The organism is Pedobacter frigidisoli (assembly GCF_032678525.1).
Classification (GTDB): domain Bacteria; phylum Bacteroidota; class Bacteroidia; order Sphingobacteriales; family Sphingobacteriaceae; genus Pedobacter; species Pedobacter frigidisoli_A.
Genome location: NZ_JAVTSE010000006.1, coordinates 230,685 through 288,355 on the forward strand (window position 1 = coordinate 230,685; position 57,671 = coordinate 288,355).

Consider the following 57,671-nt stretch of genomic DNA (forward strand, 5'->3'; position numbering starts at 1 on the left):
GTTTGATTTTGGTACGGCCCCATTTTTTGATGCGGAATTTTCCTGAAGCATATTGCAACGCAAAGCGTTCCTCGTTCAAAAAGTTATTGGTAATCAGTTCAGAAAGAATTTCTTCCAGCTCATCGCCACGCATTCCCCATTCCACCAGTTTGTACCTGACTTCTTTTTGAGACCGTTCCTGATATACACAAAAACTTTCAGCCTTGGCTGATGCCTGTTTTTTATCTAATATTGCTGTCTCTTCTTTACCGCTTTTCATAATTATTTACTGAAATTCGTAAAAATAAAAACCTTTAGCATATTTTTCTTAATATAATCACATGCCGGACCCAATATATACTCTCTCTACCATTGCCGGGATTTTAAATTCCGATACCCGTTTACTTGATGGAGAAGTGGTTATTCAATACCTCATTGTTGATAGCCGTTCGGTATTTATGCCTGAATCTGCCTTGTTTTTCGCTTTGGTTTCTCACCGCGACGGACATGAATTTATAGCGGATGCCTATAGTAAGGACATTAGAAATTTCGTGATCAGTAGTCCACATTATATTGATCAATACCCAGATTGTAATTTTATTTTAGTTGATGATGTGTTACGTGCTCTTCAACAGCTGGCCATTGCTCACCGCAATTTTTTTGATCTGGATATCATCGGTATTACCGGGAGTAATGGTAAAACTATCGTTAAGGAATGGTTATATCAGTTGCTGGCCGCAGACTACAATATTGTCCGAAGTCCCAAGAGCTATAATTCTCAAATCGGGGTTCCGTTATCTCTATGGCAGATTGATGCTGAACATACACTGGGAATTTTTGAGGCGGGCATATCTGCAGTTAACGAGATGGAGATGCTGGCTAATATCATTCAGCCAAAAATTGGCATTTTAACCAATATCGGCGAGGCACATGCGGAAGGTTTTGCTTCAAAAAAACAAAAGTTAACAGAGAAATTAAAGCTGTTCGAAAATAGTGATCTATTTATTTATTCGCCCGATTATGTAAGTGAGGTGAGTTTTAAGGCGCTGCCGGGCAAACGAAAGTTTAGCTGGAGCACTAAGGCTGATGCCGATCTTCGTATCATTGCTGTTGAACCTATTGAAAGTAGCTGTTACCTGAGAGCGATATTCCAGGATAGGGAGATAGAGTGCATGCTTCCCTTCAAAGATAAGGCATCAATAGAGAATGGCATGATTTGCTGGGCTACATTACTTGCTATGGGTTATAGTGCAGAGCAGGCAGATTTGCGTTTGGAAAAGCTAAGCCATGTAAGTATGCGGCTGGAACTCAAAAACGGTATTAACCAATGCTCGATTATTGATGATTCGTATAGTGCTGATATTTCCTCACTGGCTATCGCGCTCGACTTTCTTAATCAGCAGAATCAGCATGCGAAGAAAACTGTTATTCTTTCTGATCTATTTGAAACTGGCAGGGAGGAACGGGATTTATATGGTGAGATTGCCGGTTTACTGGCTCATAAAAATGTGAATCGCCTGATTGGTATCGGAACTCAGATTGCGCAGTTTTCGGCATTTTTTGAAATGGAGACCCAGTTTTTTGATCATACCAATGCCTTTATTGAAGCCTTTCCAGGATTGATCTTTAATCATGAGACGGTTTTGGTAAAAGGTGCACGGCGTTTTGAATTTGGAAGAATCAGCAAACTACTGACGCAAAAAATACATGATACTGTATTGGAGATTGATTTGAATGCCATGGTTGGCAACCTGCAGTTTTATCGCTCCAAATTAAAATCCGGGGTAAAAATTATGGCTATGGTAAAGGCCTTCTCTTATGGAAGCGGAAGTTTTGAGATTGCCAACCTGCTTCAGTTTCATAAAGTAGATTATCTGGCTGTGGCTTATGCAGATGAAGGGATTGCCCTGAGGAAAGCTGGAATTAGTTTGCCAATTATGGTGATGAGTCCTGAGGAATCGGCATTTGAAGCAATCATCAAATACCAGCTTGAGCCTGAGATTTACAGCATCGGGATATTGACCAGTTTCATTAACGCGCTATCGGATTATGACTTTGATTATCCGATACACATCAAAATAGATAGCGGTATGCATAGATTAGGCTTTGACGAGCGTGAAACTGATCAGCTTATGATTTTACTTAAAGAATCTCAGAGGATAAAAGTAAAGAGCATTTTCTCTCATCTGGTGGCGAGTGCGGAGGCAGAGCACGATGGGTTTACGCAACTACAGATTGATCGTTTTGGAGTTACTGCTGCAAAACTTATTGATAGTTTGGGCTACAGGCCTTTGCTGCATATTTCGAATACCTCGGGTATTAGCCGCTGGCCCGATGCACAACTGGATATGGTTCGTTTGGGAATAGGTTTGTATGGTTTCGATTCAGGTATTTTAGCGAATAAAGGCTTGCAAACCACTATGGTACTTAAAACTACGGTGACTCAGGTAAAGGAACTTACTGCAGGAGAAACAGTTGGGTATAGCAGGAGAGGGGTAATGCCGGATGGGGGGAAAATTGCTACTGTAAAAATTGGGTATGCTGATGGTTATACCCGCGCATTTGGAAATGGGACGGGTAAAATGTTAATCAACGGTCAGCTGGTCCCTACTATTGGTTCCATTTGTATGGATATGACTATGCTTGATGTAACAGGTATCGATGTAAAGCCTGGTGACGAAGCGATTGTTTTTAATCAAGAGCACAGTATCATGACACTGGCTGATCAAATTAATACGATTCCATATGAAATACTAACCAGTATTTCACAGCGTGTAAAGCGGGTTTACTTTTATGAATAAGTGTTTGGGCTGATGAGTAATGGACCAATTCAGTTTGTAAAGAATTTTGAATAAGTTTGCAGCATGAATAAGATCGGGAAAGCTATTTTAAACTATATCATAAAAGGTTTATTAATTGTTGTACCCATTGCTGTGAGTATTTTTATAGTGGTGTGGGCAGTTACAACTGTAGATAGCTGGCTGAATGTGAATAATATTCTGGGAGTGAATCCCAAAACTGGAGAAAGCCGCAATATTCCTGGTTTAGGTTTACTTACTGTTTTGACCATTATTTTAATGGCTGGTATTTTTGTAACGAATCTGGTTACTGAGCCGATGTACAATTGGTTTCAACGGATGATGCAACGAATGCCGCTATTTAATTTTATTTATTCTTCCATAAAGGATTTAACTGAAGCGTTTGTTGGTGACGAAAAGAAGTTCAACCATCCGGTTTTGGTTGAAGTAGAAGGTGGGTTGAAGAAAATCGGATTTCTAACACAGCCACATCTCGAAAAACTGGATTTGCCCGATGAGGTAGCTGTTTATTTTCCGCTGTCATATTCTTTTGCCGGCCAGCTTTGTATTGTTAAAAAGGAGCGGGTTAAAGATTTGAATATGAGTGCTGCTGATGCAATGAAACTGGTGGTGAGCGGCGGTGTAAGCGGACTTTAAAAAATACTCCGTCCGCTAAACAGGAGTGTCATGATGATGATAAAGGCAAGCAAAATACGGGTATAATATTCGCGGATAAACAGGCCGGTTAAAATCAGCAGATCATCATCGATGTTGCTGTGAATTAAACCGCTTCCTGAAGAGGAATTGTAGATAATCTGTTTGTCTGTATGATTATTTAATGACCAGCGACTTAACCAGCTGTTTTGAAAACCCCAGTCAAATACTTCTCCGGATGCAAGCTCTACCCTGGCTTTAAAATTTAACCATTCATATCGGATAGTAGCGATGATCTCGTTCTTGTTGTTTAGAATCTGTGTTTCAGGATTTGAATAGCCCTGGCTTCTTAGCAGATAAATTTCGTTTTGTGTAGTGGCAAATGCTGAATTTTTCAGCGAATTAAAATTGATCGAAAATTTAGGTGTAGCATGATCAAACACCTGATAATGGCTGTCGAATAACCCTTTTCTCCAATTTAATATCTGCTCCATTAACTTACCGGACTTTGCTGTTAAGACTGCGGAATAAACGAATCGTTACAGAAATTGTTTTTTAAATAAGAAGCCCCCGTAAAGTGCCTAGACTCTATGGGGGCTGTGTAGCGTTCAGGTTTTTTAACTCAGGAACGTTCCGGTTTATTTTTCGGATTAGAAGTTAGGTTTAAGGACATACTTGTCGTAGAACCTGAAAATATGTTCGGCAGCTTCCTCAGCTGTATCAACCAAACGGAACAGATTTAAATCTTCTTCGTGTATGTTATGTTCTTTCTCGAGCATGGTATTTTTAATCCAGTCGATTAATCCGCTCCAATAATCTTTCCCAAGCAATACGATTGGAAAGCGGGCAATTTTGCCCGTTTGAATTAAAGTTAGCGCTTCAAAAAGTTCATCCATAGTGCCGAAGCCACCCGGTAAAACCACAAATCCCTGGCTGTATTTCATAAACATTACCTTGCGGACAAAGAAATAATCAAATTCCAATAGTTTATTGTGGTCGATATATTTGTTGTGAAACTGTTCAAAAGGGAGTTCTATATTTAGTCCCACTGATTTACCTCCATTGGTATGTGCACCCTTATTTCCTGCTTCCATAATCCCCGGGCCGCCTCCTGTTATCACCCCATAACCGCGGTCGGTTAACAATTTACCACATTGTTCAGCAAGCTGATAATATCTGTTTGTTTGTGCGGTACGTGCAGAACCATATATCGTAACGCAGGGGCCTATTTTGGCTAATTTCTCGAATCCATCTACAAATTCGGCCATGATTTTAAAAATCTGCCATGAATCTGTTACTTTAATTTCCTGCCAATCTTTATTTTCAAAAGCACTTCTGATTTTTTCTTCACTCGTCATAAATTCTGTATTCTAATATTAAAATCTGGTTTGCGCATCGGTTTTTTTACTGATGAAAAGCAAGCCAATAAATGTGATTAAACCGTTGATTAAGATCAGTTCAACACTGAAAACGTAGCCACCCAATAACTCTTTGGAGTAGCTTGACAGCAAGTAACATAAAAAAGGCGATAATATGCAAACAATTGGTACTATTTTATCGTGCAAACCTCTGTTTTTTACGAACAAGCCGAAGCTGTATAAGCCCAAAAGTGGCCCGTAGGTATAGGAAGCGATGGTGAAAATTAAGCTGACTACCGAAGCGCTGTTAAATGCATTGATTACTATAATCACGAGAAACATGAGCACGGAGAAAGCGATGTGTACGGTATGACGCTTTTTCACTGCATCTTTCGCATTGATGTTATCTTTTTTGGCCATCCCCAGGAAGTCGACACAAAATGATGTTGTTAATGCCGTCAATGCCGAATCTGTTGTGGCAAAGGTTGCAGCAGTTAATCCCAGCATAAAAATAATGGCGGGTATTGCCCCGAGGTTGTTTAGTGCAATCTCCGGGAATAACAAGTCTGTTCTGGGCTTTCCGGTGATGTGATCAAGGGGGATATCGATTCCGTTTTTGGCAGCGAAGATATAGAGTAGTGCACCAACACTCAGGAAGAAGACATTTAAAATGACGAATACACCTGTGAAGGTAAACATGTTTTTTTGTGCTTCCTTGATCGTACCCATACTCAGGTTTTTCTGCATTAGATCCTGATCCAAACCTGTCATGGCGATAGTAACGAAAATGCCACCTATAAACTGTTTACCAAAATAGAACTTGTTGGTAAGGAAGTCTTCCAGAAAGAAAATTTTTGAATAGCTGCTGTTTTTTACCGTTTCAAATGCCTGCGGAATACTAAAATCAAGTTTGTTGCAAATGAAGTAAATCGTTAAGAAAACTGATAAAACCAGGAAAAAGGTTTGCAGGGTATCAGTGATGATAATGGTTTTTAATCCCCCTTTAAAGGTATATGACCAGATGAGTGCAAGCGAAATCAATACGGTTAACCAAAAGGGAACATGGTAGTTGTCGAAGATGAAGCGCTGGAGTACAATGACTACCAGATACAGTCTGGTTGCAGAACCAAGCGTGCGGCTTAACAGGAAGATGGATGCTGCCGTTTTATAACTGTAATGGCCTAAGCGTTGTTCGATGTAACTGTAAATGGAGGTTAAATTCATTCTGTAATACAGTGGCAATAAAACTGTACAGATGATGATAAAACCAACCGCATTTCCCAGTACGAACTGAAAGTATTGAAACTGGTTGCCTGCGGGGGCACCCACCTCACCCGGAACTGAAATAAAGGTTACACCGGAAAGCGCTGTTCCAATCATTCCAAATGCAACCAGATACCATTTTGAGTTTCGGTTGGCAACGAAAAATGAATTGTTATCCGAAGAATCTTTAGAGGTGACAAATGAAATGATAATCAGCAGGAGGAAATAACCGATCAGGAAGCATAACAGTATGGTTGGCGACATAGATTTGTTTTAAGAAGATAAATGTATGAAATTACAAATTAAATCAATAGTTCAATAGTTCGTTGTGCAATTGTTCATTTGCCGGCTAAGTAATGCCTGAGTGAGGAATGAACTAATCACAATTTTACATATTTTTGTGCTATGAATTTTTCATCCAAACTGCTTGAAGATGCAGTAAACGAATTCTCGAAATTACCTGGTGTGGGACAAAAGACGGCGTTGAGGTTGGTTTTGCATCTTTTAAATAAGGAACAGGAGGAGGTGAACCAGTTTGGAAATACCTTAATCAAGTTAAAACAGCAGATTAAAAACTGCAGCATTTGCTACAATATTTCAGATCACAGCATTTGCGAGATTTGTACTTCACATAAGCGGGATAAGGAAACCATTTGTGTGGTTGAAGATACGCGTGATGTAATGGCTATTGAAAACACCGGACAATATTTTGGAGTATACCATGTTTTGGGTGGATTAATCTCTCCGATGGATGGTGTTGGTCCTGCTGATTTGTACATTGATTCGCTTGTTCAGCGTGTTGGAAGCGGTGATGTTAAAGAAGTAATTCTCGCATTGAGCCCTAATATGGAGGGTGATACCACCTTGTTCTACCTATACAAAAGATTGAAGGAATTTAATGTTCCGATTACCACCATAGCAAGAGGAATTGCGTTTGGAGGGGAACTGGAATATACCGATGAGATTACGCTTGGGCGTTCGATTGTTACGCGTGTGCCTTATGAAAATGCGATGATGAAGTAGGGATTAAGGTAAGCCATAATTCAGCATATACAAATAAAACAACAAACGATTTAATGAAAGATAAAGTTATCATCATCACCGGTGCATCCAGCGGAATTGGAAAAGCCTGTGCAGAAGAATTTGCTAAACGTGGCGCAAATCTTGTTTTGGCTGCCCGTCAATATGTTACCTTATGTGAAATTACCGCTGATCTGGAAAAGAAATACGGTATCAGGGCGGTTGCTGTTCAGGCGGATGTAAGCAAAGAGGAGGATTGTGAACTGATCATCAAACAAACATTGGTTTCATTTCAAAAAATTGATATTCTGGTAAATAATGCAGGATTATCCATGCGTGCTTTATTCAATGATCTGGACTTATCGGTACTAAAGAATTTGATGGATGTTAATTTCTGGGGTACGGTTTATTGTACAAAATATGCTTTACCGGAGATTTTAAAGACAAAGGGCACTGTTGTTGGGGTTTCATCGATCGCCGGTTTCAGGGGATTGCCAGGACGTACCGGTTATTCAGCATCGAAATTTGCGATGAACGGCTTTCTTGAATCGCTGAGGACTGAGCTTTTGAAAACCGGCGTGAACGTATTGGTGGCCTGTCCGGGATTTACGGCCTCGAATATCCGAGTTACCGCGTTATCGAAAGATGGTGCTGCGCATGGTGAGACCAGTATGGATGAAGGTAAAATGATGAGCTCAGAAGAGGTTGCAGGTATTATAGCTGAAGGTATTGAAAAACGTAAACGTACTTTGGTGATGACTGGCCAGGGTAAGCTTGCGGTATGGATGAACAAGCTGTTTCCTGCTTTTGTAGACAAAAAGGTTTTTGATTTATTTTCAAAGGAGAAAAACCCCTTGATATAGACCTGGGGTAACAAGAGATTTGATATGAGGAATTCAGGCATAAAGCCAAAGGTGATGCCTTGCCTCCTCGAACTGTGGGAATCTGATCACTGCAATCCGTCTGGTGAACTTTTTCGTTTGTTAAGTGTTGACTGAAAAAAAATCAATATGCTTAAAAAACTAGTTTTAGTAATGCTCTTATTCCAAACCATTTTATCCTCAGCACAAGTAAAAACAGCTAAAAATATAAATTATGCCGGCACAACTGCGAAAAAAAATACCCTCAACATCTTTTACAAAGCCGACGGTGTAGCGGACAAGCCTGTTTTGATTTTTATCCATGGCGGTTCATGGAGCAGCGGAAGAAAAGAAACCTACTGGTGGCTTGGACGTAATTTTGCCAGGAAAGGGATTGTGACGGTGATCATTAACTATCCTTTGGCGCCAGATGCGCAATATGGTAAAATGGCCGATGATTGTGCTTTAGCTGTAAAGTGGGTTAAGGAAAATATTTCCGGATATCAGGCCAGTGCCAATAAGCTTTTCGTAATGGGGCACTCTGCAGGTGCCCATTTAGCAGAACTCATCAACAGTGATCCCATATATTTTCAGCATGCGGGGATTAAAAATCCCATCAAAGGTGTGATATTAAATGACCCTTTTGGTTTGGATATACATGAATACTTAACTGAAGCTGAAAAGGATGACTATTATTACGATTTCTTAAGGACTTTTACCAATCAGCCTGCGGTTTGGAAGAAAGCGTCTCCAATGGAATATGTTAATGATATCAAAAACCCACATTTGCTTTTTTATGGCAGCAAAACCTATGGTGCAATTAAGATACAAACGCCAAGGTTGTATGAGAAATTAAAGGCTAATAAGATTTCTGTACAAATTAAAGAGGTTAAAGGTAAAAGCCACGTACCGATGATTAGTCAGATGATATTTGGTGGCAATGATTTGTATAAAGATATTGTAACCTTTATCAATCACCAATCCTAAGCTGTTCAGTACTGTCGAATAAGCTGTAATCCATTACTGTTTTCCCTTCTTCGTTGTGGTAATGCATGATTCTAAATTTCGCGTTCCATTCTATGTCTTCATCCTGATAGCTTGTCCGGGTATGCAGTGTTTGTGCAAAAGTATCGTCAAAAGCCTTTAAAATTACAAAAATCTCTACCTCCGCAATTTTCAGTTCTTCTAAGCTTTTTTCAAAAACCGGACTATCTTCGTTGACCGGATGCACTAATGTCCAGTTCAGAGAGAGCACGCTGATTTTGCTACGTTCCAATTGCAATGGATAAAAACTTCTTTTGAGTTTACCATCAACCGTTTCATTATAAGTGATGAACATTTGAGCTTCTACATCAATCAGGGCATTTTTCCTGAGATTAGCCAAACGACACATGAGTCCGGTTTTACCTTGATAGGGTGCTACCACCATTTTCTTACTGAAGATAACTTTTGATGTGGGGCGGCTGAATCGGCCATAAAGTAAGCCAGTAGCAAGGGCAAAAGCCAGCAAACCGAGCATGCTTTCAAACGCCGCTAAAATACTGGTAATAAAACCCTGAGGTGAGATGTGTCCGTAACCTACTGTAGAAATGGTTTGTGCAGAGAAGAAGAATGCATCGAAAAACTGATCTCGCAGGGTGGTGCCCTTTGCTCCATCTAAGTTTTCGATGCCCACAATATTGTATGCAACAGCAAAGAAGCTATTTACAATGAGGTAAGTGATGAGAATCACCAGGAAAAATCTTGACCAGCTCATGGTGACCAGGCGCGTATAAGTATCGTCAAATTTAAACCATGGTAAACCCGTACGCTCGATATTCGGCGTTCCATCGGTATTTAGAACGCGTTGATTTTTAATAACAGGACTTGAGCCGAAACCCAGATCATCATTGAACTGTACTTTTCTCTTGAAAAAAGCCATATATTTTTAGAAAGATTTTGGAATTATAAAAAAGTATGTCAATATTTGCTTTATACAAACATGATAATTAAAAACTTAAATAACAATTGGTGGTGGCATAACGAAAATCGTTAGGCATATTCTATTGTTATATATTTTAAAATATTTTACAAAAAACGAAGAGGATTGCCCAAAAAGCAATCCTTTTTTTATGCAATTTTTTACAGACTTAGGTTCCTGCAAACCAGGAATAGGTTAATAATTGGTTTTAGCAATACGACCAGCGCTTGAAAACATCAATATGAAAAGAATATTAAACCATTTATTTGAGAATAAAAGTTTCAGCAGGGAAGAGGCAAAGAATATCCTGATCTCTATTACACAGGGTGAATTTAATTCTTCACAGATTGCCGCATTTATTACTGCTTATGCCATGCGTAACATTACCGTTGATGAGCTACAGGGTTTCCGGGATGCGATGCTCGATTTAGGCATCAAAGCTGACTTTTCTGATTATGAGCTCATTGATTTATGCGGTACAGGTGGCGATGGAAAAGATACCTTCAATATTTCCACCCTGTCTTCTTTTGTAGTTGCAGGTGCCGGGCATAAGGTAGCAAAGCATGGTAATTATGGTGTATCATCGGGTTGTGGTTCTTCAAATGTGATGGAATACCTGGGCTACAGTTTTACTAATGACCAGGATACACTGAAAAGAAACCTGGATGCGGCTGGCATTTGTTTTCTGCATGCTCCATTATTCAATCCGGCTATGAAAATTGTAGCCCCCATCCGTAAGGAATTAGGAGTGAAAACCTTTTTTAATATGCTTGGCCCTATGGTTAATCCTTCACAGCCCAAATATCAGATGGTTGGTGTTTTTAGTCTGGAACTGGCAAGGTTATACGCCTATTTGTACCAGGATACGACAAAGAATTATACTATTGTTCACGCGCTGGAAGGCTACGACGAAGTATCTCTTACCTGTGATGTGAAGACTTTTACCAATAAGGGGGAACAGATTTTAACGCTTAGTGATATGGGTTTTGAAAAAGTTCCGGTAAATGCGATAAAGGGGGGGGATACTGTTGAATCATCAGCGAAAATATTTATGGACGTTTTGAATGGAACAGCTACTGATGTTCAAAATAACGTGGTTTTATGCAATTCGGCACTGGCCATTAAAACTATCAAGCCAGCACTGTCTTTCGCGGATTGTTATTACGAAGCGGAAGAATCGTTAATGAGCAAAAAAGCCCTGGAGAGTTTTAAAAAGCTGGTAGCCTGATGAAAGAAGTAAAGTTAAAGGTTTGCGGCATGACACTGGCGGCAAATATTGCTGCAGTAGCCAGTTTGCGTCCGGATTACATGGGATTTATTTTCTATAAGCAATCGCCAAGAATGATTACCGATGTATCTGCCGAACTGATTAAATACATCCCTTCCGAAATTAAGAGTGTTGGAGTTTTTGTTAATGAGGAACTTTCGGTGGTGAAGAAAAAGGTTCAGGATTATCAGTTAAAAGCAGTCCAGTTGCATGGTCAGGAATCTGTAGCTTACTGCGAAGACTTAAAGGACAGTTTCGCCGGACTGGAGGTAATTAAAGCTTTTGGAGTGGATGAGCACTTCGATTTTAGGGTTTTAAAGGATTATCAGAAAGTAATAGATTACTTTCTGTTTGATACCAAGACTAAAGCTCATGGCGGGTCTGGTAAAACTTTTGACTGGAAGATTCTGGAGCACTACACCCTCGATCAACCTTACTTTTTAAGTGGGGGAATTGACCTGGAACATGCGGCTGCAATAGCAGAAATAGAAGATGCACGATTATATGCCCTTGATATTAACAGCAGGTTCGAGGTGGAGCCGGGAATAAAGGATGCACAGAAAATAAAAGAATTTATAATAACAGTAAAATAAGCAAGGTTGCACTGTGAGGCGAATATGAAGATCACTATTTACATTGGATCTTCGCTTCTCAGGCTAACAAAACTACAGATATGAAATACAAAGTAAACGAAAAAGGATACTACGGGGATTTTGGGGGCGCATATATTCCTGAAATGCTTTATCCAAACGTAGAGGAATTGCGTCAGAATTATTTAAAGATTATTGATGATGCTGATTTTCAGAAAGAATTTCATCAATTGTTAAGGGACTATGTTGGGAGGCCTTCCCCGCTATATCTGGCTAAAAGATATTCTGAGCGCTATGGTGCGAATATCTTTCTCAAAAGAGAGGATTTGAATCATACAGGCGCACATAAAATTAATAACACGGTCGGTCAGATTTTACTTGCAGAGAAGCTTGGTAAAAAAAGAATCATTGCTGAAACAGGTGCGGGACAGCATGGTGTAGCTACAGCTACTGTATGTGCCTTACGTAATTTAGAATGCGTGATCTATATGGGCGAAGTGGATATTGAGCGCCAGGCACCTAATGTTGCCCGCATGAAAATGCTGGGTGCAAAGGTTGTTCCGGCAAGTTCGGGAAGTAAAACTTTAAAAGATGCCACTAACGAAGCCATGCGCGACTGGATCAATAACCCGGTGGATACCCATTACATCATCGGCTCGGTTGTTGGTCCGCATCCATACCCGGATATGGTAGCTATTTTTCAATCGATTATCTCTGAGGAGACTAAAAAACAGTTACTTGAACAAACCGGCAGCGAACAACCAGATTATGTATTGGCTTGCGTTGGAGGGGGAAGTAACGCAATGGGTATGTTTTATCATTTTATGGATGACGAAAATGTAAAGTTGATTGCTGTTGAAGCAGCTGGCAAGGGTGTTTCAAGCGGATTATCTGCTGCAACAACCTACCTGGGTAAGGAAGGTGTTTTACACGGCAGCAGAAGTATTTTAATGCAAACAGCAGACGGTCAGGTAGTAGAACCCCATTCGGTTTCTGCGGGTTTAGATTATCCGGGAATCGGGCCTCAGCATGCACATTTGTTTAAAACAGGCCGCGGGCAATATGTTTCCATTACCGACGAGGAAAGTTTAGATGCAGGTTTACTGTGTACGCAACTGGAAGGAATAATTCCTGCGATTGAAAGTGCACATGCCCTGGCTTATCTCGAAAAGATGGAATTCAAGGGTGGAGAAAATGTTGTCGTTTGCCTGTCAGGACGAGGCGACAAGGATTTAGATACTTACATTAAATATTTCAATTTATAAGCCTAAATCCCCTGAAGGGGACTACAGTGGTTAATCTTTAAACAATTAAAAGCCCCTTTGGGGGTTGGGGTTATGAACAGAATTAAACAACTCTTCGAAAAGAAGAAAAATATTTTATCAATATACTATACCGCTGGTTTTCCTAATACCGGCGATACCATGAGAATTGCTGAAGCATTAGAGAAATCGGGAGCAGATATGCTTGAAATTGGTTTCCCATACTCAGATCCGGTTGCCGACGGACCAGTTATTCAGGCAAGCAGCAAGCAGTCGTTAGACCAGGGAATGACGCTCAAACTTCTTTTCGAGCAGTTAAAAGATTTACGTAAGAGCGTAACTATACCTGTTTTGCTAATGGGCTATGTAAATCCGGTGTTGCAATTTGGTGTAGAAAATTTTTGTAAAGCCTGTGCAGAAGTAGGGGTAGACGGGTGTATTGTTCCTGATTTGCCAATGGTTGAATACGAGGAGTTTTACAAAGGTTGTTTTGAAGAGCACAATCTAAGTAATGTGTTTTTGATCACACCGCAAACTGCTGAAGAACGAATTCACAAGATTGATGGATTGACCAATGGCTTTATTTATCTTTTATCATCTTCAGCAACAACAGGTAAAAACCTTGAGGTAGGGAATACCACAGAAACTTATTTCAGCAGAATTCAAAATATGAAGCTGAAAAACCCTACCATGATTGGTTTCGGAATCAGCGATAAGCAGACTTTTGATAAAGCTTGTTCATATGCTAATGGTGCAATCATCGGTACAGCTTTCGTTAAATCGATAGCAGATGGAAATATTGAAGAGAACGTGGATGCTTTTATGAAGCAATTTAAGCCAAGATTAGCAGGTCAGTAAGTTCCATATTATCATTTTTTTTTGAACCATTTTAGGGATGTAAGGTACATTTAAGCAGATTAACTTATTTGAAACTTATATTCCTTACATGGTTGATTATTCGAGAGCCAGATCCAAGTATATGATTTCGTGATCGAGCAAGCGCCTTTTTATGATTACCCTTATCATTTGGGTTACGAAACCGATTTGACAATTCAATGATTGTGAATAACTGAAATGGTTTTACCTTTGCTTAACAGTGTTAGATTATTTATCACTAAGCAATTCCAGTCATGGGAAGTAAAGAAAGAATTTTACGTTTAAAAGAAGAGACCAGAACCAGTATTCTGGACGCAGCCCTGAACATTGTTCAAACTGAGGGATGGCAGGCTTTAAGTATGCGTAAAATTGCTGATCACATTGAATACACTGCGCCTATTATTTATGAGTACTTTCCGAACAAGGAAGGGATTTTACTGGAACTAACCAGAAGGGGCTACCAGATTTTAGGTAAAGATATCCGCGAGGCGAGAGACAAACACGATTTAGCTGAAGATAAAATGGAAGCCATGTGGGTTGCATACTGGAACTTTGCATTTACCCATAAGGAATTTTATCAATTGATGTATGGCGTGGATATGGTTTGTTGTACAGTGAAAAATTCCATGGCAGAGGCAGAACAGGTTTCTGCAATGCTAGGTGATGTGATCGAATCTTTATTTATCAAGCAACCCGTTTCTGAAAACGACATCTGCATGAAATATTATACCTACTGGTCGATTATCCATGGATTGATTTCTATTAACCTGGTTCGCCCGAATGGAAGAACCACTGATGAACTAAACCAGCAAATTTTGAAAGATGCCATTAAAGGTATTACACTTTCTATTAATAGTTAATTTTTTTTACCCTATAATCTAACGCTGTTAGATTATTTATACACCATAAATCCACTATAATTTTTAATCATATGAATGCTATCCATCGTCTTTTCATGCTACTTAACAGTGTTAAACAGTTTAATCAGGTTAAGGCTCTAATCATTATTTCATCGCTCTCCATTATTTTGGTGAGCTGTAAATCGGCTCCCGATCAGACTGCAGCGGCTCCGCCACCGCCGGTTTTACCCGTAAGCCTTGTTAATGAAAGCACTGAAACCACTTTTATAGAATATCCAGCTGCTATTCAGGGTGCAGTGGATATAGAGGTTCGTCCTCAGGTAAGTGGTTATTTACAAAGTGTTTTAGTTAATGAGGGGGCTTATGTAACGGCCGGACAAACACTTTTTAAAATTAATGAAAGCCCTTATCGTGAGGCATTAAATAATGCGAAGGCAAGTTTACACGCTGCCGAAGCAGCAATATTGAATGCTCAGCTGGAAGTTGATAAGTTAACCCCGCTGGTACAAAACAAGGTAGTTTCTGAATTTCAACTAAAAACAGCAAAAACGGCCTACAAAATTGCGCAGGCCAATGCTGAGCAAGCCAAAGCAAGCGTAGCATCGGCACAGATTAATTTAGGCTATACCAATGTGAAAGCAACAGTGAGTGGTTACATCGGCAGAATTCCTAAGAAACAAGGTAGTTTGGTTTCTCCGTCCGACCAGGTTGCGTTAACCCAGTTGTCTGATATCCATGAAGTGCATGTCTATTTCGCTTTAGCTGAAAACGATTTCAATAGCTTCAATGCGAATTACCCAGGGAATAGCCCTGCCGACCGCATCAAGCACCTTCCGGCCGTTGATTTGGTGCTGGCCGATAATTCCATCTATCCTATAAAAGGTAAAATCGATATGATTGATGGTCAGTTTGACAAAAATACCGGAGCAATTACCCTTAGAGCAAGTTTTCCGAATGCCAGTGGAAGCCTTCGTTCTGGAAATACAGGTAAACTCCGTTTAGGGTTGAAACACGACGATGCCATTCTCATTCCTCAATCGGCCACCGTAGAAATGCAGGACAAGGTTTTTGTTTTTGCACTAAACAAAGGTAATAAGGTGAGTAAAATGCCAATTACAGTTGTTGGTAAAAGCGGTAATAATTACCTGGTAAAGGATGGTGTGAAACCAGGCGACCAGATTGTGTTGAGCGGCCTGGACCGTTTACAAGAGGGGCAGGTGATCACTCCCGAAAAAGCAACAGATAAAGCGGCAAAACTGAAGCGCTGATAAACCAGTGCAAATTGCTAAAGGCGAAAGCAAATCGCTGGAAAGCCTGATGCACAAGCAAATTACAAGAACAAATACTAAACAAATAAATAATGTTCAAGATATTTATACAAAGGCCTGTACTGGCAACCGTAATCTCCATTTTATTGGTGATACTGGGGGTACTTGGTCTGACGAAACTACCCCTTCAACAGTTCCCCGATATTGCCCCACCATCCGTTTTGGTAACGGCAGTATACCCTGGAGCGAATGCTGAAACGGTTCTACGTTCAGTAGCACCATCTCTCGAAGAATCGATAAATGGTGTGGAAAACATGACTTACATGAGTTCTACAGCCAGTAACGACGGTTCACTGGCGATTACGGTTTTCTTTAAACTGGGAACCAATGCTGATCAGGCTGCTGTTAACGTTCAAAACAGGGTTGCGCAGGCAACCAGCCAGTTGCCGGCGGAGGTTGTACAACAGGGTGTAACCACTGCCAAACAACAAAATAGTTTTATCATGGCTATTGGGATGTACACAGACGACGAGTCAAAATACGACCAGACTTTCGTAGCCAACTATGCTCAGATTAATATCATACCAGAAATTAAGCGTATCCCGGGTGTGGGTTCTGCAGCGATTTTTGGTGGGGTAAAAGATTATTCAATGCGTGTTTGGTTAAATCCAACTCAAATGGCAACTTATCAGGTTACGCCAAATGAAATTATGAGGGCCATTCAGGATAAAAGTTTAGAGGCTGCCCCGGGTAAGTTTGGGGAGAAAAGTAAAGAAGTTTTCGAATATGTAATCAAATATAAAGGAAAATTAACCAAACCTGAAGAGTATGAAAACATTGCTATACGCGCTAATGCTGATGGTTCGATACTGCATCTGAAAGATGTTGCAAGAATTGAACTTGGTGCTTACTCTTACAATAGTATTACCAGAATCAACGGTAAAAAGGCCATTGTAATCGGGATCATTCAACTGGCCGGTTCCAACTCAAATGATATCCAGGTGGCGATAAACAAGCTCATGGAAAAGTCGGAGAAAACGTTTCCGGCAGGTATTAAAAAGAATATCTTTTATAGTACTAAAGTTTCCCTGGATCAGTCTATTGAACAGGTAGAACATACTTTGGTTGAAGCATTCATACTTGTTTTCATTGTGGTATTTCTCTTCTTGCAGGATTTCAGGTCTACCTTAATTCCGGCGATTGCAGTTCCGGTAGCCATTCTGGGTACATTCTTCTTTATGCAGTTGTTTGGATTTTCTATCAATCTGTTAACCCTGTTTGCGCTAATTCTTGCTATTGGTATTGTGGTGGATGACGCAATTGTGGTTGTGGAAGCTGTACACGCCAAAATGGAACATAAACATTTAGGTCCGAAAGCAGCAACGCACGAGGCCATGCACGAAATTACCGGGGCAATCATTTCCATCACCCTGGTGATGGCTGCGGTATTCCTGCCAGTTGGATTTATGGAAGGGTCAACAGGCGTTTTCTACCGACAGTCTGCGTTTACGATGGCGATTGCGATTGTGATTTCTGCAGTGAATGCATTGACATTGAGTCCGGCATTAGCAGCTTTGTTTTTGAAAGATAATCATTCCACCCATAGTGATAAACCTGAGGAAAAACCAAATTTTAAGCAGCGTTTTTTCAACGGATTTAATCACAGTTTCAATTCATTAACCAATCGTTATGTTGGAGGATTAAAGTTTTTAGTTCGCCATAAGTGGTTAAGTATGGGTGGACTGGCTTTAATTACCCTGGTTACCATTTTTATGGTTAAAACGACTCCAGCAGGATTTATCCCGACGGAAGATCAGGGTTTTATTGCCATTGCAGTTAATACGCCTTCCGGAACATCATTGGATGGAACACAAAAGGTGATGACTCAGGCGGAGGATGTACTCAGTAAACTGGATGCTTCGAGAGATGTGACTGCAGTTTCTGGATTTAATCTCTTAACCAATTCAACCAGCCCTTCATCTGCTGTAGTATTTGTTTTGCTTAAGCCAAACAAGGAACGCGGGGCGGTGAAGAATATCGACGAAATTATGAACCAGGTTCGCGGTAAGCTTGGTGCCATTTCAGGAGGCAGTTTCTTTGTATTTAGTTTTCCAACCGTACCTGGCTTTAGTAATGTGGAAGCTTTGGATATGGTTCTTCAAGATAAAACCGGGGGTAAGCTTGATAAATTCAGTGGTATTTCGCAGCAGTTTATCGGGGAATTGATGAAACGTCCGGAAATTGCTGTGGCCTTTACCAGTTTCAAAGCGGATTATCCGCAATTGCAGCTGGATATTAACGATGAAAAGGCTGATCAGCTGGGCGTGAATGTTAAAGACATTTTGCAAACCATGCAGACCTATTTTGGTAGCGCGCAGGCATCTGATTTCAACAGGTTTGGCAAGTATTACCGTGTTGTTGTACAGGCTGATGTTCAGGATCGTGCAGATCCATCTACTATTGACCATGTTTTTGTAAAAAGCAACCGGGGGGAAATGGTGCCAATTAATACACTGGTTAAACTCAGTCGCGTTTATGGCTCTGAAACGGCATCCAGGTATAATCTTTTCAACTCTATTTCGATTAATGCGATTCCAAAACCAGGTTTTAGTTCGGGTGATGCGATTAAAGCAATTGAAGAGACTGCAGAGAAGCAACTTCCAGCGGGTTATAGTTATGAATTCTCCGGACAAACACGTGAAGAAATTGCTTCAGGTGGTCAGTCGACAGTAATCTTCCTGCTGTGTCTGGTATTTATCTATTTCCTGCTTTCGGCACAATATGAGAGTTATATTCTTCCTTTAGCCGTTATTTTATCTATCCCTGCCGGAATATTTGGTGTATTCGTTGCCATTGGACTGACAGGTATAGAGAACAATATTTATGTTCAGGTGGCACTGATCATGCTGATCGGGTTGCTAGCTAAAAATGCCATCCTGATTGTTGAATTTGCAGTGCAGCGACGAAGAGGCGGTCAGCCTTTGGTTGCCTCAGCATTAGAAGCAGCAAAATCGAGGTTGCGTCCGATCATCATGACTTCGCTTGCCTTTATCGTGGGCCTGGTTCCCATGATGGGCGCCACAGGGCCATCAGCGCAGGGTAACCACTCCATTAGTATAGGGGCTGCCGGAGGAATGATTTCGGGTGTTATCCTGGGACTGTTCATTATTCCGGTACTCTTCGTCATCTTCCAGGCTATCCAGGAGAAATTTTCAAAAAAATCACAAGAGGTACTTCATGACCATCATGAATCACCTATAAATCACGTTGTTTATGAAACGGTTTAATATTATTGCCATTTTGCTCCTTGCACTAATCTGGAGCGGCTGTTCAGTTTCTAAAGATGTATCCTTGCCAAATGTGGTGCCGGGACTATTCAGAAACACCATTCAAAAAGATTCTTCAACTGTGGGCGATTTGCCCTTGAAGAGCTTCATTAATGATTTAACGGTTCAGCATTTAATCGATACTGCTTTGGCTAAAAACTACGATATGCAGATTGCGCTAAAAAATATCGATGCTGCCGAAGTGTTGTTCAAACAATCAAAACTGGGTTATTTACCAGAATTGAAGTTGCAGGTTGCAGCGAGTTCGAGTCGCCCATCTGATAATAGCTTAAACGGGTTAAGTTTGAACCAATTTACCGGATCAACCCATATTGAAGATTACAGTGCTAATTTAGGACTGGTTTGGGAGGCAGATATCTGGGGTAAAATCCGTAATCAAAAAGCTGGCGCTTTGGCCAGTTTTTTGCAAACCGAGGAAGCGCGGAAAGCTGTTCAAACGCGTTTGGTTGCCAACGTAGCCCAGGGCTACTATAATTTGTTGATGCTTGATGCTCAACTGGAGATTGCGCAGAAGAACCTGAAACTGAGTGACAGTACCCTTAGGATAATCAATTTACAATTTGATGCCGGACAGGTGACTTCTCTTGCTATTCAGCAAGCTGAAGCGCAACAATTAATTGCAGCACAGTTAATTCCCCGTTTGGAGCAGAATGTAACCTTGCAGGAAAATGCACTGAGCGTTTTAATAGGCACATTGCCACAGTCGATTACCCGTACCAGCCGTTTGGATAAAATGTTGATTCCTCAGGAACTAAACGCTGGCTTTCCTTCAGCTTTGCTAAGCCGCAGGCCAGATATCAAATCGGCCGAACTGGCACTAAATGTTGCCAATGCAAAAGTTGGTGTAGCAAAAGCGAGCTTGTACCCATCACTTGTGATTACGGCCAGCGGTGGGGTGAATTCATTTAAAGCCAGCAATTGGTTTAGTATGCCGGCATCTCTGTTTGGCCTGGTTTCAGGTGGTGTTACTCAGCCCATTTTCCAGCGCGGTCAGTTAAAGTCGAACCTGGAACTGGCTAAGATCGACCGCGAGAAAACAGTTATCCAATTTCGCCAGTCAGTATTAAATGCAGTGGGAGAGGTTTCGGATGAGCTGACTAAAGTGGAGAAACTGAAATCTCAGTATAGTATTGCTGAAAAGCGGGCACGTACCTTGCAACAGGCTTCGAAAAATGCCAGTTTACTATTTAAAAGCGGCATGGCAAACTACCTGGAAGTGATTACTGCACAAGGTAATTTACTGCAAAGTGAGCTGGAGCTGGCTTCCATCAAAACTGAACAGCTTAATGCTGTTGTAGGCCTTTACCGCTCTTTAGGTGGCGGATGGAATTAGGATAATTTGTTGGCTGTACTGGTGGGCGTTGACTTAACTGGTATACAACTTATTACTAAATTCGGGAAATTTTCGGGTGGCATTCGGCTGTTTTTTTGGTGGCAGCCGAATGTTTTCCGGGAACCATAGCTATACCATGTCCGGTCTTTCTTCGGTAGAAGAACTGTGATATGTTTTTGAAATTTGAGAAGGAAGTGGTAAATTAGAATATCATCCCACTGATTTAAACTAAGTTACAAAAAAAATATATGGCAATAGCAAACGGGATGAACAGATTTCGCGGATTACTCAGCGATTTTGTATTTTACACAAGGGGCAAGAAACAGGTGGTGAGAAAAAAAGCCACCAGTTATAAGCTTTCTGAAAACACGATCAAAAGCGGTCGTGATTTTGGTGAGGCTACACGCAATGCCTCCTACCTACGCAAGGCTTTCAAAAGCCTGGTAAAACATTACGGTAACGACGACTTCCACAACCGGCTCAACAAAAATTTTACGCGGGTATTCAACAGTATTCCTTCTGAAATGCTCGGGAACAAGCATTTAAGTCAGGGAAACCTGAAGTTGCTTGAAGGATTTCAATTTAATACCGGCAGAAAGTTTGCGTCGCTCTGTTATGCGCGATTGGGTCTTAATATCGATCCGGCAGGTTTTATTACATTTACCTGGGAGAAACCAAAAGATGAGCACTTTTTTAAACGTGTTCCAAATGCTACAAGGACTTACATCCAGATGATGGTATTTCAATATGACCTGGACGATGGCGGGCAGTATGAATGTATTCGTTTGAATGATCTGGTGATTGAGCCAGGTAAACCTATTGATCCGAAAATAAGTTTAAAGCTGGAAGTCGATCTCACGGGCGAAAAGGCCTTAATTGTTGCTGCCGGGATTTATCACGATACCAAAGGCACCCGGAGTTACGACAAGCGTTATTTCGGCTGTACGATCACCCACGCGTTGCATTTGAATGAAGGGGTGGAAGTCCCTTTTGCTGAAGTGAAGGAAGAGAAAATTAAAGATAAGGAAGAAACAGGGGTTGGGACTTGGGGTGGTTCGCTGGAGGTGGGGACTGCAGATTCGAAGCCTATTTACGAAAAAAGCCGCAGACCCATAGATTAAAAATCCGGGAATCTGCGGCTTAAGGATGATCAGGCTGACTATGGTTTTTTCCCGATATTTACTCTGATATTCACTTCAAAATCTCCATCGGTATAACCACTAATGGCTGATGTCGCCGTGTTATAATAGGCCATAAAATATAAAGCAGATTTATAGTTCATTCCAAAGCCAACTGTTGCGTTCTGCGTGTTGTGGTACATCGCCATTACATACAGTTTGTCGTTAGCGAAGTTGGCGTTCAATCCTGCATCCCACAGGTTTTTGTAGTTCTTAATGCCTCTGAAAACAGCTTTGGGTTCTAAACTGATTCCATTGATCCCAGTCCCTAAACCAAACTTATAGCCTACTGCAGAATAAAATGTAGGTTTATCCGCAATGTTTAAATCATCGTTTCTGAAAACAGAACGCATGTTAGGAATAGCCCCTTCAACCGTTAAGCCTTCTGAGGTATAGGATACACCAAAATCACCGTCGAAATAATAACCACGATCGTTGAAACGAGCAATGGAGGGATCATTGATATCGCTGTTACGTACACTGCTTAAATCCAACCTGTCCTGACTGGCGCCGAACGAAATACCAAAGTTCAGCTTTTGATCTTCGTTACTCAGGGGCAGGTGATAAGCAAATGTTCCAACCATTTTAGTGCGTTGAATACCACCTGCTTTTTCATTGTAGAAGTTTGCTCCCCAGCCAACTTTACCTACCTGTTCATCGAGTGTTACACTCTGGGTAAGCGGCGCCCCTGGAATGTTGGACCATTGCTTACGGAAACTCCCATTGATGTTGAAACCTTCATTTATACCCGCCATAGATGGGTTAATGAGGTAACGGTTCTGAAAATATTGCGCGTTTAAAGGTAGGATCTGTGCTTTTATGCTGTTACAAAATAATGTGCCTGCTGCAAATAGAAACGTTACGCGACTTATTTGCTTTATGTTTTTAATAATTGCTTTCATGTCTGTAATTAGTTTCTGATAATGTTGATGAATCCTTTAAATGTGCCGATACCTGTTCCGAGATCGACAATGTAGTAATAGGTTCCTTCGGCGAGCGGGCTCCCGTTTACCATTCCATCCCAGTCGTTGGCATAGGTTTGTTTGGTGTACAGCACACGTCCGGTTTTATCAAAAATGGTTACCTTATTGTTTGGATAGTAATCGATATTTTTAATGATGAACTTATCGTTATAGCCATCTCCGTTAGGGGTAACCAGCGTACTGGCTTCCAGCTTATAGTCGTCGATTACGGTAATAGAAATGCTTTGATCGGAAATGCAACCGCTTGCATTGGTAACCACCACTCTATAAGTACCGCTTTGTTTGGGGCGGATGGTTAATGCTGCGGTATTCTGGCCACTCACCACATCGGCACCTGTCCAGCTGTATTGTGTTCCTCCTGTTGCCGTTAATACGACGGCATCTCCTTTAGAAATTGAAATACCTTTGTTGCTGTTAATGGTAATCACCGGCAATGGATTTACCACCACTGTGGCTGTGCCCGTTTGGGTCTGGGATGCATAGGCATCGGTAACGCTTACCAGGCTGTACTCAAATGTTCCTGCTGAGCCTGTCGGCGCACTTACTGTTGCAGTGGTCCCACTTGCAGTTACCGTTCTGTTGCTACTGCCATTCACTGTATAAGTGAAAGTGTATGGAGCTGTTCCGTTTGAACCTGTAAAGGTAACTTGTGGGGAAGAACTGAAATTACATACGGAGGTAGTTCCGGAAACTGCTGCCAATGGCAAGGGACGGATGGTTACTGTAGTAGAGACATTTTGTACCTGGGTACTATACGCATCACGAATGCTGGTTATGGTATAAACAAATGTACCCACTGCTGTGGTGGGTGCAGTTACGGTTGCTGTATTGGTTGTTGATGTCAACGTTCTGCTGCTTCCGTTATTTATGTTATAGGTAAAAGTGAAGGGTGCAGTACCAGCAGCAGCTGTAAAGGTGATTACAGGCGCAGTTCCATTTAAAGGAGCTGAAACGCCGGCACTCAAAGTTGCAACCGGTTTGGCATAAATATGCAGATTTGCAGGTCTGTAATTAATGGCATAGTTTGTATTTAACCCCAGTGTACCTTGTGTAATCGCATAATCACCCGCTGTTTCTCCACCAATCCGGGTCAAGTTACCTGTAAAGGTATCGGCACCAACTAATGTTGGGGTTGAGGTGAAGGTGAAAGCCGGGTCAACGGTCGATTCGACTTTCGTTTTTGCATCAGCAGTTACCGTAATCGTTTTTGGCGATATGGTTAATATTTGTTGTTTTGCTAATGCAGGATTAAAAAAGGTATCGCCAGGCTGATTGGCAGTAATGGTTACTGTACCGGCTTTCAAAATATGCACATCACTGTTAGTGATCGTTGCAATATTGGTATCACTACTCGTATACGTGATATTAATGGCCGTGTTATCACTTGTTGCACCAGCAGCAAAATCGGGATCACCATAGGTTACCGTTTTAGTAGCTGTAAAAGTGATATTCTGATTTTTCTTTACTGTGGCATCATCGCGAGAATACCAGATTGGTGAGGTAATGATTCTACTCCCATCAGCCTCTAAAATATCTGCGTAATAATATCCTGTAGCTAAATTGGCTAGTGCATTATCCGTGTAGGTCAAGTTTGTAGAAGAGCTTGTTGTTAATTCTACCGGGTTTACACCACTGCCTGGTGTGCCATAAAGAATTTTAATGCTGGTTACCGGACTGGTAGTAATGGAATTCACTTCAATTAAAGGTGCGCCTGCCGTTTTGAATACACTTCCAACCGGTTGTTTATTGATTGTGAAAACGATTTTAGCAGCCGAATCCTGTGATGCATAGAAACGCATTTTTTTAATAGCATCTAATAAATCATTCTCTGTTAGTGCGGGCGCCAGTACGACCAGGCGGGCTCTTGTATGCCGGCCAAATGTTAAGTTATGATTATCGTGATCGATACTTGCTCCCAGGTGATAGCCTCTGGCCAGCATGCGGTTATAATAGCTCAGGTAACTCATTGAGCTGGCCGGATCTGAGTAGGTGGTATTAGTGGAAAATGCAGGGCCGCTTTCCAGAGCAGTTCCAACAATTGCACTGTCGGCACTCAAATCGTAAGTAGCTGAAATATTGTTGAAATCTGTTGTATTCGGGTGAGCCAATGTTGCCACTGCGTTTAAGCCGTGCCTGTTGATAATTCTGAACAGTCCGGTACTACCCGTATAAACACTTTTAGGCACATAGATCTGGTTTTCTCCAGATTCCCAACCGATCAAAGAGTCGATACCATAAACAATGACGTGACCACCACCACTGATGACGCCCCATTCCATACCATGTAATGCCACAAAATTGGATGTGGTAGCCTTTTTAGCTGCGTCAATTCCGGGCTGCCAGTTTGCTAATGACATTCCGGCCTGTGTATGATTATGTTCTGATATCCCCAGGAAATCAAGGTTCATTGAGTTCTTTGCGAAGGCATAATCATCTTCCGGTTTTTTTGTTAAATCGTCTTTATTTCCATCCGAATAGCTACTGTGACTATGTAAGTTACCGTAGTAGAAGTTTAGTTTATTTACATCGAGTATGCCCGTTTTAAAGGTTCCCTGTAAAGGTTGACCAGTTAAATAAAGCGGACCACCTGCGCATGCGCTGTTTACAGCATAAACGAAAAAATAATAATTGGTATTTTGTGTTAAACCATTCCTGATAAATGTGCCACCTGCGCCACGTTTTACAACAACACCGCCACCGATCATGTCGCCAACATTATAAACGGTTTGGTTTACAGGGTTTGCTGATAACGAATTAACCGTGCTCATTACCACCAGGTACTCATCGCTTGGGCCATTTGGCGTAAAAGCTGCCTGTATGAAATTGTAATTGGATGAGGTGATGGTGAAATTGGTTGGCTGAGCTGCTGGTGTTGTACAAGGCAATAATGTTCTGGTTGTTTGCGTACCCGAAAGGATATTTGAGGTCAGATATTTAGGTCCTCCAGTACATGAGAGGTTATTTAAAGGAATAATAAAATAGGTATAGTTCGTTGAACTTGTAAGGTTATTATCGGTGAAGGTATTGGCTACAATTTTATTTACCACTATGCCACCACCAAAGGATGAGCCAATGGCGTAAGCTGTTCCATCTACTGGCAGGGCAGTTAATGTGGTATTCAGGCTCCTGATAATCAGGTATTCATTTGCGTCGGTTGATTTTACGAAATTTCCGGTGATACTTCCTGTAGTCACTCCAGTAAAAGTTAATGAAGTGGCTGCCACCGTTGGTGCCGAACAAACGGGCAAATTAGGTGGAAAATGCACACCCAGGCGATCGGCGTCGTCGTCATCAATTGCATTTTGAACTGTTGCTATCGGTGTTCTTGTCCAATCGCTTTCGATAAATGCAGGAGACGGAGCAGTCACATTTAAGCTTCTTACGTAGGATACATCTTTTGCATTAACGCCTTGTCCGAATGCATCAATGATATTGTTGTTGGCATCTAATAAAGCTACACCATCATTCCCGTTAAAATTGATGACGGTGTTGCTGTTCAATATTGCGCTTGCAGGGCTTAGGTAGGTAACTTCAGTCCCATTACCTGTGTTGCCTAAAAGAATAGTTCCCTGTGCAGGTATCGTGAAATTCAGGTTGACAATCTGAGATGGCGTACCGGTGATGTTAATATTTCCAGCGTCTCCCGAAATGTTATATAAAGCAAGTTTTAGCTGTGGTGAAGCAGTATTGACAGGTGCATTACTCAGGTTGGTCAGTTCAATCCATTTATTGACTGAGGTACCTTCGTAATACTGACTGATGATAACCGGGGCACTAACCAGCGGAGGGTTTGCTGTTGTAGCATCTACACTGGAAACAACGGTTTGTAAATTTGCAGCCGCATCCTGCGCCACAACGTAAAGGGTATAAGAGGTGCCGACACTAAGACCTGTGATGGATGCTGAAGCATCTGTGTTGGCTGTGTTGGTGAAGTTTCCGGATTTTAAACCTGTTGCGCCTGTTCCATCCTGTCCGGCTTTCACCTGGGCAGCAGTAGGGGCAGTGGTTGTTGTTAAGGCCAAAACATAGTAAGTCGTTCCGGCCTCATTGATGTTATTCGTGAAATCAACCGATGTAGTGGTAACATTGCTGGTTTTAGGGTAGGTTGCTGCGGTAACTGGCGGTGTTACGTCGGCAGCCCCCAAAGTGCTAAAACTTAAAGTTGAAAAGCTGGTTTGCAGGTTAGGTGTAGCGGCTGCGTCTTCTGCAGTGACATAAATTCTGTAGGCAGTAGAAAGCGTTAAGCCTGCGATTGTTGTGGAAGCATCGACACCAAGAGCGTTCGCAAAAGAACCTGATTTGAATGCATCATTGTTATTGCCATCTTTTCCAGCCTTAATTTGTGCAGGGGTTGTTGGAGCTGTTCCTGTAGCAGGAACGAGAACGTAGTACGTTTTCCCGGCCTCATTAATGTTAGAAGTTAAGTTAACTGTAGTACTGGTAATCAAAGAGGTTTTCGGATATCCGGATGCATAAGTCGGAGGGGTCGTATCAACAGTTCCAGATGCTGTAATGGTTCCGCCAATACTGAAACCGGCTCTGTCGGCAGCTGGCGAATTAAATCCCCAGCCACCTGTAGCCGTTTGGCCACTGGCGTAGTAACGGATTGTAATTGTAGTTCCGGCTTGTACATTTTGAAGTGCCGCAATGCCTGAAAGATTTACGGTTGGTGAGGCTGCAGGTGCTACTGTTGCTGCGGTAATGCTGTTTGGACTTCCGATTAACGTAAAACTGGTGCCGTTGAGACTATAAGCATATTGAGAGCTTACACCGGGACTGGCATAATAAGTTGCTGTACCTGCAAAAAGCGCATCAAGCGATGATAATGAAATTTGTTTACCAGCAGAAGCGGTTAGGGTAACCTGGAAGTAATCAGTATTTGCAGTAGAGATTCCGTTGTTCAAAAATCCCTGAGTTCTAAAAGAGTTATTTCCTGCGCTTGCAGGAGCTGTTGTTCCTCTGGTTAAAACCGGAGCTGCTGTTAAGCCTGCATCAAATTTGTTAGCGGTTGAGGTCGCAACCATTGTTTGTCCAGTGAAATCCCAGGAAGCTATTTGCGCAATAGTTACCGTTGGGAAATAAAAGACAATAATTAAGAATAGAAGTAAAATTTTTTTCATACAATTTTTATAGGGATATCAAATGTTTTGATAAATCATTTTAAGGTGCAAATGGAATGCACCAAAGAAAATTCAGACTTTGATTAACTTAGGGAGTAAAGTTTTACCATTCGGCGTGTTAAAGTGACAATTAGGACGATTCAGATTTCATCCCATTTAGCAATGAATAAAATCTTAAGGATATTAAAATTAATTTGCCTTAATAATGCAAATGTTTCAGTATTGGATTAGGTTTCAGATCTTATTTTTTACCATAGGGAATGATTAGGATACGAAAATAGGTCTTGATTGTTAAATGGGTATTAACATTGTATTAATGATGGGCATTTTTAGTTAGTTTGGCAATGATGCTTGATTTCAAGACTAAATTTAGCGATTTAATTGAGGTTTTCTGATGGTGTTGATAACTTATTCTAATTTAGCTGACTGGATTACAGAAAATCTTCAATATTTCCTTTTCCTTCACGAATCACTTCAAATTCTCCTGTTGTGCAATCAATTACCGTAGAGGCTTCATTATCACCGTATCCTCCATCAATTACCAGGTCCACCAGGTTCTCATATTTTTCATGAATCAATTCCGGATCTGTAGAATATTCGATCAATTCATCATCATCTTTTATGGAGGTAGACAGGATTGGATTGCCCAGTTCCTTCACAATGCATCGGGCGATGTTATTGTCTGGAACACGAATACCCACCGTTTTCTTGTTTGAGCTCAGTAACTTCGGTACGTTATTATTGGCGTTGAAGATAAACGTGAAGGGGCCTGGTAAAGCTTTTTTAAGTACCCTAAAAGTAGTGTTGTCGATAGGCTTAATAAAATCTGATATATGTTTCAAATCATGGCAGATGAATGAGAAATTTGCTTTTTCCGGCTTAATTCCCCGGATGCGGGCAATCTTCTCAATGGCTTTGGGATTAGTGATGTCGCAACCTAAACCGTAAATGGTATCGGTAGGATAGATAACGATTCCACCTTTTTTCAATACGTCTACCACCTGTTCAATGGCCCTTTCATTTGGATTTTCCGGATAAATTTTAATAAGCATAGCGTAAAAATAACAATTTAATGGTGTTGGTTGTTTAATAATCCTAATCTTTGTATTAACAAAACATACGCTAATCTGTCATTATGAGAAAAGCTTTCGTCGCGATTGCCGCATTTCTAATCGCCCTTACCATTATGCTGGGCTTGTACCATCCTTTTTTATGGTGGACATTCATCTTCACAGGTCCTTTCGTGATCCTTGGAATCTATGATTTATACCAGCCTAAACATAGTATTGTGCGCAACTATCCGGTATTTGGCCGTTTGCGTTATTTTATGGAAGAACTGCGCCCGAAAGTATATCAGTATTTCGTAGAAAGCGATACGAATGGAACGCCTTACAACCGTTTGAACAGGTCGCTGATTTACCAGCGGGCAAAAACGGATAACGATACGATTCCTTTCGGAACGCAATTAAACGTTTATGAAAACAACTATGAGTGGTTGAGTCACAGCATCGCTGCGATTTCGCACCATGAATTAAACTCTGATCCGAGGGTGATGGTTGGAGGACCAGATTGTAAGCAGCCCTATTCTGCGAGTATTTATAATATTTCGGCCATGAGTTTCGGTTCGTTAAGTCAGAATGCCATTTTAGCCTTAAACGGTGGAGCTAAACTGGGCAATTTTGCCCATAACACAGGAGAAGGTGGTATCAGTGATTATCACCGTCAACCAGGTGGCGACTTAATCTGGCAAATTGGAACGGGTTATTTTGGGTGCAGGAATGACGATGGAACTTTTAATTATGAGGCATACGCTGAGCGTGCGCATACAGATCAGGTTAAAATGATTGAAATTAAGCTTTCTCAGGGTGCAAAACCAGGTCACGGGGGTATGTTGCCGGCAAAGAAAGTGACTGCTGAAGTTGCCCGTATTCGTTTGGTACCTGAAGGAAAAGATGTTTTATCGCCACCGGCACACTCTGCTTTCAATACACCAATAGGTTTATTGGAATTTGTAAAGCGTTTGCGTGATTTGTCTGGAGGTAAACCTGTTGGCTTTAAATTGTGTATTGGCCGTAAAAGCGAGTTCTATGCAATATGTAAAGCGATGATTGAAACCGGTATATATCCTGATTTTATTACTGTAGACGGAGGAGAAGGCGGAACGGGTGCAGCGCCACAGGAGTTTTCTAACTCTGTAGGTATGCCTCTTCGTGAAGGCGTTGCTTTTGTTTATGACGTTTTAAATGGCTTCGACCTTAAAAAGCATATTAAAATTATTGCTTCGGGAAAAGTGGCTACCGGTTTTGACCTGGTAAAAAATATCGCATTAGGCGCAGATATGTGTAATGCTGCGAGGGGTATGATGTTTGCTTTGGGATGTATTCAGGCCCTGGAATGCAACAGCAATACCTGCCCAACAGGAGTTGCCACACAAGACCAGAGTTTAATGAAGGGATTGGTGGTAGAAGATAAAAAGGTAAGGGTTAAAAACTTTCATAATTTAACTGTAGCCAGTGCTGTTGAATTGCTTGGTGCAGCAGGGTTGCGCGAGCCGCATCAGCTGAGCAGGGCTTATATCAACAGAAGAGTAAGTTCGAGTGTGATGCAAAGCTATCTGGAAACCTATCCTTATATCCCTGCCGGAAGTTTACTGCAAACGCCTTATCCGACACGTTTTGAGTTAGGTATGGCCTTGAGCAGTTCAAAAAGCTTTGCGCCAACGGATTACAAAGTTTCTGCTGTTGATTATTCACACGCAAATCCTTATGGGGATACGATGAGTGAGAATTAAGAGTTTAAACACCGAAGTTGAGCCGTTAGAAAATAACAAGGCCCCTGAATAATTTCTAAATTGAGGGGCCTTATTGTATGTAGATATCTTAGTAAGTAATTACCTGTTCTTCCAGATGTTCCGGTAAATCACGGTAGTTATATTTCTGTCCGCGTAATTGTGGTTGAAAGCCTGCCGCTTTAATGGATTGCTGTATGCCGTTTGCAGTGAAACGGTGTGGAGCACCTGCTGCGGATACCACATTTTCTTCAATCATAATTGAACCAAAATCATTGGCTCCGGCATGCAAACACAGCTGTGCGGTAGTTTTGCCGACAGTTAACCAGCTTGCCTGTATATTTTTAATATTTGGAAGCATGATTCTGCTCAGTGCAATCATACGGATATATTCGTCGGCTGTAACGGTATTGCTGATTCCACGTAATCTCTTCAATAAGGTGCCATCATCCTGGAAAGGCCATGGAATAAAGGCAAGGAAGCCATTCGCATCAGCGGGCTTTTCACTTTGCACCTGACGGATCCAAACTAAGTGTTCGAAGCGTTCTTCAATGGTTTCAACATGGCCGAACATCATGGTAGCAGAAGTAGTGATATCTAGCTGATGGCAAGCCCTCATTACATCGAGCCATTCCTGACCACCACATTTTCCTTTAGAAATTAACCTCCTTACACGGTCGTTTAAGATTTCCGCACCCGCGCCTGGTAAAGAGTCCATGCCAGCTTTTTTTAAAACTTTTAGCACTTCGGTATGACTGATGCCTTCCAGTTTAGCCACGTGTGCAATTTCCGGAGGGCCTAAAGCATGAAGTTTTAAATCGGGATAAAGTTCTTTCAGTTTTTTAAATAAGTCGGCATAAAATGCCAGGCCCAAATCGGGGTGATGGCCGCCCTGCAATAATAACTGATCACCGCCCAAGCGAAAAGTCTCTTCAATTTTCACTTTATAGGTTTCGATGTCAGTGATATAGCTCTCATCGTGACCCGGGCGGCGAAAGAAATTACAGAATTTACAGTTGGCGATACAAACATTGGTTGTATTTACATTCCGGTCTATTTGCCAGGTAACTTTTCCGCCTGGCACCTGTATTTTCCTCAGTTCGTTGGCCACGAACATTAGTGAGGCCGTATCGGCATGATGGTATAAGTGTACACCTTCTTCAAGGCTCAGAAAATCAAAATGTAATGCCCGTTGCAGTAAATCGGCTGTATTCATAGTACAAAGATAGTTAAAAGGGTGGGAAGGCAGAAGGTGTATGGTTGGCGGTTTGTAAAAAAAACGGTTGGACACATTTAGCTGTTTCGTTTTGCCTTAAAATAATATCTTTACGGTTCTAAAAGATAATATGGTAGATTTTAATCGTTTTACACTCGCCAATGGATTAAAGGTTTTAGTGCATGAAGATGCCACTACACCCATGGCAGTTTTAAATATTTTATATGATGTTGGTGCAAGAGATGAGGATCCGGAGAAAACTGGATTTGCACATTTATTTGAGCACCTGATGTTCGGAGGTTCAGTTAATATTCCGAATTATGATGAGCCTTTGCAAAGAGTGGGCGGTGAGAACAATGCTTTTACGAGTAATGATATCACCAACTATTACATCACCCTGCCTGCGGAGAACATTGAAACGGCATTCTGGCTGGAGAGCGACAGGATGTTAAGTCTGGCCTTCTCGGAGAAAAGTTTAGAAACGCAACGGAATGTTGTTTCAGAAGAATTTAAACAGCGTTACCTGAATCAGCCTTATGGAGATGTTTGGTTGAAATTAAGACCATTGGCCTATAAGAAACACGCTTATCGCTGGGCTACTATCGGGAAAGAACTATCGCATATTGAAAATGCGACAATGGAAGATGTGAAGGCATTCTTTAAAAAGCATTACACCCCACAGAATGCCATACTGGTTGTAGGGGGAAATGTGAAAACGGAGGATGTTAAAAAGCTTGCGGAGAAATGGTTTGAGCCTATCCCGGCAGGCAATCAGTATGTTCGCAACCTGATTCAGGAAGATGTGCAGACTGAAGCCAGAACAGAAACGGTAAGGGCAAATGTTCCGCTGAATGCCATTTACATTGCCTTTAAAATGCCGGAGCGTTTGAGCAAGGATTACTACGCTTTCGACCTTTTGTCGGATATTTTATCACGCGGACAGTCCTCTCGTTTGTACACGAGTTTATTGAAAGAGCAACAACTGTTCAGTGATGTCAATGCATATATTTCGAGCAGCCTGGATGCCGGACTTTTTATTGTGGAAGGCAAACTGGTAGAAGGAGTTACTGTTGAGGCAGCAGAAAAAGCAATCTGGGTTGAACTCGACAAACTCAAATCAGAATTGGTATCGGAGAATGAGCTTACTAAAGTTAAAAATAAGGTAGAATCAGTTCTGGTGTTTTCTGAGATGGGTTTACTGGATAAAGCCATGAATCTTGCCTATTACGAACTGCTTGGTGATGCCAGCTTGTTAAACCAGGAAACAGAGGCTTTTCTGCAGGTTACCTCAGCAGACATCAAAAGGATTTCTAATGATACTTTTGATAAAAATTCATCATCAACCTTGTACTATTTAACAGAAGAGCATGCTTAACCGACAACAAGCGCCTGACTTTAAACAGGTTTCCACTATAAATTTCATTCATCCGGAGAAACAACAGCTGGATAATGGCGTCCCTGTTTTTACCGTATACTCCGGAGAGCAGGATCTGGTCAGGATAGAATTTATTTTTAATAATGTAAACTGGAGTATTGATAAGCCACTGCAGGCCATTGCGGTTAGCGCCATGCTTAACAACGGCACTAAAAAATTAACTTCAAAGGAGATTGCAGAGAAAATCGATTTTTATGGCGCTTTTTTCCAAACAGAATATGTTCAGGATCAATCGAGTGTAACCCTGTATACCCTGAATAAGCATCTGGCTTTGGTACTGCCGATTGTTAAGGACGTTATTTCTGAAAGTCAGTTTCCCCAGCATGAACTGGACATTTATATTCAGAACCAGAAACAAAAGCTCCAGGTAAATTTAAAAAAGAACGATGTTTTGTCGCGGAAAGAGTTTGCTCATGCCTTGTTTGGAGATACCGCTTATGGCGTAGATATACAAGCCAGGCATTATGATGCTTTGAAACGTGATGATTTGGTTGAATATTTTAAAGCGGCCTATGCGCCAAATAACTGTACTATTATCGTATCTGGCAAGTTTGAACCAGAAAGTTTTGAACTTTTAAATGCTGAGTTTGGAAGCAACTGGGCAACGAGCACTGCGGTAAAAAACAGTTTTAGTTTCGATAATTCTAAAAAACAGTTCGTTTACAGGGAACGACCGGAAGCATTACAATCGGCCATTAGAATGGGGAAAATTGCGATTAACCGCAAGCATGAAGATTTTCCTGGGTTGCAGATTGTAAACACAGTTTTAGGTGGCTATTTTGGATCGAGGCTGATGAACAACATTCGTGAAGATAAGGGTTACACCTATGGCATCGGATCTGGGATTTCCTCTTTGAGCGATGCCGGCTATCTGTTTATTGCAACTGAAGTTGGTGCAGATGTTTGCGCAGCTGCTTTGACTGAAATTTATAAGGAAATAGACTTACTGAAAAATGAACTGGTAGGGGAGGAAGAGCTTAATCTGGTGAAAAATTATATGCTTGGCTCTATGCTGGGCAGTCTTGAAAATGTGTTTTCACATGCTGATAAGTTTAAGAACATTTATTTCGCAGGTTTAGATTACGATTATTACAGCAGGTACATTCAAACCGTGAAAAGCATTACTGCTGAAGAGATTAAAACACTGGCTAATAAATACCTTGGCACCGAAGATTTTGTGGAAGTTGTAATTGGCAAGAAATAAATATGTTTTTCAGCTAGTTTGCCGGCACCTTAGGCAAACTAGCTGAAAAGCATAAATTTATCTATACTGGCATAAATACGCCGTTGGTATAGTTGCCTTTACTTTGAAGGATGAATTACCAGGTACTTCAAAGTGAGTCCCTGCACCGGAAGTTTTCCAATCGTTGCTTTCTGGAAGAAGTGCGGTCAGCTCGCCTTCAATCACATGCATAATTTCTTTTTGTGCTGTTCCGAATTCATATTCGCCTGGGTTAATCACCCCTACTGTCGATCTGCCCTCCGCAGATTCATATCCCAATGATTTTACGTTACCGTCGAAATATTGATTTTCTTTAATATTGCTCATATTCTTTATAGTGCTTTCGCTGAAACTGCTTTTTGTTTATCGTTGCCGCGGTTTGCGCATAGCTGCTGTTACCAATTCCGGCGCATAGCAATAGAATCAGAACTTTGAGAGCGGTTTTCTGCATTTTAATTAGTTTGAATGGTTAGTACAATTATAGAAAACAATATCAAAAGTTTATAACATTTTAACATCTTTCTCGAAACGGATTCTAATTTGATTATACACCCACAAGATGAAAATAAGAATTGTCAGCCGACGCTAATATTTATCCATATTTGCCGGCAGACTTTTATTTTCCTGGTTTTTTCGTATCTTTGCCTGGCAAATAATAAATCGTAATTTATTTGCTATGCAACTCGACTCCACAAAATTTATTGCTACAGGTTTAACATATGACGACGTCCTTCTGGTACCGGCATATTCTGAAATTCTGCCCCGCGACGTAAATACATCCACTTTTCTGACGAAAAAAATTAAGTTAAACGTTCCATTGATTTCTGCTGCTATGGATACGGTAACGGAAGCTGAACTGGCTATCGCTATTGCGCAAAATGGCGGAATTGGCATGTTACATAAAAACATGACGATCGACAGACAGGCTGATGAAGTTCGCAAGGTGAAACGTTCGGAAAGCGGAATGATTCAGGATCCAGTTACATTATTGGAAACTGCGGTGGTTGCTGATGCTTTCAAAATTATGAAAGAACACAAAATTGGTGGCATTCCGGTAGTAAGCAGTGATAACAAGCTGGTGGGTATCATTACCAACCGCGATTTACGTTTTCAAAAAAATATGTCGAGGCCAATTGCAGAGGTGATGACAAAAGACAACCTGATTACTGCTCCGGAGGGAACGAATCTTATACAGGCTGAGGAGATTCTTCAGAACCATAAGATTGAGAAACTTCCTGTAGTGAGTAAAGACGGATACTTAAGTGGTTTAATCACATTCAAAGATATTTCAAAGGTTAAAAATTATCCTGTTGCCTGCAAAGATGAGCGTGGCCGCCTACGCGTTGGAGCAGCAGTAGGCGTAACTGCTGATACCTTACAACGTGTGGATGCGCTGGTAGCTGCAGGTGTAGATGTAATTACTATAGATACTGCTCACGGCCACTCGAAAGGTGTTGTGGATAAACTAAAAGAAGTGAAAGCGAAATATCCTGAATTACAGGTTATTGTTGGAAACATTGCTACGGGAGCGGCTGCTAAGTTTTTGGCAGATGCAGGTGCTGATGCCGTTAAAGTTGGTATCGGGCCAGGTTCAATTTGTACCACCCGAATTATCGCAGGAGTTGGGGTTCCGCAATTGTACGCTGTTTATGAATGTGCCAAAGCGTTAAAAGGTACTGGTGTTCCGGTGATTGCCGACGGTGGTATTAAGCACACGGGTGATATTGCAAAGGCAATTGCCTCTGGTGCGAGTACAGTTATGGCAGGTTCATTATTTGCCGGAGTGGAGGAGTCGCCAGGTGAGACGATTATTTATGAAGGACGTAAGTTTAAATCATATCGCGGAATGGGATCAATAGAAGCTATGGAGCAAGGTTCGAAAGACCGTTATTTCCAGGATGTGGAAGACGATATCAAAAAATTAGTACCTGAAGGAATTGTTGGCCGCGTGCCTTTTAAAGGAACGCTGGCAGAAGTGATGTACCAGTATATTGGTGGTTTACGTGCCAGTATGGGTTACTGCGGTGCAGCAAGTATCGATGCTTTACAAGAAGCTCAGTTTGTACAGATTACAGCTGCAGGTATGCGTGAGAGTCACCCACATGATATTACCATCACTAAAGAAGCACCAAACTATACTCGATAGTTTAAAGGCTAAATAAAAGTTTTATCGTCCCCAAGCGGGATTATCATAACAATAAAGGAACGGAGCATCGTGATGGTGTCTCCGTTTTTTTGTAATCGATATTCCCCCCGGTACTTGTTATTTTTTGCGCTCGGTCGAATCTTGTCATCCCTATTAGATAAATATTTACACAATAAAATTTGGCACTTGTATTTTTTTAATATATTTGTCGACTAAATCCATAGATTTTATCTAAACCATTATGAACTCATACTTGTACCTCCCCGAAAATCGCTGTTGTTGCTGGTCAGGCACCTTTAATATTCTTTTGCGAACGGGTCAATAATTCCAATCTAAACCGAACACATTTTAACAATCATGAATAAAAACATACTAACGCTTCTAATCTTTTTACTGTCGGCAGGGATCGCTGCGGCACAAACACCGATCAAAGGTATCATCAAAGCCGCGAATGGCATTACCATTCCAAATGCAACCGTTAAAATCAGAGGTACTAACATTACGACAAGTGCTGATGCCAATGGTGCCTTCACCATAGATGCAAAACAACAGCCACCATTTTATATTCAGATCAGTTCAGTAGGGTATAAGGCGCAGGATTTTCAGGTCCTGAAGCTTCAGGAAACGCCAATTGAACTTGTTTTACTGGAAGATACACAGCTGGATGAAATCGTGGTAACTTCCCGCAGACGATCGGAGGTATTGCAGGATGTGCCCATTCCAATTACAGTAATTGGAGGGCAGGCAGCTGAGAATTCTGGTGCCTTTAATGTTAACCGTTTAAAAGAGCTGGTTCCATCGGTACAATTGTACGCCTCAAATGCAAGAAATACCACACTCAATATCAGGGGTCTGGGATCAACATTCGGATTAACCAATGATGGTATTGATCCGGGAGTTGGATTTTATGTAGATGGTGTATACCATGCCCGTCCGGCAGCAACTTCAACCGATTTCCTCGACATTGAGCAAATTGAAGTGTTGCGCGGTCCTCAGGGTACATTGTTTGGAAAAAATACAACAGCCGGGGCATTTAATATCACTACAACGAAGCCTACCCAAACACCCAGTGCAAAAGTTGAGGTAAGCGTAGGGAACTATAACTTTATTCAGGCAAAAACATCTGTTTCCGGCGGTGTGGCAAAGAATCTTGCAGCGAAAATTTCCATTTCAGGAACCCAACGTGATGGTACGATCTGGAACACAAGGGAAGAAAGACGTTATAGTGGTCAGAACAATCTGGGCTTTAAAGGTCAGTTGTATTATACACCATCAGATAAACTGAAGATTTTATTAAGTGGGGATGTAAGTATTCAGCATCCTGCAGGCTATCCACTGGTAATTGCCGGGGTGACGACAACAGAAAGAAGTGCCTATCGTCAGTATGCAAGAATTGTGTCTGATTTAGGCTATCAGCAGCCTAAGGTTGATCCGGCGGCAAGGGAAATCAATACCAATACACCCTGGAGGCATAACCAGTCAATCGGTGGAATTTCATTGAACGTGGATTATAAAATCGGTAACGGAACATTAACCTCAACAACTGCATGGAGATTCTGGAATTGGGACCCGACAAACGACCGTGACTTTTCTGAATTGGCCGCATTGACCAAATCGCAAGGTAACTCCCGTCACGATCAATATTCGCAGGAAATCAGGTACGCCGGTAACATCACCGAGAAACTAAGTGGTGTGATTGGAATATATGCCCTTAGCCAGAACCTGAAAGGTTTAGACCAGACAGAAGAAGTTGGTAAAGACCAATGGAGGTTTGTACAAACTAGTAACACTGGTTCACAAGCCCTTTACTCCACACCGGGATTATTGGATGGATTTGGAATCAAAACTAATTCAGTGATTAAATCTTTAAGTACGGCTATTTTCGGTCAGGTTGACTGGGAGGTTTTGGAACATTTACATGTGCTTCCGGGATTGAGGTTCACTTATGACAAAAAAGATGTGGACTATAACCGTGTTACTTATGGCGGTTTACAAACTACTGATGCCACATTACTGGCTTTGAAAGCAGCTGTTTATACTAATCAGCAATTTGTAACCACTACCGATAACAAAAATCTGTCTGGTAATATCACCGTATCTTACCGTCCAACACATAACCTAAATGTTTTCGGAACGTTCTCCACAGCATATAAACCCGTTGGTGTTAACGTGGGTGGTTTACCCACTACTTCAACCGGCCAGGCTGATTTATCTTTGGCAGTTGTGAAACCCGAATATGTGGAACACTATGAGCTGGGGGCGAAGACAAAACCATTTAAAGGTGCTATATTAAATATTACAGCATTTAATACCGATATTAAAGACTACCAAACCAACGTGCAGTCGCCACAATTAGGTGTTAACAGGGGATATCTGGCTAATGCCGAAAAAGTAAATGTGAAGGGTTTAGAGATCGACGGAACTTATCAGCTGGAAAGATTTTTAACATTAAATGCAGCTGTTGCTTACCTTGACGGTAAGTATGTAAAGTTTACCAATGCCCCACTTCCATTGGAGGAAACAGGGCACACCGAAACGGTAAATGGTGTGGCTACCCAGGTCGCATTTAAAGATGCATCAGGTGGCCGTCTGCCTGGTATCTCAAAATGGAATATTTCAGGAGGAACAGAATTAAGCACCCCTGGCAACCTGGCTACTAAACCAGGCCGTTATTTTATAGCCAGTGATTTCAGTTACCGTTCAGATTATTCTTCGAACCCAACCCCATCAAGTGTTTTAAATGTTCAGGGTTACGCGTTATTTAATGGCAGGCTGGGATTTAAATCAGATAAATTCTCTGTATTTGTATGGAGCAGGAATATTGGCAACAGAACTTATTATGAGCAATTACAAGCTGCGGCTGGTAATTCGGGTTTATATGCAGGTGTTTTGGGTGATCCAAGAACCTATGGCGCCACTTTCAGGTACAATTTTTAACAAATCCGTTATCTTATTCTTTTTTATATTTGGTTAAAAGGCGTCGGTATCTCCGGCGCTTTTTTGCTAATGCGAAGTTTTTACCCTGTTAATTTCTGTGGTGTATTGTTCAGAATTAAAATTTATAGTAATGCGATAATGTATTAACTTCGGTAAATTTTTTTTGAATGAATAAGCTTAAGTCAGTTTGTGTTTACTGTGGTTCGAATTTTAATGGCGATGAGCAATTACGTGCATCCATTAAGCAACTTGCAGAAACCCTGGTGAAACAAGAGATCAATTTGGTTTACGGCGGTGGGAGTGTTGGTGTTATGGGTGTTTTGGCCAACGACGTATTGGAACTGGGCGGGACAGTAACCGGGGTTATTCCTCAGTTTTTAATGGATAAAGAAGTCGGGCATAAGGGTGTTACGGAAATGATCGTAACTGAAAATATGCATCAGCGAAAGCAGAAAATGGCCGATTTGAGTGATGGATTTGTGATTTTGCCAGGTGGCTTTGGTACACTGGAAGAGTTTTTTGAAGTGTTAACCTGGTTACAGCTTGGATTACATAGTAAGCCCATTGGTGTTTTGAATGTAAATGGTTTTTACGATCCCTTATTTGCGCAGATGGAAATGATGGTTCAAAGTAAATTTTTGAAGCCGGCCAACCGCGATCTCGTTTTTAACGAAGAAGATGCTGTTCAGTTAATCCATAAAATGGCCAGCTTTTCAGCAGTACCAGACGAAGTATGGTTCAGAGACCGGAACCTGACCTGATGAAACGGTCAATTAGCAATAAATAAATTTCAAACCACCATGCACAACACGCAGGTGATAAATATACTACCATGCAAATTATTACATCACACGCAGAATTTGAACAACACCTGGGCAAGGAGCTCGGCATCTCTTCGTGGCATACCATCAGCCAGGAGCAGATCAATAAATTTGCCGATGCTACTTTAGATCACCAATGGATTCATTGTGATGAAGAAAAGGCTAAAAATGAAGGACCATTTGGCGGAACCATTGCACACGGGTATCTCACGCTTTCTTTAATCCCTTATTTGTGGAAAGAGATTGTAGATATTCAGAACCTGAAGATGGAGATCAACTATGGTATCGAAAATTTGAGGTTTGCCCAACCGGTATTGGTTAACAGCAAAATCAGATTAAAAGCCAAGCTCGCTTCAATAGTGAATCTACGCGGTGTAACCAAGGTTCATATGGGCATCGAAATGGAAATTGAAGGTCAGAAAAAACCTGCCTTCACAGGGGAAGTGGTGTTTTTATATCACTTTATTACTTTATAGTATCAGGTACTGAATATTCCGTATAAGGTATCGGGTATCAAGTCAGCAATTTGCGGCGCTTTGTTCGCCCAACACTTACTACTTGATACCCGATATTTGCTTACCCTAGGCTAATCTGCCTCCTCATCTGTCAGCAATCTGATCGAATCATCAGATAGCATAATCAACCGCTCTTTATAAAGTGAGCCAATGGTTTTCTTGAAAGCACTTTTACTAATCTGGAAGCGGTGATAAATTTCTTCAGGTGAACTTTTATCTCCAAGCTCAATAACACCTCCGCTTTTTTTAAGGGCAGCCAGAATCATTTCTTTAGAATCCAGAATATGTCCGTAGCCGCTTGGCTGCAAGGTTAAATCTATTTTACCTTCCACTCGGATCTTTTTGATCCAGCCTTTACGCTGCTCACCAATTTGAATGTTATCAAAAACTTCATTATGGTAAAGCAATCCAATGTAGGTATTGTTGATGATGGCATTGAAGCCTAAATCTGTTTCTTCTGTAATCAATAAACTTACTTCATCGCCTTCTTCAAAATCGAAGTCTTCTTCTTCCACAAAATCGTAGAGTTTCGATGAGGCCAGTAAGCGGTCATTATTTTCATCCAGATACACGTAAACTACATATTTATAGCCTTTTTGCATTGGCCTTTTCTGTTCTCTGCTCGGTACATAAACATCTTTGTCTATCCCCAGATCCATAAAGACTCCATCCTCACCATCAGAAACTACTTTCAGAAAAGCAAAATCCCCCACTTCGGCATAAGCTTTCTGGGTGGTACCAGTCAAGCGTCCATCTTTCTGGATGTAGACAAAAACGCTGACATTGTCGCCGATTTCCAGCCCGGCAGGTACGTATTGATAAGGTAATATGACCAGTTTATCACCATCTGTTAAGTTTAAACCAGCCTCAGTTTTACTTAAAACTCTTAATTCGTTGTATTTTCCTATTTCTATCATGGTATGGGTTAACCATTTTCTTCAATGGTTTTGATGCAAAGTTAGCAATGTTTAGGTGGAATAGCATTTTTATAAAATAAACTAAACCACACACTATTCAGATAATTGGGTTAAATTTGGTCTTTACATAGTTTATTTCACAACATGGCAAAACCCAGAGAAGCTAAAAAACCAGGTGTTTTTAGTTTGCTTGCAGCATATAAAGGCTTAATTTTTCTTTTGATTTTATTTGCCTTATTAAGCAACGGTATCAACTTATTGCTCCCAAAGATTATTGCGCATGGAATTGACTCCTATACCAATAAAACCTTTAGCGTAGATAACATTCTTTACCAGTTTGTTGCTGCTATTATTTTGGTTTTCATTTTTACCTATCTGCAAAGCGTCGTTCAAACCTACGCTTCGGAGAAAGTAGCAAAAGATCTGCGTAGCAAACTATCCGATCAGATTTCAAAACAAAGCCATGCCTATATTACTAAAGCGAATCCGGCAAAGCTACTGACTAATCTCACATCCGATGCTGATTCAATTAAGCTGTTTGTATCGCAGGCCATTGTCTCTCTGGCATCGTCTCTTTTTCTAATTGTGGGCGCCAGTATTTTACTACTCCTGACGAACTGGAAACTGGCGCTTTGTGTCATTGCGATTGTACCGGTTATCGGTGGTGCTTTTTATTTTGTTTTAAAAAAGGTAAGGGTGCTGTTTATTAAAAGCAGGGAGGTAATTGATTGGTTAAACAAAGTAATTAGCGAGAGTATCCTTGGATCGGCTTTAATCCGGGTAATTAATTCACAACAACTGGAATACAATAAATTTCTCGATGCCAATGGGAAAGCCCGTGACTTAGGCCTTTCTATCCTTCGATTGTTTGCCAGTTTGATTCCAATCATTGTATTTGTAGCTAACTTATCAGGCTTAACCATTCTGGTGCTCGGCGGCCATTTCGTGATTACTGATAAGATGACTCTGGGAGAGTTTGCCGCGTTTAACAGTTACCTGTCGCTGATTATTTTTCCAATTCTGGTAATTGGGTTCATGAGCAATGTAATTGCCCAGGCAACCGCCTCATTTCAAAGAATTGAAGGCGTATTGAATGCCCCACCAGTCATCCATCCGGGAAGATTGGATGATGCATTGACAGGCGATATCACTATTAAGGATGCTTCTTTGTCTCTGGCGCAGAAACCAATTCTCAAAAACATATCTCTTCAAACGAAAAGCGGGTCGAAAACGGCTATTATCGGTCCCACGGCCGCAGGGAAAACACAATTGCTGTATATCCTGACTGGTTTAACAAGTCCTGACTCAGGTGTTATACTTTTTGATGGGAAAGAAATTAATATGTACAATCAGGAAAGTTTCCATAAACAGGTTGGATTTGTTTTTCAGGACAGCATTATATTTAATATGAGTATCCGGGAAAATATTGCTTTTAGTGATACGGTAACAGATGAATCGTTAGCGAAAGCCATTCAAACTGCAGAACTGAAAGACTTTGTTGATGCTTTGCCCGGGAAATTGAATACCATTATTTCTGAAAGAGGAAACAGTCTTTCAGGGGGCCAGAAGCAACGGATTATGCTGGCAAGAGCTTTAGCCATCAATCCGAAAATCTTAATACTGGATGATTTTACTGCCCGCGTTGATACCAATACGGAAAAACGAATCCTTGAAAATATCCAGAAGAATTATCCTGATCTTACCTTGTTATCTGTAACCCAAAAAATAGCATCAGTTGAGCATTACGAAAATGTAATTCTGCTGATGCAGGGCGAAGTTATTGCTTCAGGAACCCATCAGCAATTGCTTAACAGCAGTCCTGAATACGTCCAGATTTACAATTCACAACAGAGTACCAGCAATTATGAACTACAATCTTAATCAGCTTAATCCCGGGCAAAACAAGCAATCAACTTATCAGGCGCTAAAAAGATTGCTGAAACTGATTGAGGCTGAGCGGAAAAAGCTTTGGCTGGCGCTGGTTTTTATTCTCGCAAACTCAGGCTTGCTTTTGGTAGGTCCACTGTTGGTTGGTCATACCATAGATACTTATATACGTACCAAACAGTTCCATGGCGTGCTTGTATTTGGTGGAATCCTGCTGGTGATTTATTTATGTGCCATGATTACAGGGTATGTACAAACCAAACTCATGGGTGGAATTGGGCAACGCATGCTTTACACTTTACGCAATGCAATTTTCAATAAACTACAGGAACTACCGGTTTCCTTTTTCAACCAGAACAAGGCAGGCGACTTAATTTCAAGGGTTAATAATGATACGGATAAGCTTAACCAGTTTTTTTCTCAATCGTTGATGCAGTTTATTGGCAGTATTGTAACGATGCTTGGGGCGGGGATTTTTCTATTGTCCATTCATACAGAACTTGGTGCAGCAGCACTTTCACCGGCGGTACTCATCATTCTTTTTACCGTTGCATTATCGCCATGGGTGAAGCGAAAAAATGCAAAAAACCTGAAAAGTGTAGGTGGTTTAAGTGCTGAAATTCAGGAGAGCCTGAATAATTTCAAAGTCATTATCGCATTCAACCGACGTGACTATTTTAGGAAACGTTTCGATGAGGCCAATCAGGAGAATTATAAAACCGCTATAGGTGCTGGTTTGGCCAATAATATTTTTGTTCCGGTATACGGACTCTTGTCCAGTGCAGCACAATTGATCGTGCTCTTGTTTGGGATTTACCTCATCGCACATGGCTATTTTTCTATAGGGTTGCTGGTGAGTTACATTTCTTATTGTACCAATTTTTATAACCCATTGCGTCAGCTTGCCGCTCTGTGGACCAGTTTTCAGGTAGCTATGGCGGGCTGGGACAGAATTTCACAAATTTTATTACTGGAAACGAACTTGAAGCAGATGGATGAAACGCCACAGCTTAGTTCGGATGCGTTGCTGGAATTTAAGGATGTTCATTTTTCTTACGATGATTCAAAAGAGATATTGCATCATGTTAACCTCAGGTTTGACAAAGGGAAAACCTATGCACTTATCGGACCAACAGGAGGGGGGAAAACAACTACAGCTTCTTTAATTGCCCGTTTATACGATGCAACAAAGGGTTCCGTACTTTTAAATGGGAAAGACATCAGAACATTCAGTGCAGAAGAACGTACACAAAAAATTGGTTTTATTTTACAGGAACCCTTTTTATTTACCGGAACGGTTAAGGAAAATATTCTCTATGGTAATAGTCAGTATAAAGAGGTATGTGACGTTGAATTGGAAAGGATTATTCAGGATGCGGGTTTAGGGGCGCTCCTGGCGATTTTTGAGGAGGGATTGAATACCAATATCGTTTCCGGATCGGATGGCATCAGCTTAGGACAGAAGCAGCTGATCGCTTTTATGCGGGCCGTACTTAGAAATCCTGAATTATTGATTCTGGATGAGGCAACCGCGAATATCGATACCATTACAGAGAAGTTGCTGGGTGATATCCTGAATAAACTTTCGAAGGAAACTACCCTGGTGATTATTGCCCACCGCTTAAATACCATTGAAAATGCCGACGAGATTTACTTTGTAAACGAAGGTGAGGTGCAAAAGGCGGGAACACTGGATCATGCACTCGATATGTTACTTAAAGGTAAGCGCGTAAGTTAAAAACATCTATTATGAAAAAATATTTTCTCTTATCATTCTTCATCTCAATTTCTTCATTTTCTTTCAGCCAGTCTGCTGCTCCCGTTTTTGTTCAGGATAGTCTAAAGCTCATTTCTTCACAGTTTAAATTTACAGAAGGCGCTTCTGTGGACAAGCAAGGTAATGTATTCTTTACCGATCAGCCGAACGATAAAATCTGGAAATATGATACACAAGGCCAGCTCAGCCTATATATGGACAAATCGGGTAGGGCAAATGGTACCTATTTCGATAAGAAAGGCAATCTGATCGTTTGTGCGGATGAAAATAATGAGATATGGTCTATCGGCAAGAATAAGCAAGTAACCGTCTTGTTCTCCGATTTTGAAGGAAAAAAAGTAAACGGGCCCAATGATATCTGGCTTGATGGAAAGGGCGGAATTTACTTTACTGATCCCTATTATCAACGCGATTACTGGACAAGGCAAAAGTCCGAACTTAATGGGGAAAAAGTCTATTATATTCCAAAAGGAAAGAAAACCGCATATGTAGTGGCCGAGGGCTTGACCAGGCCAAATGGTATTGTGGGTACACCTGATGGAAAATACCTTTATGTGGCCGACAGGGTGGCTGATGTGACGTACAGATATGATATCAACAAGGATGCATCCTTAAGTAACCGCCTGCTTCTTTTTAAGCAGGGCTCGGATGGAATGACATTGGATAGCAATGGTAATATTTACATTACAGGCAAAGGGGTAGATATTTATAAACCAACGGGCGAAAAAATAGGCCATATTGATGTGCCGGAAAACTGGTGTGGGAATATTTGTTTTGGAGGTAAAAACAGGAATATTTTGTTTATTACTGCATCTAAGTCGCTGTATATGATACCAACAAATGCAAGGGGAGTGGAATAAATAACAGGAAGTTAGCCTAACTTCCTTCCTGTATTAATTACATTTACGCCGTTAAAACGAGTGGTGGCACTCCCGTGTGATACAGCGCTAACCTGCCCGGGTTGCCCTTTTCCATCAGAGAAGGTTCCCCCTAAACGGTAGTCATTTTTATCACAGCGTTGCACACATGAGTTCCAGAACTCCTGCGTATTTGCCTGATAAGCGGCGTCTTTAAACATCCCCACAATTTTACCTTCTTTGATCTCGTAAGCCAGTTGGGCGCTGAACTGAAAATTGTAGCGCTGCTGATCGATAGAGTAAGAATTTCTGCCGAACATATAGATGCCTTTCTCCACATTTTTAACCATATCGGCGGCACTTACTGGTGCGTTGCCTGGGGCTAGAGAAACATTAGGCATTCTTTGAAACTGGATGCTGTCCCAACTATCGGCATAACAACAACCTTGCGATTCTTTCAGGCCAAGGATATGCGCCTGATCGCGTATGGTTTGATAGTTAACCAAAATACCGTCCTTAATGATATCCCAGTTGCCACATTTAACCCCTTCATCGTCATAACCCACAGCACCTAAAGATCCTGGTTCCGTTTTGTCTGCCAGAATATTTACTTCTTTACTGCCAAAATTGAATTTTTTCGATTCCCATTTATCCAGGGTCAGGAAACTTGTCCCTGCATAGTTTGCTTCGTAGCCTAAAACGCGGTCTAATTCTGTCGGGTGACCGACAGATTCGTGTATGGTTAGAAAGAGGTGAGAAGGGTCTAAAACCAAATCGTATTTTCCCGGAGCAACGGGTTTAGCTTTTAGCTTTTCATCGACGTGAACAGCTGCTTCGCGAACATCTTCCAGGATATCATAACGCTTTTTATACAGGGTTACCGGTCCGCCTTTAATTTTCTCTGTGTCTTTAGGATTTAAGTACTCAAATCCCATTCCCATTGGGGCACTCAATGCACTTCTGGTTTCAAATTTGCCGCTGGCTGAGTCCGTTTTTGTGAGGGTAAAAGTAGGCCAGATTCTATGAATATCCTGATCAATGTAGGACCCGTCTGTTGAGGCAAAATACTTTTGCTCATTGACCATGAATAGATTTGAATTGATGTATTTAGCACCGCCTTTCATGGCCTCACTGTTCACTTTCAGTAGCAGGTCGACCTTTTCTTTTATTGGAACCTCGAAGGCATTCACCTCTAATGGCGTTTTCCAGCTCACCTCACCGAACCCTTTTTGCGGGGCAAGTTGAACAGGCTCCTCCATGAGTTTGGAATTGCCTTTCGCGATAGCAACCGCCGCTGCTGCCGCTTTGGCAATGCTATCGTTATCGAGATTGTTTGTTGCCGCAAACCCCCAGCTTCCGTTGGCAATTACCCGTACCCCCAAACCATAAGATTCAGCATTGGAAATATTTTCTACCCTGTTTTCTCTTGTGGCCACCACCTGATTTAAGTACCGTCCAATCCGAACATCTGCATAGGTTGCTCCTTTGCTTTTTGCAGCATTCAAGGCAACATCAGCCATTTTCTTTTTGAGGGCAACATCAACAGGTGTTAATGATTCTTCTACAGAAATTATTTTGCCAAATGCGGGTAAATTGGGCAGCATAGAGGTGCCCAGGCCCACGCCAGTCATGTATAAAAAATCTCTTCTTCTCAATTTTCGGTTTTTAAATTGTATGGTAAAAACGAGCAATCCAAACCTTGAGTTTAGATTGCTTCACTGCTTCGCCTCTCAATAATGATTCAATTAATTAAATCGCGTCAGACAGCGAAGTAAAGGTGAAATCTCTGATTTTCATTGGTGGGATCAACCCACTTCCGGTTCTCACAGGTTTACCCAGTGCTTCAACATTGTTTAACATAATCACCGGACTCTCGTTAAATCTGAAGTTTTTAATCGGGAATTTAATCTCACCATTTTCGATATAGAAAGTACCATCACGCGTTAAGCCAGTCAGTAGTAACGTTTGAGGATCAACAGATCGGATATACCAGAAACGCGTAACGAGAATACCTTTTTCTGTACTTTTAATCAAATCTTCCAGCGATTGTGTTCCGCCTTCCATTACAATGCTTCTGCTGAACGGTACTGGCTGAACATTTTTCTGTGCGGCCCAATAACGGGAATAAGAAAGGTTTTTAACCACACCTTTATCTACCCATTGTGTTCTTTTTAAAGGTAAGCCATCGCCGCTCCATGTGGAAGAGGGCACTTCGGCATTGAGAGGATCAGAGTAGATGCTTACATTTTCCGAAAAAAGCTGTTCGCCTAAACGGGTACCGCCACCTTTTTTGCTCATGAAACTTCTGCCTTCATCGGCACTACGGGCATCGAAACCCCTGAACATGTTGCCTAACATATCGCTGGCTGCAAGCGGCTCCAGAATCACAGTATATTTTCCGGGTTCAATGGCTTTTGCTCCTGCCGAACCATTGGCTTTGCCTGCTGCAATTTTACTCAGTGCCAGGGTATCCATTTTGGACAGGTCGTTAAAATCCTGCTCTACATATCCTGATCCCGTTCCCTGCTTATTTCTAACCGTAACAGAGAAGGAAACATTTGTGCCTTTATTGTATGCAAATAAACCTTTTGAGTTCATGATTGCATTAAAACTGGTAGAGTTTTCCAGAAAGCCTGCAGCATCTAATCCTGCTGCTTTGGATACACTTAAACTTTTTCCTACCATTTCCGCGCGGGTATCTGGTGTCATTGCCGCAGTATTCGCATTAAATGTTTTAGATTCATCAAAGGTGGCTGGCCCTAATAGTGGCATAAACTCAGGGTTCTCAGGAGCCAGCATCGCCAGCTCTTCCGCTCTGCGCACCACTTTTTCAAGTGAAGCATCATCAAACTCATTTATCGTTGCCGAACCTGTTTTCTTTCCATACGTTGAACTTACGCCCAAACTCATGGTACTGATTTGTCCTGCGGTTGAAACGGCATTACGGGCATAACGAATGTTTCCGCCATCAGAACCTCTTAAACTTACTTCGCAGAAATCGGCTTTTGAAAAGCCAACTACCTTTTTTAATATCGCCTGGGCTTCTTCTTTACTTAGTATAGCCATAATTATATCTTTCTTGCTGTATTAATAACATTAACTCCATTGAATCTTGCAGTTGAACTTCCGTGAGATACGGCACTGCTTTGCGAAGGCTGACCTTTTCCATCGTTGAAAGATCCACCTAAACGATAGTCACTTTCATCGCAAACCGCATTGCACGAATTCCAGAATTCCTGCGTGTTTGCCTGATAGGAAACATCGTTTAACATGCCTACGATTTTTCCTTCCTTGATTTCATAGAAAATCTGTCCTCCGAACTGGAAGTTATAGCGTTGCTGGTCGATAGAAAAACTGCCATCGCCGATAATATAAATGCCTTTTTCAACATTTTTAATCATATCATCAACGCTAAGCTTTTCTTTACCCGGCTGTAAGGAAACATTGGCCATACGCTGGAACTGAACATCGTCCCAGCCCTGTGAATAGCAGCATCCCTGGGATTCATTTAAACCAATGATGTGTGCCTGATCGCGAATGGCCTGGTAATTGACCAATACACCATCTTTGATTAAATCCCATTTCTTGCATTTTACGCCTTCATCATCATAGCCTACTGCGCCTAATGAGCCCACCTGAGTTTTATCGGCTACAATATTTACTTTATCACTGCCAAATTTAAATTTCTTTGATTCCCATTTATCCAAAGTCAGGAAGCTGGTACCGGCATAGTTTGCTTCATAACCCAATACGCGGTCTAATTCAGTCGGGTGACCAACAGACTCATGAATGGTTAACCAAAGGTGGGATGGATCCAACACGAGGTCATATTTCCCCGGTTCTACCGATTTTGCCTTAATTTTTTCTGATGCTACACGCGCCGCCTCTTTCACATCTTCAAGCATATCATAACGGCCTTTGTAACGGGTTACAATACCGCTTACTTTATCTTCCGGACGGGCATGCATATATTCATAACCTTTACCCATTGGAGAACTTAAGGAGTTGCGGGTTTTAAACTGTCCCGAAGCCCGGTCTATTCTGGTGACATTAAAATTCGGATAAATCCTGTGTACATCCTGATCAATATAAGACCCATCTGTTGAGGCAAAATATTTTTGCTCATTCACGGCAAAAATCACCGAGTTGACGAAGCTCGCTCCGTTTTGCATGGCAACATCGTTCACGTTTAAAAGCAAATCAACCTTTTCCTTTACAGGTACTTCAAAGGCATTGATTTCGATAGGTGTTTTCCAGCTCACCTCGCCGTAACCTTTTTGAGGTGCCAGTTGTACAGGCTCACCCTGGATCTTTGCATTTGCCTTTGCCACTGCAACCGCTTGTTCAGCACATTTTGCAACGGCATCTTTGCTTACATTATTTGTTGCGGCAAAACCCCAGCATCCATTGGCCAAAACGCGTATGCCCACACCATAAGATTCGGTATTGGCTACACCCTGCACACGCTTTTCGCGGGTGGCGACAAACTGGTTGAGGTAACGGCCAATGCGTATGTCGGCATACGATGCACCTTTTGATTTCGCAGCGTTGAGCGCTACATCGGCCAGTTCTTTCTTGATCTTAACATCAACACCCTCAAGTGCCTGTAAAGGATCTATGGGCGTTCCGAAGGCGGATAAGTCGGGAAGCATAAGCGCCCCAAAACCCATTCCTGATAAATAGAGGAAATCTTTTCTTTTCAATTGGTTCGGTTTAGGTGATTTATGATCTCAAGATAGCCATTAATGTGGTTAAATAGCCAATATGTTTATAACATTTTAGTTTCAAACTGCAGTTAGGCTGAAAGGATTCTCGATTCGTACCATAAAAAGGCAGAAGCAAGTATAAATCCTGATAAAAACCACCATATTGAAACCTCTTTTTCTGAAAAGTTATTCGTTAGTGAGGTTTTTGTAGTATGATGGTTTGCTTTGTTTGAAAGCTGTGAGGTAGAAATGATAGTTTGTTGATTTTTTAAAGCCAGCCAGTCTGTATTTTTATAAATAAAGAAAGGTTGAGCCGATTGGTTGACCGATAAGTCATTCCAGCCGGAGGTTTCTGGCCAAAAGGACGCCTGCCACTCAAACGGAAGCTCAATATTTTGCCCGGGTGCAAGCTTTACACCATTAACTTTTAATTGTGGTGCTTTACCTGATTCAGCTAAATCGACAATAAATTCTGTTTTCCCGTAAATTGATGGAAACTGCGGGAGTATTTGAACAGATTGATCTTCATGTTTCTTTCTTGCTGCCGCTGATAAAACTGCAGACCAGTACCGGGTATAATCTGCTGTTTTACCAGATAAAAGCCAGTTGAACGTTGAGGTGATCGAAGTGATCAGCATTTTTCCTGCTCCCTGAAGGGTACTGCTCACTAAAGTTTTGCCGCTTCCATCAACAACAAGGGGCTTATCGTTCAGAGTCGTCTTTAGAAATAAAGTCTGTTCCAGTGGAAGCTTGCCAAATTTGTAATCTTCGTCCTTTAACGATAGACTCAACTGTTTATCTTTGGAAGCAGGCAATTCATATCTGCCGTATCTGCCGCTAAACGCAGAGGCAGGCTTCAGTTCGGAAATTCTCATGAAAAAACCCATTCCACCACTAACGGCATCGTTTATGGCTGTTCTTTCTTCTGGTGCAATTGCTGCAAGTTCACCCTCATCTATGACTAAAACATCGAATTTTTTGAGGGAAGAGGCCGTGATCCGGTTGATGTTTAAGCTATCTGTATTCAGGAAATCTGAGCTGTATTTATCTTTGCTGATCCTGGTCCGGAAAGCCAGCGGATAATGATTATCAAACAGCCATTTTTTCAGAAATTTATATTCAAAATCAGGATAGGAAGATAATATCAGAACTTTCATTTTGCCTTTTTCAGTCACTATCAAGGGTAGGGGCTCTTTAGCCAGGGTATCATTGTTCTGCAAACTAATCAACTCATAAACTGCCTTTCCAATTTGCTTTGGTTGGGTGTTGAATGAAAAAGGTTTGCTTGAATTTGGTGCAACTGAAACAGAATCAATTGAATTTCCCAGGCCTTTAAGCAAAAGCTTTACACTTTCGCTACTGCTATTCTGATACATTCCCTGAACATGGAGTTGTTCGGTGGATTTGATTGTTTGTTGCCAGTTAGCAGAAATGATGCCGCCTGGTTTTTCGGCTGGGTGGAATTGTATTTCGTAACCTGCTAAACCTTTCAAGTCTTGATCTGATAAACCGTAACCATAAATATTAAGTTTATTAATAGCCGGATGAGTGGCAAGGAAATAGGGTAGATCCTGAATCAGATTTGTTTTAACCCCCTTTATTGTAAAGGCCAGGGAATATTTCGTGCCGCTTATTTTTGCAACAGAATCAGGGTTTGTTCCTTTTGTAAGTAAGGTAATTTCATTTATGTTTTGGCTGGATGGGATGCGATACTTCACCGGAACAATCAAAAGGGCAAAACAAGTTACTGCCATCACGGAGGCAATAAGCCGCCAGATTAACCTTGCCTTATCTGCTCTGGAAATCTCTTTGTATAACAAAAAGGAAAGCAGAATGAAGCTTAAAATGATAGCGATATATTTGAATTCCATGCCTATCTGCCTGCTTTGTTTAAGTTATTGAAATAGTTTTGATACAGGGCCGAAGCGGGAAGGGCACTTTGTATTTGTGGACTGGCCGTTTCACATTTAATCATTTTTTGTATCGCTTTCTGGGCGATGTCGATATCTGAAACCTGTAAGCGGGTATTGCCTGACAATCGTCTCAAACTGATCAAAGCATTTAGATAGGTTGTTGGGTTGTCGGCTGCGGCACCAATCATATACTTTTCAGTGTCGCTCAATAAAAAACGATCACCTTCAGTAAATTTCTTTCCTGACTTTCTACTTTCCAAAAGGGCCAGCGAAGCTTTTAACTGTACCATTCGCTGTTCCTTCCGTTCGGCCGACATTTTTTGAACAGGCTGCATAATCTTATCCAGTTCACCACTTAATCGTTTTTCGGGTTTTAGTGATGCGGTTTTGACTGTTGTTTTTGCCACGTAAGCCCTTGATTTTTGCTGAAGGTCTTTTAATAATCTTAGTGCCTTATATTCATAAGGCAAGGCTTCTTGTGGTTTATAAGTTCTCAAACGCAGTTCTGCATTCCACATTTCCGTTAAAACGGCTTTTAACTGTGCTTTCATTTCCGGTTCAAAAAACGTAGCATCTTCAGCAATATCATGTTTATGGGCGTACTTATCCATTATGGCGGTAACATCTCCAAATTTTTCAGGCTCCGCTGCATGCTCCGCATGTTCATCGTGATCGTCGTGGTCGCCGCCAATTTCAGTCTCATTTTCTTCGCCCAAAAACTGACCATAGCGAAGCCTTAGTAGTTTCTGGTCGATCCCCAGCTCGTTACTCCGGGTTTTGAAAGCCTCTGCAGATAAACCAGACTGTTCTTTTAACAACTTTTCTGTATCAATAATAATCTGCCGTTCACTTCTAAAATATTCCGGAACCAGGTTAACGCCGTTCGTCATACCAGCCATGCTCATGAGCTCGGTTGTATCTACAATTGAAACGAAATAAACGTCTGAACGACTGGATTGACCATGGTTGTCCATTGCCTTGATGAAAAAATAAAGTTCATCGCCAGGTTTCATACCTAAGCTTTTTAAATCGATTTCCTTGCCTAGAGCGATGTGCTTCTGGTTATTGAAACTGGTGTTGAAGCTTAACTTTTTTTCGGTAAAGCTTACACCTTCGCCTTTACCACTGGCCATAGTTGCTGAAATAAAAGCATCATTGATTCCATAGTCATCACTCAGGTTTAGTTTTAGATTAAACTTTTGCGGTTGACCGATATCGATTGTTGTACGCTGCTTTGGTTGTATGATCTTAATGTTTACCGGTAAATCGGGTATGACTTCCATTTGGTATAAATCTGACCTTCTGCCATCTGTCTCCAGTTGATAGAAACCTGATTTCTCAATTGTCTTTGCAAAAGTCCACTTTGTAGCTTCGCGGTTTTGCGGTTTCAAAACAATTGTCTCCTTATCATTGAAAATAATCTTCAGTGTTTTCAGACTAATGTTTGTATCGAATTGCCAGATTACTCTGGCGCCCGTTTCTGCCTTAATGGTAAATTGCTTTTGTTTACGTTCAGGTTTACCGGTGTAGGCAGGGGGAATGATGGTAACGTCAAATGCGGAAACTTCTGCGGGGACTTTTTCCTTGATTATCGGTACCGGGTTTTGATTGGCGGATGCCGTCTGATGTGCTTTGTGAATCTGGGGAATTTTTGTGATCCCGAAACTCATCAGCAAACCAGCCAATAGAATTGCTAAGCCTATATATAATTTTCTTAGCGGCTCTTTTTCGGGATTTATGGTATGGATTACTTTTTCGATTTTTGCCAGCTGTAATTGTTGCAGCATGGATAATCCTTCCGGATGTTGAAGCAGCAAATCGGCACTTTCCTCGAGTTCAGGATATTGATGATTGATGAATCTGGAAAAATCGCGATCTGAGCTTTTCCAGATAGGCTTAGCAACCAATAAAATGATCAGAATTATAGCCAGTACAATTACAAAGTACCAGGCAGCTAAATGAAGTACATGCACAAGCAATGCAGAAATTACCAATGCCATTGCCAGGCTAACCGCTAGTAAGCGAAGCAGATAAAGTGTTATCCACTTTTTCCTTAAGCGATGTACCCAGATTTGTCCCTCAGTTTTTGACATAAGCAATGGTTTTTTTTCTGAAAGATAAAATCCGCTCAATGGTAAAGAGCAGTAAAGCCAGCACCCAGTAAATATGGTTGACTGGTGCATTTGTAGTTTTTTGTACAGTGCCGGAAGCGGTATTACGTTTAACTACTTTTTGTTGTTCATCGGCCAATTGGCGCTGGTCTGCAGCATTATGCTTAAAACCAAAACCTTCCTGGTCTGGATCCTGAATCACAACAGGCATTAAAGCTTTTACAAATACCCCATTCCATACCAGTTGGTTCCATTGTGGATTAAAACGGCTATAGAAATGATAGATATTCAGGTTACTTAATTGCTCATGACCCAAAATGGTATTGCCGAACCCATCAACCCAGATTTTATCAAGCGTTTCTGGTGATTGGATTCGTTTTGTTGAGGAAATACTTTCTCCCTCGATGCGGAGGAAAGAGGCCTCCGGAATTACCCTTCCTTTTTCATATTGGAATAGTGTGCCCTTATTTTCTATTGAAGATTTGAAATCACGAGAAACAGTTTCGTCAGAAAGCCAGAAGCCAATGTCGGCTTTACTTTCGGGATTTATTTCCAGCCGGCGGTTACTGAAGCCTGAAATTGCACGGAGTGCAGCAATCAGGTATTTCCTTTCGTTATTTCCTGGGGATTCATAAATGGCAATTTTTATAGCACCAGCGTCATTGCTTTTTACCCGGGTGTAAGTTGTATTTGAAGGATTTGATGTTGCTTCATATTTCAATCCTGCATAGTCGGCAATCCAGCTACTTGTCGTGTCAGTTTCATTTAATGTTTTCCAGTTGAGGTTGTAATCCATTTGAGGGATTCCCCTTTCAAGATTGGCAATCCGGCGATCAGCAAAAAGGAAGACCTGGCGGCCTGACGGCAAAACATCATTCAGCTGATTGAGCAGATCGCTATAACTTAGTGAAGTAACTGTTGAATGCTGAGTATCTGCGGTATCCTTCAAATTTAGTGTGGGAAATGACGTATTAAATTCATGAAGTTCATAACCCCGATTGATCAATGAATCAATCATTCTGCGGTTATTTTTGTAAACCTGAAGTAGATTAGATTTTTGAACCAAAATCCAGCCACCATTCTTTATTGGTAAAGTTTTCTTAATTACTGGCTGTGCGAGGATAAAGGCAATAATGATCAAAAGTAAACACCGCAAAATGAGTAATAACCAATCGTTGATCCTGAAGCTTCTCGAGCTCGCGCTTGAACGTTCTCCTAAAAGCGCAATGCTTCCGATTTTTAATGTCTTTCCCTGCCTGATATTCCACAGGTGGATAATCAGCGGAACAATTAAGCCTGCCAGCGCCAGTAAACCTATGGGATATAAAAACTGCACAGTTAAATTCTAAGTTTGCTTCTTTGTTTTAAAAAATCTCTCAATGCCTGATCCAGCGCCTCATCAGTACAAATCGTTCTGTAAAATATTCTTCTATCCAGCATTTTAGTTCTGGTTTCAGCTAAGTAGTTTGCCAGTTTGGTTTTGTATTCCGTTCTGGCTTTAGACTGGTCAATCTGTATGGTTTCTCCCGTTTCAAGATCCTCAAAGGAGGTGTAGCCTTTAAAATCAAGCTCGAGTTCGTTTCTGGAAACCACATGAAAAACCACAATTTCGTGGCGAAGGGTATTTAAAGTATCCAGCAGGGAAATAATTTCATTCTCAGTTTGGTATAAATCAGTCACAAAAACCAATAGTTCGCGCTTTTGTGTACCTGCAAAAAGCTCTTTGTAGTCAATAGGTTTGGTGAATGTTCCATCAGGATGAATGGTTTCCAGTTGATAAAACAACCTTGCCAGATGCTGAAAATCCTGTTTTGGTGTCATGGAGAAAATACCCGAGTTTTTCAGCACATATAAACCAATGGCATCGCCCTGTAAGTTTGCCAGGTATGCCAATGATGCACCAAGATATCTGGCGTAGTCAATTTTAGTGAAATCACCATCACTGTGATTCATGGAGGCACTTGCATCGATTAAAATCCTGATCGCAATGCTTGTTTCCACTTCTGATTCGCGAATGTAATAGCGGTCGGACCGGGCAAACATTTTCCAGTCCAGCGAACGCAGGTCATCGCCCGGCTGATAGCTACGGTATTGGCTAAACTCCAATCCGGCACCTTTTATAGTGCTTTTATTAATGCCACTCATAAAGCCATCGATTGTCATTTTAGCCGACAAGCTCAGTTCTTTAATCGCCATTAAAACTTTCGGATCGAGTAGTTTACTCATTAAATATTTGCTTTGGGTTTTGAAATAGCTTTAATCAGTTCACTGGTAACCTGATCTGAAGAAACATTTTCAGCTTCTGCTTTAAAGTTCATCAACACCCTATGGCGCAATACCGGGTAGGCCATGGTTTGTAAATCTTCCAGAATCACGGCATACCTGCCTTTAAATAAAGCCCTTGCTTTGGCGGTTAAGATTAAAGCCTGACCTGCACGCGGCCCTGC

Annotated in this window: 44 protein-coding genes (2 of these 44 cut by a window edge); 24 read left to right on the forward strand and 20 right to left on the reverse strand. The window is 41.3% G+C overall.

Annotated elements, in window-relative coordinates:
- Nucleotides 1-259: the 5' portion of a regulatory protein RecX gene (locus R2Q80_RS17325; protein ID WP_316800809.1), read on the reverse strand. It extends 230 nt beyond the left edge of the window; 259 of the gene's 489 nt are visible here — the first part of the coding sequence; its start codon is at nucleotides 257-259; the stop codon falls past the left edge of the window.
- 61 nt (nucleotides 260-320) lie between these two features.
- Here R2Q80_RS17325 and R2Q80_RS17330 point away from each other — a divergent pair, with 61 nt between their 5' ends.
- Nucleotides 321-2,780 carry a bifunctional UDP-N-acetylmuramoyl-tripeptide:D-alanyl-D-alanine ligase/alanine racemase gene (locus R2Q80_RS17330; RefSeq protein WP_316800810.1) on the forward strand — a complete coding sequence of 820 codons (2,460 nt, stop codon included), beginning with the start codon at nucleotides 321-323 and terminating at the stop codon, nucleotides 2,778-2,780.
- A 63-nt stretch (nucleotides 2,781-2,843) separates the two neighbouring features.
- Nucleotides 2,844-3,434 (forward strand): DUF502 domain-containing protein, encoded by a 591-nt coding sequence (locus R2Q80_RS17335; protein WP_316800811.1) that lies wholly within the window; start codon nucleotides 2,844-2,846, stop codon nucleotides 3,432-3,434.
- Here the strand turns inward: R2Q80_RS17335 and R2Q80_RS17340 are convergent.
- From R2Q80_RS17340 to R2Q80_RS17350, 3 genes are all read right to left on the reverse strand, one after another.
- Nucleotides 3,431-3,925 carry a hypothetical protein gene (locus R2Q80_RS17340; protein WP_316800812.1) on the reverse strand — a complete coding sequence of 165 codons (495 nt, stop codon included), beginning with the start codon at nucleotides 3,923-3,925 and terminating at the stop codon, nucleotides 3,431-3,433. The two genes, R2Q80_RS17335 and R2Q80_RS17340, sit on opposite strands and share 4 nt — an antisense overlap.
- A gap of 156 nt (nucleotides 3,926-4,081) precedes the next feature.
- On the reverse strand, nucleotides 4,082-4,789 hold the full coding sequence (locus tag R2Q80_RS17345; protein ID WP_047799208.1) for a TIGR00730 family Rossman fold protein: 708 nt from the start codon (nucleotides 4,787-4,789) through the stop codon (nucleotides 4,082-4,084).
- A gap of 18 nt (nucleotides 4,790-4,807) precedes the next feature.
- Nucleotides 4,808-6,316 carry a sodium:solute symporter gene (locus R2Q80_RS17350; protein WP_316800813.1) on the reverse strand — a complete coding sequence of 503 codons (1,509 nt, stop codon included), beginning with the start codon at nucleotides 6,314-6,316 and terminating at the stop codon, nucleotides 4,808-4,810.
- 141 nt (nucleotides 6,317-6,457) lie between these two features.
- Here R2Q80_RS17350 and recR point away from each other — a divergent pair, with 141 nt between their 5' ends.
- The 3 genes from recR to R2Q80_RS17365 all read left to right on the forward strand — a co-directional run bounded on the left by recR (nucleotide 6,458) and on the right by R2Q80_RS17365 (nucleotide 8,919).
- Entirely contained in the window at nucleotides 6,458-7,075 is a 618-nt protein-coding gene (gene recR / locus R2Q80_RS17355; RefSeq protein WP_316800814.1) for a recombination mediator RecR, read from the forward strand.
- Between the two features lie 53 nt (nucleotides 7,076-7,128).
- On the forward strand, nucleotides 7,129-7,935 hold the full coding sequence (locus R2Q80_RS17360) for an SDR family oxidoreductase (protein WP_316800815.1): 807 nt from the start codon (nucleotides 7,129-7,131) through the stop codon (nucleotides 7,933-7,935).
- Between the two features lie 147 nt (nucleotides 7,936-8,082).
- Entirely contained in the window at nucleotides 8,083-8,919 is an 837-nt protein-coding gene (locus R2Q80_RS17365) for an alpha/beta hydrolase (RefSeq protein ID WP_316800816.1), read from the forward strand.
- On the opposite strand, the gene R2Q80_RS17370 is transcribed toward R2Q80_RS17365, so the two are convergent.
- The gene (locus R2Q80_RS17370) at nucleotides 8,903-9,853 is read right to left on the reverse strand and encodes an ion channel (RefSeq protein WP_316800817.1); all 951 of its coding nucleotides are present in this window, start codon (nucleotides 9,851-9,853) and stop codon (nucleotides 8,903-8,905) included. The two genes, R2Q80_RS17365 and R2Q80_RS17370, sit on opposite strands and share 17 nt — an antisense overlap.
- A gap of 280 nt (nucleotides 9,854-10,133) precedes the next feature.
- Here R2Q80_RS17370 and trpD point away from each other — a divergent pair, with 280 nt between their 5' ends.
- The 9 genes from trpD to R2Q80_RS17415 all read left to right on the forward strand — a co-directional run bounded on the left by trpD (nucleotide 10,134) and on the right by R2Q80_RS17415 (nucleotide 21,816).
- Complete coding sequence (trpD, locus tag R2Q80_RS17375; RefSeq protein ID WP_316800818.1) at nucleotides 10,134-11,120, forward strand: anthranilate phosphoribosyltransferase; 987 nt, start codon at nucleotides 10,134-10,136, stop codon at nucleotides 11,118-11,120.
- A complete protein-coding gene (locus R2Q80_RS17380; RefSeq protein WP_316800819.1) occupies nucleotides 11,120-11,752 on the forward strand; it encodes a phosphoribosylanthranilate isomerase in 633 nt (210 codons plus the stop codon). The genes trpD and R2Q80_RS17380 overlap by 1 nt, the downstream gene beginning before the upstream one ends.
- Before the next feature lie 80 nt (nucleotides 11,753-11,832).
- Nucleotides 11,833-13,014 (forward strand): tryptophan synthase subunit beta, encoded by a 1,182-nt coding sequence (gene trpB, locus R2Q80_RS17385; protein WP_316800820.1) that lies wholly within the window; start codon nucleotides 11,833-11,835, stop codon nucleotides 13,012-13,014.
- A gap of 72 nt (nucleotides 13,015-13,086) precedes the next feature.
- A complete protein-coding gene (gene trpA / locus R2Q80_RS17390) occupies nucleotides 13,087-13,869 on the forward strand; it encodes a tryptophan synthase subunit alpha (protein WP_316800821.1) in 783 nt (260 codons plus the stop codon).
- 272 nt (nucleotides 13,870-14,141) lie between these two features.
- The gene (locus R2Q80_RS17395; RefSeq protein ID WP_316800822.1) at nucleotides 14,142-14,747 is read left to right on the forward strand and encodes a TetR/AcrR family transcriptional regulator; all 606 of its coding nucleotides are present in this window, start codon (nucleotides 14,142-14,144) and stop codon (nucleotides 14,745-14,747) included.
- 95 nt (nucleotides 14,748-14,842) lie between these two features.
- Nucleotides 14,843-16,015 carry an efflux RND transporter periplasmic adaptor subunit gene (locus tag R2Q80_RS17400; protein WP_316800823.1) on the forward strand — a complete coding sequence of 391 codons (1,173 nt, stop codon included), beginning with the start codon at nucleotides 14,843-14,845 and terminating at the stop codon, nucleotides 16,013-16,015.
- 92 nt (nucleotides 16,016-16,107) lie between these two features.
- A complete protein-coding gene (locus R2Q80_RS17405; protein WP_316800824.1) occupies nucleotides 16,108-19,302 on the forward strand; it encodes an efflux RND transporter permease subunit in 3,195 nt (1,064 codons plus the stop codon).
- Entirely contained in the window at nucleotides 19,289-20,695 is a 1,407-nt protein-coding gene (locus R2Q80_RS17410; RefSeq protein ID WP_316800825.1) for a TolC family protein, read from the forward strand. The genes R2Q80_RS17405 and R2Q80_RS17410 overlap by 14 nt, the downstream gene beginning before the upstream one ends.
- Nucleotides 20,696-20,943: 248 nt before the next feature.
- A complete protein-coding gene (locus R2Q80_RS17415; RefSeq protein WP_316800826.1) occupies nucleotides 20,944-21,816 on the forward strand; it encodes a hypothetical protein in 873 nt (290 codons plus the stop codon).
- 38 nt (nucleotides 21,817-21,854) lie between these two features.
- Here R2Q80_RS17415 and R2Q80_RS17420 read toward each other — a convergent pair whose 3' ends face one another.
- From R2Q80_RS17420 to R2Q80_RS17430, 3 genes are all read right to left on the reverse strand, one after another.
- On the reverse strand, nucleotides 21,855-22,775 hold the full coding sequence (locus tag R2Q80_RS17420; protein ID WP_316800827.1) for a type IX secretion system membrane protein PorP/SprF: 921 nt from the start codon (nucleotides 22,773-22,775) through the stop codon (nucleotides 21,855-21,857).
- 8 nt (nucleotides 22,776-22,783) lie between these two features.
- The gene (locus R2Q80_RS17425; RefSeq protein ID WP_316800828.1) at nucleotides 22,784-27,976 is read right to left on the reverse strand and encodes a CehA/McbA family metallohydrolase; all 5,193 of its coding nucleotides are present in this window, start codon (nucleotides 27,974-27,976) and stop codon (nucleotides 22,784-22,786) included.
- 431 nt (nucleotides 27,977-28,407) lie between these two features.
- Nucleotides 28,408-29,028 (reverse strand): L-threonylcarbamoyladenylate synthase, encoded by a 621-nt coding sequence (locus R2Q80_RS17430; RefSeq protein WP_316800829.1) that lies wholly within the window; start codon nucleotides 29,026-29,028, stop codon nucleotides 28,408-28,410.
- A gap of 83 nt (nucleotides 29,029-29,111) precedes the next feature.
- On the opposite strand from R2Q80_RS17430, the gene R2Q80_RS17435 reads away from it, so the two are divergent.
- The gene (locus tag R2Q80_RS17435) at nucleotides 29,112-30,767 is read left to right on the forward strand and encodes an FMN-binding glutamate synthase family protein (protein WP_316800830.1); all 1,656 of its coding nucleotides are present in this window, start codon (nucleotides 29,112-29,114) and stop codon (nucleotides 30,765-30,767) included.
- Between the two features lie 88 nt (nucleotides 30,768-30,855).
- Here the strand turns inward: R2Q80_RS17435 and R2Q80_RS17440 are convergent, their stop codons facing one another.
- The gene (locus R2Q80_RS17440) at nucleotides 30,856-31,980 is read right to left on the reverse strand and encodes a CofH family radical SAM protein (RefSeq protein WP_316800831.1); all 1,125 of its coding nucleotides are present in this window, start codon (nucleotides 31,978-31,980) and stop codon (nucleotides 30,856-30,858) included.
- Between the two features lie 130 nt (nucleotides 31,981-32,110).
- Here R2Q80_RS17440 and R2Q80_RS17445 point away from each other — a divergent pair, with 130 nt between their 5' ends.
- Both R2Q80_RS17445 and R2Q80_RS17450 read left to right on the forward strand, forming a co-directional pair.
- On the forward strand, nucleotides 32,111-33,355 hold the full coding sequence (locus R2Q80_RS17445) for a pitrilysin family protein (protein ID WP_316800832.1): 1,245 nt from the start codon (nucleotides 32,111-32,113) through the stop codon (nucleotides 33,353-33,355).
- Entirely contained in the window at nucleotides 33,348-34,619 is a 1,272-nt protein-coding gene (locus tag R2Q80_RS17450) for a pitrilysin family protein (RefSeq protein ID WP_316800833.1), read from the forward strand. Before R2Q80_RS17445 ends, R2Q80_RS17450 begins: the two co-directional genes overlap by 8 nt.
- Nucleotides 34,620-34,676: 57 nt before the next feature.
- Here R2Q80_RS17450 and R2Q80_RS17455 read toward each other — a convergent pair whose 3' ends face one another.
- Both R2Q80_RS17455 and R2Q80_RS17460 read right to left on the reverse strand, forming a co-directional pair.
- Nucleotides 34,677-34,964, reverse strand: coding sequence for a pyrimidine/purine nucleoside phosphorylase (locus R2Q80_RS17455; protein ID WP_316800834.1), 288 nt, complete (start codon nucleotides 34,962-34,964; stop codon nucleotides 34,677-34,679).
- A complete protein-coding gene (locus R2Q80_RS17460; protein ID WP_316800835.1) occupies nucleotides 34,951-35,088 on the reverse strand; it encodes a hypothetical protein in 138 nt (45 codons plus the stop codon). The genes R2Q80_RS17455 and R2Q80_RS17460 overlap by 14 nt, the downstream gene beginning before the upstream one ends.
- 225 nt (nucleotides 35,089-35,313) lie before the next feature.
- On the opposite strand from R2Q80_RS17460, the gene guaB reads away from it, so the two are divergent.
- The 4 genes from guaB (at nucleotide 35,314) to R2Q80_RS17480 (ending at nucleotide 41,017) form a co-directional block, all read left to right on the forward strand.
- The gene (gene guaB, locus R2Q80_RS17465) at nucleotides 35,314-36,783 is read left to right on the forward strand and encodes an IMP dehydrogenase (protein ID WP_316800836.1); all 1,470 of its coding nucleotides are present in this window, start codon (nucleotides 35,314-35,316) and stop codon (nucleotides 36,781-36,783) included.
- Nucleotides 36,784-37,140: 357 nt separating this feature from the next.
- Nucleotides 37,141-39,720 (forward strand): TonB-dependent receptor, encoded by a 2,580-nt coding sequence (locus R2Q80_RS17470; protein ID WP_316800837.1) that lies wholly within the window; start codon nucleotides 37,141-37,143, stop codon nucleotides 39,718-39,720.
- Nucleotides 39,721-39,887: 167 nt separating this feature from the next.
- Nucleotides 39,888-40,481 (forward strand): TIGR00730 family Rossman fold protein, encoded by a 594-nt coding sequence (locus R2Q80_RS17475; RefSeq protein WP_316800838.1) that lies wholly within the window; start codon nucleotides 39,888-39,890, stop codon nucleotides 40,479-40,481.
- 71 nt (nucleotides 40,482-40,552) lie between these two features.
- Nucleotides 40,553-41,017, forward strand: coding sequence for a MaoC family dehydratase (locus R2Q80_RS17480; protein ID WP_316800839.1), 465 nt, complete (start codon nucleotides 40,553-40,555; stop codon nucleotides 41,015-41,017).
- A 110-nt stretch (nucleotides 41,018-41,127) separates the two neighbouring features.
- Here R2Q80_RS17480 and R2Q80_RS17485 read toward each other — a convergent pair whose 3' ends face one another.
- Nucleotides 41,128-41,973 (reverse strand): S1 RNA-binding domain-containing protein, encoded by an 846-nt coding sequence (locus R2Q80_RS17485; protein WP_316800840.1) that lies wholly within the window; start codon nucleotides 41,971-41,973, stop codon nucleotides 41,128-41,130.
- A gap of 144 nt (nucleotides 41,974-42,117) precedes the next feature.
- Between R2Q80_RS17485 and R2Q80_RS17490 the strand changes: the two genes are divergently transcribed.
- From R2Q80_RS17490 to R2Q80_RS17500, 3 genes are read left to right on the forward strand one after another with little or no spacing between them, the layout of a single operon-like run.
- Nucleotides 42,118-43,854 carry an ABC transporter ATP-binding protein gene (locus tag R2Q80_RS17490; protein ID WP_316800841.1) on the forward strand — a complete coding sequence of 579 codons (1,737 nt, stop codon included), beginning with the start codon at nucleotides 42,118-42,120 and terminating at the stop codon, nucleotides 43,852-43,854.
- Complete coding sequence (locus tag R2Q80_RS17495; RefSeq protein WP_316800842.1) at nucleotides 43,838-45,598, forward strand: ABC transporter ATP-binding protein; 1,761 nt, start codon at nucleotides 43,838-43,840, stop codon at nucleotides 45,596-45,598. Before R2Q80_RS17490 ends, R2Q80_RS17495 begins: the two co-directional genes overlap by 17 nt.
- Before the next feature lie 11 nt (nucleotides 45,599-45,609).
- Nucleotides 45,610-46,497, forward strand: coding sequence for an SMP-30/gluconolactonase/LRE family protein (locus tag R2Q80_RS17500; RefSeq protein WP_316800843.1), 888 nt, complete (start codon nucleotides 45,610-45,612; stop codon nucleotides 46,495-46,497).
- 11 nt (nucleotides 46,498-46,508) lie between these two features.
- On the opposite strand, the gene R2Q80_RS17505 is transcribed toward R2Q80_RS17500, so the two are convergent.
- The 8 genes from R2Q80_RS17505 to R2Q80_RS17540 form a co-directional block, all read right to left on the reverse strand.
- Nucleotides 46,509-48,149, reverse strand: coding sequence for a TldD/PmbA family protein (locus R2Q80_RS17505; RefSeq protein ID WP_316800844.1), 1,641 nt, complete (start codon nucleotides 48,147-48,149; stop codon nucleotides 46,509-46,511).
- Between the two features lie 94 nt (nucleotides 48,150-48,243).
- Nucleotides 48,244-49,560 (reverse strand): TldD/PmbA family protein, encoded by a 1,317-nt coding sequence (locus tag R2Q80_RS17510; protein ID WP_316800845.1) that lies wholly within the window; start codon nucleotides 49,558-49,560, stop codon nucleotides 48,244-48,246.
- A gap of 2 nt (nucleotides 49,561-49,562) precedes the next feature.
- Nucleotides 49,563-51,197: a TldD/PmbA family protein gene (locus tag R2Q80_RS17515; RefSeq protein ID WP_316800846.1), complete on the reverse strand. Its 1,635-nt coding sequence runs from the start codon at nucleotides 51,195-51,197 to the stop codon at nucleotides 49,563-49,565.
- Between the two features lie 92 nt (nucleotides 51,198-51,289).
- The gene (locus tag R2Q80_RS17520; RefSeq protein ID WP_316800847.1) at nucleotides 51,290-53,071 is read right to left on the reverse strand and encodes a hypothetical protein; all 1,782 of its coding nucleotides are present in this window, start codon (nucleotides 53,069-53,071) and stop codon (nucleotides 51,290-51,292) included.
- 2 nt (nucleotides 53,072-53,073) lie between these two features.
- Nucleotides 53,074-55,206, reverse strand: coding sequence for a DUF4175 family protein (locus R2Q80_RS17525; RefSeq protein WP_316800848.1), 2,133 nt, complete (start codon nucleotides 55,204-55,206; stop codon nucleotides 53,074-53,076).
- Complete coding sequence (locus tag R2Q80_RS17530; protein WP_316800849.1) at nucleotides 55,193-56,560, reverse strand: BatA domain-containing protein; 1,368 nt, start codon at nucleotides 56,558-56,560, stop codon at nucleotides 55,193-55,195. The genes R2Q80_RS17525 and R2Q80_RS17530 overlap by 14 nt, the downstream gene beginning before the upstream one ends.
- A gap of 2 nt (nucleotides 56,561-56,562) precedes the next feature.
- A complete protein-coding gene (locus tag R2Q80_RS17535; protein WP_316800850.1) occupies nucleotides 56,563-57,450 on the reverse strand; it encodes a DUF58 domain-containing protein in 888 nt (295 codons plus the stop codon).
- A protein-coding gene (locus tag R2Q80_RS17540) for a MoxR family ATPase (protein WP_316800851.1) crosses the window boundary here: on the reverse strand, nucleotides 57,450-57,671 show its 3' portion. 825 nt of this gene lie beyond the right edge of the window; only the last 222 of its 1,047 coding nucleotides appear in the window; its start codon lies off the right edge, out of view; it ends in the stop codon at nucleotides 57,450-57,452. Before R2Q80_RS17540 ends, R2Q80_RS17535 begins: the two co-directional genes overlap by 1 nt.

Bases quoted from the DNA above. Each gene is read 5' to 3' on its own strand.
- R2Q80_RS17330 (WP_316800810.1), top strand. From the start codon at position 321: ATGCCGGACCCAATATATACTCTCTCTACCATTGCCGGGATTTTAAAT.
- R2Q80_RS17335 (WP_316800811.1), top strand. From the start codon at position 2,844: ATGAATAAGATCGGGAAAGCTATTTTAAACTATATCATAAAAGGTTTA.
- R2Q80_RS17340 (WP_316800812.1), bottom strand. From the start codon at position 3,925: ATGGAGCAGATATTAAATTGGAGAAAAGGGTTATTCGACAGCCATTAT.
- R2Q80_RS17345 (WP_047799208.1), bottom strand. From the start codon at position 4,789: ATGACGAGTGAAGAAAAAATCAGAAGTGCTTTTGAAAATAAAGATTGG.
- R2Q80_RS17350 (WP_316800813.1), bottom strand. From the start codon at position 6,316: ATGTCGCCAACCATACTGTTATGCTTCCTGATCGGTTATTTCCTCCTG.
- recR (WP_316800814.1), top strand. From the start codon at position 6,458: ATGAATTTTTCATCCAAACTGCTTGAAGATGCAGTAAACGAATTCTCG.
- R2Q80_RS17360 (WP_316800815.1), top strand. From the start codon at position 7,129: ATGAAAGATAAAGTTATCATCATCACCGGTGCATCCAGCGGAATTGGA.
- R2Q80_RS17365 (WP_316800816.1), top strand. From the start codon at position 8,083: ATGCTTAAAAAACTAGTTTTAGTAATGCTCTTATTCCAAACCATTTTA.
- R2Q80_RS17370 (WP_316800817.1), bottom strand. From the start codon at position 9,853: ATGGCTTTTTTCAAGAGAAAAGTACAGTTCAATGATGATCTGGGTTTC.
- trpD (WP_316800818.1), top strand. From the start codon at position 10,134: ATGAAAAGAATATTAAACCATTTATTTGAGAATAAAAGTTTCAGCAGG.
- R2Q80_RS17380 (WP_316800819.1), top strand. From the start codon at position 11,120: ATGAAAGAAGTAAAGTTAAAGGTTTGCGGCATGACACTGGCGGCAAAT.
- trpB (WP_316800820.1), top strand. From the start codon at position 11,833: ATGAAATACAAAGTAAACGAAAAAGGATACTACGGGGATTTTGGGGGC.
- trpA (WP_316800821.1), top strand. From the start codon at position 13,087: ATGAACAGAATTAAACAACTCTTCGAAAAGAAGAAAAATATTTTATCA.
- R2Q80_RS17395 (WP_316800822.1), top strand. From the start codon at position 14,142: ATGGGAAGTAAAGAAAGAATTTTACGTTTAAAAGAAGAGACCAGAACC.
- R2Q80_RS17400 (WP_316800823.1), top strand. From the start codon at position 14,843: ATGCTACTTAACAGTGTTAAACAGTTTAATCAGGTTAAGGCTCTAATC.
- R2Q80_RS17405 (WP_316800824.1), top strand. From the start codon at position 16,108: ATGTTCAAGATATTTATACAAAGGCCTGTACTGGCAACCGTAATCTCC.
- R2Q80_RS17410 (WP_316800825.1), top strand. From the start codon at position 19,289: ATGAAACGGTTTAATATTATTGCCATTTTGCTCCTTGCACTAATCTGG.
- R2Q80_RS17415 (WP_316800826.1), top strand. From the start codon at position 20,944: ATGGCAATAGCAAACGGGATGAACAGATTTCGCGGATTACTCAGCGAT.
- R2Q80_RS17420 (WP_316800827.1), bottom strand. From the start codon at position 22,775: ATGAAAGCAATTATTAAAAACATAAAGCAAATAAGTCGCGTAACGTTT.
- R2Q80_RS17425 (WP_316800828.1), bottom strand. From the start codon at position 27,976: ATGAAAAAAATTTTACTTCTATTCTTAATTATTGTCTTTTATTTCCCA.
- R2Q80_RS17430 (WP_316800829.1), bottom strand. From the start codon at position 29,028: ATGCTTATTAAAATTTATCCGGAAAATCCAAATGAAAGGGCCATTGAA.
- R2Q80_RS17435 (WP_316800830.1), top strand. From the start codon at position 29,112: ATGAGAAAAGCTTTCGTCGCGATTGCCGCATTTCTAATCGCCCTTACC.
- R2Q80_RS17440 (WP_316800831.1), bottom strand. From the start codon at position 31,980: ATGAATACAGCCGATTTACTGCAACGGGCATTACATTTTGATTTTCTG.
- R2Q80_RS17445 (WP_316800832.1), top strand. From the start codon at position 32,111: ATGGTAGATTTTAATCGTTTTACACTCGCCAATGGATTAAAGGTTTTA.
- R2Q80_RS17450 (WP_316800833.1), top strand. From the start codon at position 33,348: ATGCTTAACCGACAACAAGCGCCTGACTTTAAACAGGTTTCCACTATA.
- R2Q80_RS17455 (WP_316800834.1), bottom strand. From the start codon at position 34,964: ATGAGCAATATTAAAGAAAATCAATATTTCGACGGTAACGTAAAATCA.
- R2Q80_RS17460 (WP_316800835.1), bottom strand. From the start codon at position 35,088: ATGCAGAAAACCGCTCTCAAAGTTCTGATTCTATTGCTATGCGCCGGA.
- guaB (WP_316800836.1), top strand. From the start codon at position 35,314: ATGCAACTCGACTCCACAAAATTTATTGCTACAGGTTTAACATATGAC.
- R2Q80_RS17470 (WP_316800837.1), top strand. From the start codon at position 37,141: ATGAATAAAAACATACTAACGCTTCTAATCTTTTTACTGTCGGCAGGG.
- R2Q80_RS17475 (WP_316800838.1), top strand. From the start codon at position 39,888: ATGAATAAGCTTAAGTCAGTTTGTGTTTACTGTGGTTCGAATTTTAAT.
- R2Q80_RS17480 (WP_316800839.1), top strand. From the start codon at position 40,553: ATGCAAATTATTACATCACACGCAGAATTTGAACAACACCTGGGCAAG.
- R2Q80_RS17485 (WP_316800840.1), bottom strand. From the start codon at position 41,973: ATGATAGAAATAGGAAAATACAACGAATTAAGAGTTTTAAGTAAAACT.
- R2Q80_RS17490 (WP_316800841.1), top strand. From the start codon at position 42,118: ATGGCAAAACCCAGAGAAGCTAAAAAACCAGGTGTTTTTAGTTTGCTT.
- R2Q80_RS17495 (WP_316800842.1), top strand. From the start codon at position 43,838: ATGAACTACAATCTTAATCAGCTTAATCCCGGGCAAAACAAGCAATCA.
- R2Q80_RS17500 (WP_316800843.1), top strand. From the start codon at position 45,610: ATGAAAAAATATTTTCTCTTATCATTCTTCATCTCAATTTCTTCATTT.
- R2Q80_RS17510 (WP_316800845.1), bottom strand. From the start codon at position 49,560: ATGGCTATACTAAGTAAAGAAGAAGCCCAGGCGATATTAAAAAAGGTA.
- R2Q80_RS17520 (WP_316800847.1), bottom strand. From the start codon at position 53,071: ATGGAATTCAAATATATCGCTATCATTTTAAGCTTCATTCTGCTTTCC.
- R2Q80_RS17525 (WP_316800848.1), bottom strand. From the start codon at position 55,206: ATGTCAAAAACTGAGGGACAAATCTGGGTACATCGCTTAAGGAAAAAG.
- R2Q80_RS17535 (WP_316800850.1), bottom strand. From the start codon at position 57,450: ATGAGTAAACTACTCGATCCGAAAGTTTTAATGGCGATTAAAGAACTG.